Annotated in this window: 42 protein-coding genes and 1 riboswitch (1 of these 43 running past the window's edge); of the genes, 12 read left to right on the top strand and 30 right to left on the bottom strand. The window is 42.5% G+C overall.

Going from position 1 to position 42,616, the window contains the following annotated elements; all coding sequences use genetic code 11:
• The 4 genes from C4S61_RS13150 to C4S61_RS13135 form a co-directional block, all read right to left on the bottom strand.
• Positions 1 to 175, bottom strand: a 175-nt coding sequence (locus C4S61_RS13150) for a DUF4372 domain-containing protein (protein WP_146064379.1), incomplete at its 3' end; no start/stop codon positions are given.
• Positions 176 to 475: 300 nt separating this feature from the next.
• The gene (ggt, locus tag C4S61_RS13145; RefSeq protein ID WP_103925265.1) at positions 476 to 2,176 is read right to left on the bottom strand and encodes a gamma-glutamyltransferase; all 1,701 of its coding nucleotides are present in this window, start codon (positions 2,174 to 2,176) and stop codon (positions 476 to 478) included.
• Positions 2,173 to 4,545 (bottom strand): S9 family peptidase, encoded by a 2,373-nt coding sequence (locus C4S61_RS13140; protein ID WP_103925264.1) that lies wholly within the window; start codon positions 4,543 to 4,545, stop codon positions 2,173 to 2,175. The genes ggt and C4S61_RS13140 overlap by 4 nt, the downstream gene beginning before the upstream one ends.
• A gap of 29 nt (positions 4,546 to 4,574) precedes the next feature.
• The gene (locus C4S61_RS13135; protein ID WP_103925263.1) at positions 4,575 to 4,910 is read right to left on the bottom strand and encodes an Hpt domain-containing protein; all 336 of its coding nucleotides are present in this window, start codon (positions 4,908 to 4,910) and stop codon (positions 4,575 to 4,577) included.
• A 169-nt stretch (positions 4,911 to 5,079) separates the two neighbouring features.
• Between C4S61_RS13135 and C4S61_RS22075 the strand changes: the two genes are divergently transcribed.
• From C4S61_RS22075 to C4S61_RS13125, 3 genes are read left to right on the top strand one after another with little or no spacing between them, the layout of a single operon-like run.
• The gene (locus C4S61_RS22075; protein ID WP_200820581.1) at positions 5,080 to 5,238 is read left to right on the top strand and encodes a hypothetical protein; all 159 of its coding nucleotides are present in this window, start codon (positions 5,080 to 5,082) and stop codon (positions 5,236 to 5,238) included.
• Positions 5,235 to 5,693: a DUF2452 domain-containing protein gene (locus C4S61_RS13130; RefSeq protein ID WP_103925262.1), complete on the top strand. Its 459-nt coding sequence runs from the start codon at positions 5,235 to 5,237 to the stop codon at positions 5,691 to 5,693. The genes C4S61_RS22075 and C4S61_RS13130 overlap by 4 nt, the downstream gene beginning before the upstream one ends.
• 3 nt (positions 5,694 to 5,696) lie before the next feature.
• The gene (locus C4S61_RS13125) at positions 5,697 to 6,341 is read left to right on the top strand and encodes a DUF7255 family protein (RefSeq protein ID WP_103925261.1); all 645 of its coding nucleotides are present in this window, start codon (positions 5,697 to 5,699) and stop codon (positions 6,339 to 6,341) included.
• A 59-nt stretch (positions 6,342 to 6,400) separates the two neighbouring features.
• On the opposite strand, the gene C4S61_RS13120 is transcribed toward C4S61_RS13125, so the two are convergent.
• Positions 6,401 to 7,018, bottom strand: coding sequence for a deoxynucleoside kinase (locus C4S61_RS13120; RefSeq protein ID WP_103925260.1), 618 nt, complete (start codon positions 7,016 to 7,018; stop codon positions 6,401 to 6,403).
• A gap of 18 nt (positions 7,019 to 7,036) precedes the next feature.
• Complete coding sequence (locus C4S61_RS13115; RefSeq protein WP_103925259.1) at positions 7,037 to 7,927, bottom strand: 3-hydroxybutyryl-CoA dehydrogenase; 891 nt, start codon at positions 7,925 to 7,927, stop codon at positions 7,037 to 7,039.
• Between the two features lie 179 nt (positions 7,928 to 8,106).
• On the opposite strand from C4S61_RS13115, the gene C4S61_RS13110 reads away from it, so the two are divergent.
• Positions 8,107 to 8,940, top strand: a complete 834-nt coding sequence (locus tag C4S61_RS13110) for a CvfB family protein (RefSeq protein WP_103925274.1) — start codon at positions 8,107 to 8,109, stop codon at positions 8,938 to 8,940.
• Here the strand turns inward: C4S61_RS13110 and C4S61_RS13105 are convergent.
• Positions 8,937 to 9,296 carry an arsenate reductase family protein gene (locus tag C4S61_RS13105; protein ID WP_103925258.1) on the bottom strand — a complete coding sequence of 120 codons (360 nt, stop codon included), beginning with the start codon at positions 9,294 to 9,296 and terminating at the stop codon, positions 8,937 to 8,939. The genes C4S61_RS13110 and C4S61_RS13105 overlap by 4 nt on opposite strands.
• A gap of 70 nt (positions 9,297 to 9,366) precedes the next feature.
• Between C4S61_RS13105 and C4S61_RS13100 the strand changes: the two genes are divergently transcribed.
• Both C4S61_RS13100 and C4S61_RS13095 read left to right on the top strand, forming a co-directional pair.
• Positions 9,367 to 9,861: a YkgJ family cysteine cluster protein gene (locus C4S61_RS13100; RefSeq protein ID WP_317046054.1), complete on the top strand. Its 495-nt coding sequence runs from the start codon at positions 9,367 to 9,369 to the stop codon at positions 9,859 to 9,861.
• A gap of 44 nt (positions 9,862 to 9,905) precedes the next feature.
• The gene (locus tag C4S61_RS13095; protein WP_103925257.1) at positions 9,906 to 10,838 is read left to right on the top strand and encodes an ROK family protein; all 933 of its coding nucleotides are present in this window, start codon (positions 9,906 to 9,908) and stop codon (positions 10,836 to 10,838) included.
• On the opposite strand, the gene C4S61_RS13090 is transcribed toward C4S61_RS13095, so the two are convergent.
• Positions 10,819 to 11,205, bottom strand: a complete 387-nt coding sequence (locus C4S61_RS13090) for a hypothetical protein (RefSeq protein WP_103925256.1) — start codon at positions 11,203 to 11,205, stop codon at positions 10,819 to 10,821. The genes C4S61_RS13095 and C4S61_RS13090 overlap by 20 nt on opposite strands.
• Positions 11,206 to 11,430: 225 nt before the next feature.
• Here C4S61_RS13090 and C4S61_RS13085 point away from each other — a divergent pair, with 225 nt between their 5' ends.
• The 4 genes from C4S61_RS13085 (at position 11,431) to C4S61_RS13070 (ending at position 17,284) form a co-directional block, all read left to right on the top strand.
• Positions 11,431 to 11,925 (top strand): DNA topoisomerase IV, encoded by a 495-nt coding sequence (locus C4S61_RS13085; protein ID WP_103925255.1) that lies wholly within the window; start codon positions 11,431 to 11,433, stop codon positions 11,923 to 11,925.
• A 9-nt stretch (positions 11,926 to 11,934) separates the two neighbouring features.
• The gene (locus C4S61_RS13080; RefSeq protein WP_103925254.1) at positions 11,935 to 13,833 is read left to right on the top strand and encodes a DNA topoisomerase IV subunit B; all 1,899 of its coding nucleotides are present in this window, start codon (positions 11,935 to 11,937) and stop codon (positions 13,831 to 13,833) included.
• A gap of 91 nt (positions 13,834 to 13,924) precedes the next feature.
• Positions 13,925 to 16,555 carry a DNA gyrase/topoisomerase IV subunit A gene (locus tag C4S61_RS13075; RefSeq protein WP_103925253.1) on the top strand — a complete coding sequence of 877 codons (2,631 nt, stop codon included), beginning with the start codon at positions 13,925 to 13,927 and terminating at the stop codon, positions 16,553 to 16,555.
• A gap of 18 nt (positions 16,556 to 16,573) precedes the next feature.
• Positions 16,574 to 17,284 carry a TrmH family RNA methyltransferase gene (locus C4S61_RS13070; RefSeq protein WP_103925252.1) on the top strand — a complete coding sequence of 237 codons (711 nt, stop codon included), beginning with the start codon at positions 16,574 to 16,576 and terminating at the stop codon, positions 17,282 to 17,284.
• Here the strand turns inward: C4S61_RS13070 and C4S61_RS13065 are convergent, their stop codons facing one another.
• From C4S61_RS13065 to pckA, 3 genes are all read right to left on the bottom strand, one after another.
• Complete coding sequence (locus C4S61_RS13065; RefSeq protein ID WP_103925272.1) at positions 17,285 to 17,887, bottom strand: hypothetical protein; 603 nt, start codon at positions 17,885 to 17,887, stop codon at positions 17,285 to 17,287.
• 216 nt (positions 17,888 to 18,103) lie between these two features.
• On the bottom strand, positions 18,104 to 18,541 hold the full coding sequence (locus C4S61_RS13060; protein ID WP_103925251.1) for a peptidylprolyl isomerase: 438 nt from the start codon (positions 18,539 to 18,541) through the stop codon (positions 18,104 to 18,106).
• Positions 18,542 to 18,665: 124 nt separating this feature from the next.
• Complete coding sequence (pckA, locus tag C4S61_RS13055) at positions 18,666 to 20,270, bottom strand: phosphoenolpyruvate carboxykinase (ATP) (protein ID WP_103925250.1); 1,605 nt, start codon at positions 20,268 to 20,270, stop codon at positions 18,666 to 18,668.
• 333 nt (positions 20,271 to 20,603) lie between these two features.
• On the opposite strand from pckA, the gene C4S61_RS13045 reads away from it, so the two are divergent.
• A complete protein-coding gene (locus tag C4S61_RS13045; RefSeq protein ID WP_235009978.1) occupies positions 20,604 to 22,103 on the top strand; it encodes a peptide MFS transporter in 1,500 nt (499 codons plus the stop codon).
• A gap of 297 nt (positions 22,104 to 22,400) precedes the next feature.
• Here the strand turns inward: C4S61_RS13045 and C4S61_RS13040 are convergent, their stop codons facing one another.
• The 10 genes from C4S61_RS13040 to pdeM all read right to left on the bottom strand — a co-directional run bounded on the left by C4S61_RS13040 (position 22,401) and on the right by pdeM (position 32,340).
• The gene (locus C4S61_RS13040; protein WP_200820580.1) at positions 22,401 to 23,864 is read right to left on the bottom strand and encodes a hypothetical protein; all 1,464 of its coding nucleotides are present in this window, start codon (positions 23,862 to 23,864) and stop codon (positions 22,401 to 22,403) included.
• A 13-nt stretch (positions 23,865 to 23,877) separates the two neighbouring features.
• Entirely contained in the window at positions 23,878 to 26,763 is a 2,886-nt protein-coding gene (locus tag C4S61_RS13035) for a TonB-dependent receptor (RefSeq protein ID WP_103925246.1), read from the bottom strand.
• Between the two features lie 322 nt (positions 26,764 to 27,085).
• Positions 27,086 to 27,427, bottom strand: coding sequence for a gliding motility protein GldC (gene gldC, locus C4S61_RS13030; RefSeq protein WP_103925245.1), 342 nt, complete (start codon positions 27,425 to 27,427; stop codon positions 27,086 to 27,088).
• Between the two features lie 57 nt (positions 27,428 to 27,484).
• On the bottom strand, positions 27,485 to 28,144 hold the full coding sequence (locus C4S61_RS13025; protein ID WP_103925244.1) for a 3-oxoacid CoA-transferase subunit B: 660 nt from the start codon (positions 28,142 to 28,144) through the stop codon (positions 27,485 to 27,487).
• Between the two features lie 3 nt (positions 28,145 to 28,147).
• Positions 28,148 to 28,843, bottom strand: a complete 696-nt coding sequence (locus C4S61_RS13020) for a CoA transferase subunit A (protein WP_103925243.1) — start codon at positions 28,841 to 28,843, stop codon at positions 28,148 to 28,150.
• Between the two features lie 12 nt (positions 28,844 to 28,855).
• The gene (locus C4S61_RS13015) at positions 28,856 to 29,779 is read right to left on the bottom strand and encodes a bifunctional riboflavin kinase/FAD synthetase (RefSeq protein ID WP_103925242.1); all 924 of its coding nucleotides are present in this window, start codon (positions 29,777 to 29,779) and stop codon (positions 28,856 to 28,858) included.
• Positions 29,766 to 30,449 (bottom strand): tRNA pseudouridine(55) synthase TruB, encoded by a 684-nt coding sequence (gene truB, locus C4S61_RS13010; RefSeq protein ID WP_103925241.1) that lies wholly within the window; start codon positions 30,447 to 30,449, stop codon positions 29,766 to 29,768. The genes C4S61_RS13015 and truB overlap by 14 nt, the downstream gene beginning before the upstream one ends.
• Positions 30,450 to 30,497: 48 nt before the next feature.
• Entirely contained in the window at positions 30,498 to 30,707 is a 210-nt protein-coding gene (locus C4S61_RS13005; RefSeq protein WP_103925240.1) for a DUF3098 domain-containing protein, read from the bottom strand.
• 2 nt (positions 30,708 to 30,709) lie between these two features.
• Positions 30,710 to 31,600 carry a cell division protein FtsX gene (locus C4S61_RS13000; protein WP_103925271.1) on the bottom strand — a complete coding sequence of 297 codons (891 nt, stop codon included), beginning with the start codon at positions 31,598 to 31,600 and terminating at the stop codon, positions 30,710 to 30,712.
• A gap of 41 nt (positions 31,601 to 31,641) precedes the next feature.
• Entirely contained in the window at positions 31,642 to 32,340 is a 699-nt protein-coding gene (gene pdeM, locus C4S61_RS12995) for a ligase-associated DNA damage response endonuclease PdeM (RefSeq protein WP_103925239.1), read from the bottom strand.
• A 150-nt stretch (positions 32,341 to 32,490) separates the two neighbouring features.
• Between pdeM and C4S61_RS12990 the strand changes: the two genes are divergently transcribed.
• Positions 32,491 to 32,931: a DUF2147 domain-containing protein gene (locus C4S61_RS12990; protein ID WP_103925270.1), complete on the top strand. Its 441-nt coding sequence runs from the start codon at positions 32,491 to 32,493 to the stop codon at positions 32,929 to 32,931.
• A 23-nt stretch (positions 32,932 to 32,954) separates the two neighbouring features.
• On the opposite strand, the gene C4S61_RS12985 is transcribed toward C4S61_RS12990, so the two are convergent.
• The 9 genes from C4S61_RS12985 to C4S61_RS12945 all read right to left on the bottom strand — a co-directional run.
• On the bottom strand, positions 32,955 to 34,007 hold the full coding sequence (locus C4S61_RS12985) for a homoserine O-acetyltransferase family protein (RefSeq protein ID WP_103925238.1): 1,053 nt from the start codon (positions 34,005 to 34,007) through the stop codon (positions 32,955 to 32,957).
• Between the two features lie 8 nt (positions 34,008 to 34,015).
• A complete protein-coding gene (locus C4S61_RS12980; protein WP_103925237.1) occupies positions 34,016 to 35,320 on the bottom strand; it encodes an O-acetylhomoserine aminocarboxypropyltransferase/cysteine synthase family protein in 1,305 nt (434 codons plus the stop codon).
• Between the two features lie 179 nt (positions 35,321 to 35,499).
• A riboswitch (SAM riboswitch) is annotated at positions 35,500 to 35,613 on the bottom strand.
• 89 nt (positions 35,614 to 35,702) lie between these two features.
• Positions 35,703 to 36,344: a carbonic anhydrase gene (locus tag C4S61_RS12975; RefSeq protein ID WP_103925236.1), complete on the bottom strand. Its 642-nt coding sequence runs from the start codon at positions 36,342 to 36,344 to the stop codon at positions 35,703 to 35,705.
• Positions 36,341 to 37,882: a SulP family inorganic anion transporter gene (locus tag C4S61_RS12970; RefSeq protein WP_103925235.1), complete on the bottom strand. Its 1,542-nt coding sequence runs from the start codon at positions 37,880 to 37,882 to the stop codon at positions 36,341 to 36,343. The genes C4S61_RS12975 and C4S61_RS12970 overlap by 4 nt, the downstream gene beginning before the upstream one ends.
• Positions 37,883 to 37,985: 103 nt before the next feature.
• Positions 37,986 to 39,320, bottom strand: a complete 1,335-nt coding sequence (gene argH, locus C4S61_RS12965; RefSeq protein WP_103925234.1) for an argininosuccinate lyase — start codon at positions 39,318 to 39,320, stop codon at positions 37,986 to 37,988.
• 12 nt (positions 39,321 to 39,332) lie between these two features.
• On the bottom strand, positions 39,333 to 40,403 hold the full coding sequence (locus C4S61_RS12960) for a M20 family metallo-hydrolase (RefSeq protein WP_103925233.1): 1,071 nt from the start codon (positions 40,401 to 40,403) through the stop codon (positions 39,333 to 39,335).
• Positions 40,403 to 41,203, bottom strand: a complete 801-nt coding sequence (argB, locus tag C4S61_RS12955; protein WP_103925232.1) for an acetylglutamate kinase — start codon at positions 41,201 to 41,203, stop codon at positions 40,403 to 40,405. Before argB ends, C4S61_RS12960 begins: the two co-directional genes overlap by 1 nt.
• A 139-nt stretch (positions 41,204 to 41,342) precedes the next feature.
• On the bottom strand, positions 41,343 to 42,287 hold the full coding sequence (locus tag C4S61_RS12950) for a Rossmann-fold NAD(P)-binding domain-containing protein (RefSeq protein ID WP_103925231.1): 945 nt from the start codon (positions 42,285 to 42,287) through the stop codon (positions 41,343 to 41,345).
• A 25-nt stretch (positions 42,288 to 42,312) separates the two neighbouring features.
• On the bottom strand, positions 42,313 to 42,616 hold the 3' portion of the coding sequence (locus C4S61_RS12945) for an aspartate aminotransferase family protein (RefSeq protein ID WP_103925230.1). 830 nt of this gene lie beyond the right edge of the window; the window shows 304 of its 1,134 coding nt (coding positions 831-1,134); its start codon lies beyond the right edge, outside the window — the gene reads right to left on this strand; its stop codon occupies positions 42,313 to 42,315.

Raw genomic sequence — 42,616 nt, 5'->3', positions numbered from 1 at the left:
AAATATCCCTTACCGAGGTACTCTTGGCAAAATGGCAGAAAAGCATGGAGACCAAATGTGTCCAACTGTCGAATCCCTTACAGCCTTTATCTGTTTGTTTTTCTTTGACCAGCTTCTTGAAAATCGGGCGGTCAATCTTTTTAATAATCTGAGAAAACAGCGTAATATTACCCATGAGAGGTCTGAGGTTTTGGTGCAAACCAAAGTAACTATTTTGGTCAAAAAATAGGACCTCTCATTTTTTATTTAGGACGCTATTGGCTTGAAAACAATGAATTGTGCGAGGCCTTGATTACCAAAGAACTGACTTTTGATATTTTAGCTTTGCGAGTAGATGGAAATAGAGTTTGGCTTAACTTTAAAAATTTGGAGGAGGGCTTTCTTTACGAATACTAGCCTTCAAAATGTCCAAAAAAAGTAAGAAGTAAGTAGTCTAAGCCACTTACTTCTTACTATTTACCACTTACAATTTCCTTTAAAAACCGACCGCCTTATCATCCCCACGGGGATCAGCTCCGCCCTCGAGTTTTCCGTCCGGCAAGACAAGGATTGCATCTACTTTTCCGATTATCGGACTGTTATTTTCGTTGATTTGATAGCCTTTTGCCTTTAGGATTTGTATCAGTTCGGCACTGAATGAGTTCGGTTCGAAACTCACCAAGTCAGGCAGCCACTGATGATGAAATCGTGGCGCTTCCACAGCTTCCTGCATTCCCATTCCAAATTCAGCGACATTTAAGATGGTCTGAAGGACCGAAGTAATGATGGTTGATCCGCCTGGAGTGCCTACGACCATCCAAAGTTTCCCGTCTTTTTCGACAATTGTGGGTGTCATGGAGCTGAGCATACGCTTGCCGGGGGCAATGCTATTGGCCTCAGCACCGATCAACCCAAACATGTTGGGAGTTCCGGGCTTGGCGCTGAAATCATCCATTTCATTGTTCATGAAAAAGCCCAATTCGTCGATGTAAACCTTGGATCCATAGCCACCATTAAGAGTTGTGGTCACAGAGACTGCATTCCCATCCCCATCCACGATGGAATAGTGGGTCGTTTCCATACTCTCTGCAAATGCGATTTCGCCCTTGGCAATTTCTTCTGATTTTGTTGCTTGCGCAAAGCTAAAGGACTCCATTCTTGACTTAAGGTATTCTGAATCAATCAATTGATCAACAGGTATTTCTGAAAAATCCGGGTCGCCTAAATAATAGTTTCTATCCGCATACGCTCTTCGCTCAGCTTCCACCAAAACTTGGATATACTCCGGAGAATGATGACCAAATGATTTCAAATCATGAGGCTCTATCATCCCGAAAATCTGAGCCAGCGTCACGCCACCCGAACTCGGTGGTGCCATGGAGATGATTTTCAAATCCCGGTATGGAAACACCAGAGGATCTCTCCATTTGGCTTCGTAGGTAGCTAAGTCCTCTTCAGTTATAATCCCCCCCTTTGATTGCATGTGTTGAGCCAGGACTTTGGCAGTTTCACCTTTATAAAATTCATCACGACCATTGGTAGCGATTCGTTCAAGTGTTGCAGCCAGGACAGGGATTCTGAGCGTATCACCTGCATTGATTTCCTGACCAAAAAACGTATCAGGACCATTTTCATCAATGAATATTGCTCTTGATTGCTGAAGTCGCTCGGCTTGTCTTGTTGTGATTATAAAACCGTTTTTGGCCAGATCAATCACTGGCTGAAGGATTTCCTCGGGTGTAAGTTTTCCGAACTTTGCCTGTGCTTCGAAGATCCCTGCTATCGTTCCGGGAACTCCAGAAGCTAAAGCGCCTTTGGTACTGAGATGAGAGAGAAACTCACCATTTTTATCCAAATACATGTCTTTTGTAGCTGCCAGAGGCGCTTTTTCCCGGTAGTCTAAGGATCCAACCGAACCATCTGCCATTCGATAAACCATAAATCCTCCGCCCCCAAGATTGCCTGCAAATGGAAATGTCACAGCTAAGGCCATTTCGGTAGCCATCATGGCGTCAAAGGCATTTCCACCTTTTTGGAGAATCTCCAATCCGATCTTTGAAGCTTCTTCACGGGCTGAGACCACTAGGGCTTTTTCTGCCACCAGACCTATTTTGGGCTCTGGAATCGGTTTCTTTTTTCCACAGGAAATCTGAAAAAGTAAAAGAAATGAAACCGCAATTAATCCTGACTTTCTCATTGTTTTTTTTCTAGAAGCGTGGTGTTGAATAATTTCAGAATTCGCTTGTACTCATCCGTCCAGGAACTTGGCTCTACAAAACCGTGATCCTCGACCGGATAAACAGCCATTTCCCAGTTGTCTTTTCCGAGTTCGATCAGACGCTGGGATAGTCGCACCACATCCTGAAAATGCACATTCACATCCAGCATACCATGCGCGATCAGGAGATTACCTTTTAGCCCTTCGGCAAAGTAAATCGGAGAAGAACGCCGGTAAGCTATCGGATCATCTTCCGGAGTATTCAGGATATTGGCAGTGTAGCCATGATTGTAATGCGCCCAATCGGTCACTGAACGAAGTGCCGCGCCTGAAGTGAAAATATCCCCGTGATTGAACAAAGCCATCAAGGTGATGAATCCACCATAGCTGCCTCCGTAAATTCCGATTTTGCCGGATTCCACCCCATGCTCAGCCATCAAAAACTTGGCTCCATCCACCTGATCGGAAAGGTCTTTTCCGCCCATGTGGCGGTAGATTCCTGTACGCCAATCCCGTCCATATCCTGCCGAAGCACGGTAGTCGATATCCAAAACGGTATAACCCAAATCGGTCAACAGGTTATGAAACATGTATTCCCTGAAATAGCTGCTCCACCATTTGTGGACATTCTGTAAATACCCAGCACCATGGACAAAAATCACTGCGGCACCATTTTTTTTCGAAGCTTCAGGCAAATAAAGTCTTGCCGGAACTTGTGCTCCATCTTCTGCCGTGAATTTGACAATTTGAGGATCTCTCCACCGGTAAGCCTTGAATTCCTCACTTTGACCAGCCGTCAACTGCTGAGGTTTTGCGCCTACTTTGTTTTCCTGCACGAAAAGCTCAGCGGGTTTATTACTGTAGGAGTGGATAATTGCGAGCTTTTTCTCATCGGGTGAAAGAGCCACTTCATTGTTTCCCGTCATGGAAGTCAGTTTCTCCATTGTTCCGCCCATTACGGGCATCCGGTAGAAATGACGCTCTCCAGGATCTACCTCTGAGGTGGTCAGGTACCAATATTTCTGGTCCTTCGAAAGGAACGGGTCAAAAACCTCGTATTTTCCACTTGTGAGTGCTTTTTTTAAACCGGAATTAACATCTAAAAGGTACAAATGAGAAAAGCCGCTAGCTTCGGATTGGAAATAGATGTGCTGATTGTCAGGAAGCCAACCGAAAGTACCTCCTCCAAATCCCCCACCTATGCCGGGCCCGCCTATCCAAGCTTCGTCGCGTTGGCGATCCAAGGTTTTCAGTTCTCCACTTGTAAGATCAACCTCGGTTATCCAACGGTCTTTGTTGTCGAAGGCTCGGACCTGTATGATTGCCCTTTTTCCATCAGGAGAAAAAATTGGGCTTGAAAGCGTAACACTTCGCTCTTTCTCTTCCCATGTTTTCTCAGGATAATCTTTCACATAGTCAGGCAGATCTTTGATTCCTGGCAGATTAGAGGTAGTCACGAAATAGACGGTATCTCTAGTCAAATCATAAATGCCGATTTCGACTTTAGCAGGTTTGTTACCGACTTTTGACCGCGTATTGAGATTTTCAGTATATCCTGAGGCATCTACGTAGTTGGGTACGATTGTATTTTGATTGGAAGCGGGGGTATAGATCGAGAATGTGGCAAACTTCTCATCCGGAGAAAGTTGGAGATTAGAGATGTTTTTTCCTTGCGTGTAATAGATGAATTCACTGTTGGATTCTCGGATGGCAGCTCGATAGGCTTTGGATTTTTCCTGGGCTTCTTTACGCGCTCTTACTACTTTCAGAAGATCAAGATTTTCAGCTTCCAAAAATCCGGGGTCAGAAGAAGAAGGTTCACTTGGGCTTGCCGGTTTGGAGGCATTGGAAATATTGGTCGATTTAGAAACACTTTTAGTGGATCTGTCATAAACGTAAATATTTCCGGAGGAATTAAAGGCGATTCGATTTTCGTCGGCAAGAAACCGAAGATTAGAAACCGGTTCATGCCAGGTCAAAAGCGTGGTGGTTGTCTTCTTCTTTTGATCTTCAAAAATGATCGCGTTATCCTTTCGATAGATTCTCAGACTTTGGTCCGAATTATAGGCTAAAAGCGGCTTTGCCAAGCCTTTCTCCTCTGGCCAATGTACTTTAGCTATGTTGCTTGGTTTACCCAGCTCGATTTTATAAAGTGAATCCGCTGGGTCATTTTCCTGATTGTATTTAAAAAAAATCTGATTGCTGTCCTCACCCCAACTTGGAGCGGAGGGGAAGGTTCCCATCCATTTTGGATCGCGCATGATGTAATCGACAGATAGGGTAGATTGTGCCGATACTTCTATAAATATGAACAGAAGTATTGGCAGGAGAAATAGTTTTCTCGCCATAGTGAAAGAAGCTAAAGATAATTTGACAGTTAATTAATTCCTGAAATGAAAGTTTTCAATTCAGATTCGATGAGCTGGAGTTGCTCCTGAAGTGATTTATTTAGTAAAGCTGAGTTTTCCAGATTAGCCTCTATTTCCTCCAGTGTTTTTCTGGTCTTAATGGCACCGATATAACTCATGCTCGGTTTGGCTTTATGACATCGCTTTTTGATCGTATCGAAGTCATTTCCAGAATAAAAAGAACTCAATTCTTTCAAGTCCTTGATGTTGGTGTCAAGGATAATTTGAATCATTTCGCGGATCATAGCCGGATCATCATCGCCAAAATACTGATAAATGGACTGCTCACTGATGATTTGGTACATATTCGGGTATAAAAAGAGTTGAACTGTTAAAAATTCGGTTTAAGATCCATTCCGTTAAATTTAAAAACATTTTTTAAAATGCCTCATTTCCTTTTGATGAGTTTTAATTTTGAGGGATCAAAACATCTCTGTGTTAATTTTGTCTAGGTGTTAGAGTAAACTGAAATCAATGAGTAAGAATAAAAAGATCTTCCTTGTTCTGTTTGTATTGTTTATGCTGATCATGCTCTGGATCGGGTATGACATTTCGCAGCGGACAACCTTTCCCGGCTCAAAGGGTAATCTAAAAGAGCGCATCTCGACAGAAGTAGAAACAGAAAAAAAATGACAGGAAAAAAAATAGATGTAGATAGGCTCGATCTCGATCGAATGAAGGAAAAAACAACCGATTCTCCGGGGACTTTGCCCTATGCACATCACTCAGGAAGCGGGCTAATCAAACCTGAAGATAAAGGGAAGATTACCGGTCGGGCCGTGGCGGCCATGCACAGTCAGACAGAGATGCAAATGGCTCAAATCTACGATCAAATGCGCCTGTTGGCCGATCAGGCTAAGAAAATACAATCCAGGATTGAAGTCTCCGAGCGAATCTATCAAGCTTCTATTGCATTCGAACCACTGATCAATCATCGGTATTTTTTGTATCAAAAAGCTGATGGAGGTGACTTTATGAGTTTGATAGCGCCGGAAGAATGGGGCAGAAATAAAGACTGGGCTGCATTTGTGGCTGAGGTCAAGTTGCTGGCAGATCATACTTGGGAGATACTCAGAGAAACCACTTAAGCGATGGATCATTTGATGACGCGCCAGCTTGACTTGATTTTAAAACAAGGTGGGGCAGATTACGATTGGCAATTTGAATTGGAAGTCAATCCAAAATTTCTTGAATCAAAGGGTAAACGCTGGTTGAAGGAGATTTTTGAAGCGTTGGGTGGAGTTGGGGCTTTTCCCTTATTGGAGAAGCTTAAGTTTGATTTCAAAATCGGCAGGTACTTGATCCTGTGGGATGATGAGTTACATTTTAATCGTTATCGGCTTTCCACCCTAAAGTCCGAGATGTACATAGAGTGGACCTTTCCGTTTTTTGAATCCTACAAGCGTCTTTGCCGAACTTTTGAGAAGGAGTGTCTGAAGGTGGGACTTCAGCAACGAATCTGGAATGGACCACCCGTAGCCAAAAACGTCTTTGGACCAGCCGAAGAATCCGGTGACTTCAGTGGAAATGGTGCTACCGGTTGGAAGTTATTAGCCTATAACGATGCGCAATATGACCTTCAAACCAGACTTCATGGCTATAAGCTGATCCGTCTTTGTCCCTATGAGACGATCATGACAGGAGGATCATTGAAGCGATTGGATCACTTACTGATCAATCCAAAAGAAGATCAGCGGAGCATGTTATACAATTGGCTGATGCGGAAGGTGGGATGACTGAGTTTCGAGTATTTGTTAGGGAGTAGTTAGACTTTTGAACCAAGAAGTGAGTTAATTCAGGCAAAAAGCCCAAACATTTCTCGCTCGATTTTTTCCACGATAAAAGAGAAATCCTCCGGTCGCTCTACAAAGTCCAACTCATTCACATCTACGATGAGAAGTTTGCCTTCTTTATAGTTCCCAATCCATTCCTCGTAGTGAGAATTTAGGTTTTTGAGGTAATCGATCCGCATGGCGGTTTCGTAGGTTCTTCCACGTTTTTCGATTTGTCCGACCAGTTTTGGGATGTCAGCTTTCAGATAGATTAACAAATCCGGTGCTTTGACATGCAGTATCATAGAGTCAAACAAGCTCCGGTAGTTGTAATAATCCCGCTCAGTCATGAGCTTACTTTTGTACAGGTTGGCTGCAAAAATGTAAGCATCCTCGTAAATGGTCCGATCTTGAATGGTGGAGATCGGATTTTCCTGGATTTTCCGGATTTGATTATATCTGGAATTCAAAAAGTAAACCTGAAGATGAAACGCCCAACGCTTCATGTCCTCGTAGAAATCCGCCAGGTAAGGATTTTGATCCACCGCCTCAAACTCAGCCCTCCAACCATAATGCTTTGCGAGTTTTTCGGTGAGCGTAGTTTTTCCGCTTCCGATATTTCCTGATACTGCTAAATGCATGATTTCTGAATTGATAAGTTATTTGGAAAATCTGGAGGCGACTACGAGTTCCTTGTTTCCCGGGGTGTAGTGATAAAATCCCTCTCCGGTTTTCACTCCTTTGTACCCCGCCTCGACCATATTAACCAATAGTGGGCATGGTGCGTATTTCGGATTTCCAAAGCCTTCATGAAGTACTTTCAAAATCGAGAGGCAAACATCCAAGCCGATAAAATCCGCCAATTGAAGCGGTCCCATCGGATGGGCCATGCCCAGCTTCATCACTGTATCGATTTCTGAAACTCCAGCCACTCCTTCAAAAAGCGTGTAAATTGCTTCGTTGATCATAGGCATCAGAATCCTATTGGCCACAAATCCCGGATAGTCATTTACTTCCACCGGATCTTTGGAAAGGTCTCGCGAAAGTGCCATGATGGTTTTGGTCACTTCATCGGAGGTCGCATACCCACGAATCACTTCGACCAACTTCATGACCGGAACCGGATTCATAAAGTGCATTCCGATTACCTGCGATGGACGCTTGGTTACCGCTGCTATTTTGGTGATCGAAATAGAGGAAGTATTGCTAGCAAGGATGGCTTCTGAAGGGGTAAGTTGGTCCAACTGATGAAAAATATCCAGTTTCAAACCTAGGTTTTCTGTGGCTGCTTCGACCACCAAATCGGCCTTTTTCACTCCACCTTCCAAGCTTGTAAAAGTTGCGATCCGACCCAGTGAAGCCTCTTTTTCGGCTTGGGAAATCGCTCCTTTTGCTACCTGACGGTCCATGTTTTTCGAAATGGTAGCCAGGGCTTTTTCCAGGAATTCCGACTTGATATCCACGAGTGAAACTTGATAACCGTGCTGCGCAAAAACGTGGGCAATACCATTTCCCATGGTTCCTGAACCGATGACTGAGATAGATTTCATAAAACTTTGATTTCTAAGGGTAAACGTTATGATTTGGGTTTATTCTTACCAAAAAGGGGCTTTCTTATGGCTCAAAACTACGCTTAAGCCCTTCCATTTCCAATTCAAACCTGTCCTTTCCGACTTTGTTTGTCGGAGAATTGCGATGCCTCGACAGGATTAATTCCTACCTTTGGATCATGAAGGAATTAGGGCTGATCAGCAATCTCACAATAAACCGATTCACCGACTTTGGGGCCTATTTGGCCCTCAGTGATGGGGGAGAAGTACTTTTACCCAAAGGCTATCTCAAAGGAGAAGAAAAGGAAGGGGATGAGGTTGAGGTTTTTGTATACACAGACAGCGAAGATCGTCCTGTGGCTGTCACCCAAAAGCCTTTGGCTTTACTTGATGACTTTGCGGTTTTGGAGGCCAAAGAAGTGACCAAGTTTGGTGCCTTCATGGATTGGGGCTTGCCAAAGGATCTATTTGTGCCTAAGGGTGAAATGGCCAAAAACATGGAAGTAGGTCAAAAGTACCTGATCCGGGTATGTGCCGATTTCAAAAGTAATCGACTGATCGGCGTAAGTAAATACCGGGATTTTATTGATCCTGCGCCAAAGTACTATGAGCCGGGATATGAGGTCGAAGGCTTGATTTTTGAGAAAACGGAACTGGGTTACAAGGTTTTGCTGGAGGACCGCTATGAAGGTTTGATCTATGCTAATGAAGTTTTTCAACCCCTGGAAATTGGATCCAACAGAAAACTGTGGGTAAAAAAGCGTCGGGAAGACGGAAAATTGGATCTTCAGCTATTGCCAGTCGGTCGGGTAAAATACGATGAAGGATCAGAAAAAATCCTTTCTTTGTTGGAAGAGAAAGGATTTCTGCCGCTTCATGACAAGTCTGATCCGGCTGAAATCCAGGCAGTCTTGGGCATGTCCAAAAAGCATTTTAAGCAATGCATTGGACAGCTTTTCAAAGCCAGACAAATTGTGCTAAGTCCTGAAGGAATCTCCGTCAACCGGGATTAATCCAGCTTGAGAATATCGCTTGGCGTTTTGCAAAGGATTGCCTTGTTTTTGAATATCGCAATCGGAGATTTGATCAGGTAGGGAAAATTGGTCAGGATGTTTAGCCAACCTTCCTCGTCCCAGTCTTTGCCGGCGATGTGTCGTTGGTAGTCTGGATGGGCACGATTCAACAGGTCCTTTGGTCTTAAATTCAGGAGATTAAGAATTTGATCCCATTGAGTAGCTGTGATCTTCTCCTTGACCACATCTATTTCATTGACGAATTTGGTCAGGGATTTTGCGTAAGCTTTAGTTTGCTTATCGACTGTCTGAGTAGAACTATGGTAAAAATAGAGTTCTGAAGGGTGAAGTTTCATAGTTTTTGGATTTAGCAAGTTAAAAGGTACTAAAAAATTACAATTATTTGAAGTTCAATTCCTTGTAAAATTGAAGATAGATTTAGACAAATTTTCGAAAGAAAGTAAGACCGATTTTCCGGCTAACAAAAAACTGAAGGAAAAGCTCAAAAAAAGCAAGCCAAAAAACTTGGACGCTGTTTTTCATCATTTGCATGAGGAGACCTTCCGGCAGATTGACTGTTTGGATTGTGCAAATTGTTGTAAGACAACCAGCCCTATTTTTATTCGGACCGACATTGACAGGATTGCTAAATTATTCAGAATGAAAAGCAGTCAGTTTATCGATGAATACCTTCATCAGGACGAGGAAGGGGATTATGTGCTTAATTTTTTGCCATGTCCATTTTTAGGAGCTGATAATAAGTGTCTTGTCTATGAAGACAGACCCAAGGCCTGCCGGGAATACCCACATACAAATCGTAAAAACATGTTGGGAATATTGGATTTATCTCTGAAAAACACCCTGGTCTGTCCTGCGGTTTCCAAAATTTTTTACGAGATCGGCAAAGATTATAAGAAGTAAAACGTTTCTTTTGTTTTCTTAACAATCAAACCTATGAATAAACTATGAGCAAGCAGGATTCTCTTTTTCTGGGAGTAGATGTCGGAGGCACACACCTGAAGATCGGCTTAGTAGACAAGGAAGGAAATATGCTTGACTTCCAAAAAGAAGACACTACCCCATATAAAGATCATCCAGATGGATTTGGGAAGCGTTTTATTGAGGGCTTGGGAAAATACCTGGAAAAATATCCAGAAGTGGAAAAAGTAGGCATTGGATTGCCCGGAATGATTTCAAAGGATCGAACAACTCCCTTGGAAATTCCGGCAATCCCGGATCTGAATGGTTTTCCACTAAAGGAGGGTTTATCTGAAAAATATCCCAAGTATGAGTTTTTTATGGAAAACGACGCCGCTGCTGCTGCTATTGGTGAGTTTTACTATGGAAAAGGGGATGTGGCAGAGAATTTCCTATTCATTACCATGGGAACCGGAATCGGAAGTGCCTTGGTATTGGATGGACAGGTTTTTAAAGGATCCCGTGGAAATGCGCTCGAAATGGGTCACATGTTATCCAGAGGAAATGCCGGTCTGGAAACGCTGGTTGGAAGAAAGGGAATTCTTCGAATCATGGATAATCTGATTTCTGCTTATCCAGAAAAGGCCGGGGATTTAATCGGAAAAGAACTCGGTACGCATCTTTTGGTGGATACCGCAAAAACCGGAAATGAGGTTTCATTGATGGTTTTCAAAGAAGTGGCCCAAATTCTGAGCGAATCGATTGTTTCCACTATCAGAATACTGGATGTAACCGACGTGTATTTTGGAGGGGGAATATCAGCAGGTCTGGAATTTATGATGCCCACGATTGAATACAATACGAGGAAGTTTTTGACTCCATATTATGTGAAAGATCTCCGTCTCAAAAAAGCAACCCTGGAAAACAACGCTGGCACTTTAGGTGCCGCTGCACTATGCTTTATGGGTTCAGGGTTGTAATCGTTACTTCAGACACTTTACTGATTGCGTTCATTCTAAAAAGAACCCTCAGGGGTTCTTTTTCTGTTTCCAATCCTTCACAGTCCCCACTGGGTTCAATGAAGTAGAAAAAGAAGCTTTGGCTTTTATCGACCAATTCCACACGATCAGGCCTGCCAAAAGTCTTGATTAAAGCTTGATTATCAGCACCAAGAAACGTGTTTTTTACTGCTTGAAACTCCTCAAGCTCCTGCATTCGGAGTCCTTTGCAACCATCTCGATCCGATTTCCAGTTTTCAAGGTTTACCTTACCCGCGTCTAATGGACCGCTGCAAGAATAGCCTCCAATTAAAAGGAACAGCGCTGGTATTAGTTTTATCTTTTGCATTTTTATGGAATTGGTCGTCAAAGATGGTCTCAAAATTCGAAGCAATCATAAAACCATTCGAAAGAATTCAATATAATGGTTTTGTGATTCTGGTCAGCACCCTGAAATTCATGGAATTGTAAAATTCACGCCGGTAACTGGCAGAAATATCAGATTTTCGAACACATTTTTAGCCCTTTCGGTTTACCCAAATCGGTTATATTAGCAAATCAATCGCTCAAACTTATGTATTACAGATTTGGAAAAGCATTCTACTTTATCAGTATTCTGCTTTTTGTATTCTTCCTATTGTACTTTTACTCTGCACTCCCAGAGTCAGTTGGATTAAGTATAGATGAAAGTGGAGTTTTAAACAGAAATTGGGAGAAAGGCTCATTTTTTTACGCCATGGTTGGGGCATTTGTGATTTTCAATGCAATTATCCTTTACCCCCCCAAATCTTTAGAGACCAAATCCAACAAAAAGCTTCATCGGATCTTTCCGGTGGGAGACAGCTATCGTGATTATTTTCTGGCCTGGTTTTATTCGTTTGGAGGTATTCTCAATTTGAGCTTGGCACTTTTGGTGTTTTTTGTTCACTCGATCAATAATCAGGAGGAAATTGCAACCAGTCAGTTCACATTTTTCTTTTATCTGATGCCTGCTTTCCTATTAGTTTGGGTCATTGGATTGTTCGTACTGCTGATCGGAAAGTTCAAGCAGGTTCAAAAAGGAGTATAATCAAGGACTATGGCAGAACCATTCAACTATACAGAAGACAGTATCAAATCCTTGGATTGGCGGGAGCACATCCGCCTCAGACCAGGGATGTATATCGGTAAATTGGGTGACGGAAGTGCGCAGGATGACGGGATTTATGTCCTCGTCAAGGAAATCCTTGACAACGCCATCGATGAACACATGATGGGCTTTGGACGCATGATTGATGTCAAAATTTCCGAGCACAAAGTAGAGATCAGGGATTACGGGCGTGGAATTCCCTTGGGTAAAGTCATCGATTGCGTCTCCAAGATCAATACAGGAGGTAAATACGATTCGGGCGCTTTTCAGAAATCGGTAGGCTTGAATGGCGTGGGTACCAAAGCAGTAAATGCATTGGCAGACTTTTTCAGAGTTCAGTCCTTCAGGGATGGACAGTCTAAAATGGCTGAATTCGAAAGAGGAATACTGGTTAATGACCCACCTATCGGACCCTCCAATGAGCGAAATGGAACGAAAGTTATTTTCTCTCCAGATGGGTCTATTTTCAAAAATTATCATTTCATCCCGGAATACCTTGAAAATCAGATTTGGAACTATGCCTATCTAAATGCCGGACTGACTATAAATTTTAACGGTAAGAAATTTTTCTCCGACAGGGGACTATACGACTTGCTATCCAACAGGATAGACGAGGAAAGCATTCGCTATCCGATCATCCATCTCAAAGGAAATGATATTGAAGTAGCAATCACGCACTCCGGTTCTTATGGTGAAGAATACTATTCTTTCGTCAACGGACAGTATACAACGCAGGGAGGAACTCACCTGGCGGCATTTCGGGAAGCGATTGTGAAGACTATTCGGGAATTTTATAAGAAGGATTACGATGCGTCTGATATCAGACAATCCGTCGTGGCGGCTATCGCGGTTCGTGTTCAGGAACCGGTATTTGAATCTCAAACCAAGACAAAACTTGGTTCTCAAAGTGTCGGTCCTGATGGGCCTACACTCCGGACTTTTGTCAATGATTTCATCAAGACTGAGCTGGACAATTACCTTCACAAGAATCCAAGCGTAGCGGATGCGCTTCTGAAGCGGATTTTGCAGTCAGAGCGAGAGCGGAAAGAAATCTCCGGAATCAAAAAGCTGGCTAACGAGCGTGCCAAAAAAGCCAATCTTCACAACAAGAAACTGCGCGATTGTCGGGTGCACTACGACGATCCCAAGGCTACCGAAGATGTAAAAAATAATTCGATGCTGTTCATTACCGAGGGTGATTCTGCCTCGGGTTCGATTACCAAATCGCGCGATGTGCAGACTCAGGCTGTTTTTTCACTTCGTGGAAAGCCACTCAACTGCTTTGGGATGACCAAGAAAGTGGTGTATGAAAATGAGGAATTCAACCTGCTTCAGCATGCGCTGAACATTGAAGACGGAATTGAAAATCTCCGTTATCGTAAGATTGTCATCGCCACTGATGCAGATGTGGATGGAATGCACATTCGCTTGCTGATCATGACTTATTTCTTGCAATTTTTTCCTGATTTGGTGAAAAACGGGCATTTGTTTATCCTCGATACACCCCTGTTCCGAGTGAGGAATAAGAAGGAGACCATTTATTGTTACTCCGATGAAGAGCGGCAACGTGCGATTCACAAATTGGGAAGTAAACCGGAAATCACACGATTCAAAGGTTTGGGAGAAATTTCTCCCGAGGAATTCGGGACCTTCATCGGCGAGAATATTCGTCTAGATCCGATTATTCTGAATAAGGAGACCAAAATTTCAGATTTGCTGACCTTCTATATGGGTAAAAATACGCATGACCGGCAGCTATTTATCATTGATAATCTGAAGATTGAAAAAGACCTGGCATTGGACGATCCCAGGAAATCTGAAGAGAAAGAAGAAGTCGATGCTGCTTAAAATTTTAAATGATTATTTCCTGATCGGAAATATGATTTCGGTGGGTAGGGTATTATTGACCACCTACATTTATCAAAATTGGAGAGTATAAATGAGTGACGAAAATATCACAGTTGACAGTGGGGACGAAAATCTTCACACTTCCGTGCCGATCACAGGCATGTATAAAGAATGGTTCCTGGACTATGCATCCTATGTAATCCTGGAGCGGGCTGTTCCTGCGATCGAGGATGGCCTGAAGCCGGTACAGCGAAGAATTCTGCATGCCATGAAGGAGATGGATGATGGTCGATTCAATAAAGTCGCCAACATCATCGGCCAATCCATGCAATACCATCCGCATGGAGATCAGTCTATCGGGGATGCCATGGTCAACATGGGCCAAAAGGAACTGCTCATCGAGACACAGGGAAACTGGGGCGATGTCCGAACCGGTGACGGAGCCGCCGCTGCACGATACATTGAGGCCAGACTTTCTAAGTTTGCCTTAGACGTCGTATTCAATCCACAGACGACTGAATGGCAACTTTCCTACGATGGGAGGAAGCGGGAACCTGTCACCTTGCCGGTGAAATTTCCCCTGCTTTTGGCTCAGGGTGTGGAAGGAATTGCCGTTGGTCTATCTACCAAGATTCTACCCCACAATTTTATTGAACTCATCGAAGCTTCCATCGAAATCTTAAGAGGGAACAAGTCAAACGTTCTTCCTGATTTTATGACGGGGGGGATTGCAGACTTTTCCGAATACAACGAGGGGCATCGAGGCGGAAAGGTGAAAATTCGGGCACGGATTGAAGAAGAGGATAGTAAGACGCTCTTGATCAAGGAGATTCCTTATGGAGTTACTACAGATTCCTTGATTGATTCGATCCTTAAAGCCAACGATAAGGGAAAGATCAAAATCAAAAAAGTCGTCGATAATACCGCCAAAGACGTTGAAATTCAGATCCAATTGGCACCTGGCGTTTCACCGGATGTGACGATTGATGCCCTGTATGCATTTACAGATTGTGAGATTTCCATTTCTCCAAATGCCTGTGTGATCATCGAGGACAAGCCTGTTTTCCTTACTGTTAATAATATTCTGGAATACAACACTAAGCAAACCAAAGAACTGCTTAAAAAAGAACTCGAAATCCGTCGGGGAGAATTGATGGAGCGATTACTTTTTTCTTCTCTGGAAAAGATTTTCATCGAAAACCGGATCTACCGCGACATCGAAGAATGTACCACATGGGATGCCGTTTTGGAGGCGATTGACCGAGGGTTGGACCCCTACAAGCCGGACTTCTACAGAGAAATCACTCAGGAAGATCTCATTCGCCTGACAGAAATTAAAATTAAGCGTATTTCCAAGTTTGATGCATTCAAGGCTGACGAATTGATGAAGCGCCTTCAGGAAGAGGTCAAAGAGGTCAATTACAACCTGAAGCACCTGACTGAATACTCCATCAAGTACTATCAGAATTTGCTAGATAAATACGGAAAAGGTCGTGAACGGAAGACAGAGATTCGGGCTTTGGACACCATTGAGGCTACCGTGGTAGCTGCAAACAATGCCAAACTTTATGTCAACAAAATTGATGGTTTTGTGGGCTATGGGCTGAAAAAGGACGAGTTTATTTGTGATTGCTCTGATTTGGACGATGTGATTGTCCTTCGTCGGGATGGCAAGTTTATGGTTTCCAAAATCCAGGAAAAAGGCTTTATGGGAAAGGATATTCTCTACGCCGGAATTTTCAGGAAAAACGATGACCGGATGACCTATAATCTGATCTATCTGGATGGAGGCTCTGGCAGGTCAATGGTCAAACGATTCCAGATCGGTGGAATCACCCGAGACAAAGAATACGACTTGACCAAAGGCACCAAAGGAACCAAAGTCCTTTATCTCACTGCCAATCCAAACGGGGAAGCAGAACTCGTCACAGTTTACCTCACCCAAGGAGCCAAAGCACGGGTGAAAGTCTTTGATTTTGACTTTGCAGAGATTGAAATCAAGGGTAGGGGAGCAGGAGGCAATATTTTGACGCGCTATCCGGTCCGAAAAATTCAACTCAAGATGGAAGGAAAATCCACCCTTGGGGGAATCAATATTTTCTACGATACGGTAGTGGGTAGACTGAATACTGACCAACGGGGTAAATTAATTGGCAATTTCTTAGGGGATGATAAGATCCTCGTTTGCTACCGAAACGGTGATTACGAGCTTACAAGTTTTGAATTGACCAATCGTTATGAGCCCAAGGATGTGGTTCTGATTGAGAAGTTTGATATTCAAAAAGTGATTTCGGCTATTTATTTTGACGGAGGAACAAAAAACTTCTTTGTGAAGCGGTTTTTAATCGAAACTACCACGATCAATAAGCGATTTAACTTCATCACCGACCACAAGCAGTCCTACCTCAAAGTCGTTTCGACTTCAAGTCAACCGCAGGTTTCGGTGACCCTGACCAAAGGAAAAGAAGAAGAAGTCATGGAATATGACCTGGACATGCTGATCGATGTCAAAGGTTGGAAAGCGATCGGAAATAAGCTTAGCACTTATCCGGTGAAAGACGTTTCCCTGATTATCTCTGAAAAGGCTGAAGAAGAAGAATCTTCCATGGAATTAGAAGAAGGAAATGAAGAAGTAACCGATTCTGATCAAGAATTGGAGGTTGGAAGCAAAATTGACTTGAGCCCCAAAAAAGACGAAGACGAACAATTGGGGCTATTCTGATAGCTCCATTTATTCCAAATGGTTGAATCAATCCACAATAATGAATTTGATCAGGACCTTTTGAATTATTTAGGTCAGTTTATCACAGACCACAAAAAGTCAGTGATAGAAATGGTCCTGGCCAAGCGATCGCGACATTTGACAGTTGTTTTGGAGGATATTTTCAAACCGCATAACGCCAGTGCAGTAATCCGGACTTGCGACTGTTTTGGGCTTCAGGATATTCATATCATTGAAAAAACCAATCAATACAAGGTCAATCCCTTTGTGACAAGAGGGACGTCTCAGTGGATTGATTTACATAAATATTACAGGGAAGGGACAAATTCTGTTGACAATTGTTTTTCCTGGCTTAGGGAAAATGGATACCGAATTTATGGGACAAGCCCTTCTCCATCATCGATCTCTATTCATGAACTGCAACCGACTGAAAAATTAGCATTGGTATTTTGCAACGAACACGAGGGGATATCTGAGGAAGTCAAATCCAAAGCTGATGGACTTGTACAAATTCCGATGTTGGGGTTTACCGAGAGTTTTAATATTTCAGTATCGGCGTCTATTTTCCTCTATGATTTGGTGAAAAAGGCAGAGAAATTGAATTTGCCTGACTTTTACCTTTCGGAGTCTGAAAAAAATACGCTGCGCATGAAATGGTATCGAAGCCTAGTCAAGAACTCAGCAATACACGAGAAAGTGTACCTAAAAAACATTTCAAAAAATCAATAGCTATTTCTTTTTGAATAAATCCGAAAAAGGCTTTACAGTTTGTTTTTTGCCTGATCTTTTGGCTTTCTGACGCTGTCTTTGCTTTTTCTTTTGTTCTTTACTTTTCACTAAGACTGTTCTGGCGGAGATGCCTACCTGGCCCCGATAAAATTCCGATCTTCCTGCCAGGTTGATATTTGGCTTATAATCCAAAGAGATCACTGCATTAGCCACAGTCAATTCCACACCTGCGATCAAATCAACCCCCACCGTGGAGTTGCCATACGTATGGTCAATTTGCATGGTTTCTTCATTTTTGATGAAACTCTCCTCCTTTCCGAAACCAATACCACCTCCGTAATAGTAATTAAATCGCTTTGAAATGATTGGTCGATGGCGCTCAGCTAAAAGAGAAAAATTAGTATTTCTACTGAAATCAGATTGCAAAATTGCCTCCAAGGTAACTCTTTCCAATACCCGCTGCTGAACACTCAGTCCAACGGTTCGACTCAGTTCAGAATTTCCAAATCGAATTCCCATTGCAGTTCCGTAGCGTTGAGCGATAGCAGGAATGGCAACCTGAAATAAACAAAAGAAGAGAAAGAAGTAGAAGAATTTGAACATAAGGATCATTACAGACCTGCCCCTACTCAATTACCATTCCAATCCTTGTAAAAAGTGCCTAATCAAAAAAAAGAGGCTGTCTCAAAACTACCTATGTCACATTGAGCATAGTCGAAATGTGGTCAGATTAACTGAAAATGGCCTTCGTACTGCCCAACTCTCGTTGGTCAGGTGCTCAGGCTGACACATAGAAGCCTTATGGGACAACCTCTAAACTTAGGCTTCAGAAATGACGATCTTTTCAATCTTATCGCCTGCTCTGATTTCATCAATGACGTCCAAACCTTCCACCACTTTGCCAAAGCAAGTGTGATTTCTGTCCAAATGTGCCGTATTGGTTCGGCTATGGCATATAAAGAACTGAGATCCGCCGGTATTTCTTCCTGCATGCGCCATAGAAAGTACTCCACGGTCATGATATTGGTTTTCTCCGTCCAGTTCACATTTGATTTTGTATCCAGGTCCTCCAGCTCCGTTTCCGATCGGGCAACCTCCCTGGATCACGAAATTTGGGATGACGCGGTGAAATGTCAATCCGTCGTAAAATCCCTTATTTGAAAGGTCTATGAAATTTTGAACAGCGATCGGAGCATCCTTTTCATAGAACTCCACTTTCATAGTTCCTTTTTCTGTGATTATTTCTGCAGTTTTCATTTAGTTGAATTTCTGATTTGTGACAAAAGTGTCAAAAGACAAAGGTTGGCAAAAATAGGAGTTTGACTTAGTTTTTTATCAAGAATAAAAGAAAAGGGAGTGAAATTTCACCCCCATTTATTGATTAACCTGCAATTGGTGCTCCTTTTAAAATATCTGCGGATGCAAAATCTTTGAATTTCTCAAAATTAGAAATGAAGGCACTAGCAAGATATTGCGCCTTTTTATCGTATTCTTCCGGATCCTCCCAGGTGTTTCTGGGGTTAAGCACTTCATAAGGAACACCGGGACAAAGCTCAGGTACCATAAACCCAAAAACAGGATCTTTTCGGAAAGGGGCAAACTCTAGATTTCCTTCCAGGGCAGCCGTAATCATTGCACGGGTGTGGGCCAGTTTCATCCTTGATCCAATGCCGTATGGTCCACCTGTCCATCCGGTGTTGATCAGCCATACATTTACTTGATGTTTTTTCATTTTTTCACCAAATAATTTGGCATATTCTGTGGGATGCAATGGAAGAAATGCAGCACCAAAACAAGCTGAAAAGGTCAATTTAGGCTCTGTCACGCCCATCTCGGTCCCAGCGACTTTGGCGGTGTAGCCAGAGATAAAGTGATACATCGCCTGATTGCTGTCCAATTTTGAGATTGGGGGAATCACTCCAAAAGCATCTGCTGTCAGAAAGAAGATATTTTTTGGAATTCCGGCTATGGATGGGTTTAGTGCATTTGGGATAAAATGAATTGGGTAGGCGGTACGGGTATTTTCTGTGATGGATTTATTGGCATAGTCCACCTCTCGGGTTCCGGGTTTGAATCGTGTATTTTCCACGATTGCCCCAAACTTGATCGCATCGTAGATTTCGGGTTCTTTTTCACGGGTGAGGTCAATTACTTTGGCATAGCATCCCCCTTCAAAGTTAAAAACTGAGGTTTCGGTCCAGCCATGCTCATCATCTCCGATAAGTTGGCGTTTGGGGTCAGCGGATAGCGTTGTTTTCCCTGTCCCCGAAAGTCCAAAAAAGATGGCTGTATCGTCATCAATGCCCCTATTGGCCGAACAGTGCATCGAAAGGACATTTTTCTCATACGGTAGAATAAAGTTTAAGACTGAGAAAATTCCCTTTTTCATTTCACCGGCATAAGCTGTACCTCCGATGAGAATCATCCTTTTGGTGAGATTGAGAATTGCAAAATTCGGGTTTCTGGTGCCGTCTAGTTCAGGATCAGCTTCAAACTCTGGGGCACAGATTATGGTGAAATCCGATAGAAAGGACTTCAGTTCCTGTTTGCTTGGTCTGAGAAACATGTTGTAGCAAAACAGGTTATGCCAAGCCAGGGTGTTGATTACTTTCAGATTTAATTGATACGCAGGATCTGCACCTGCCTTGGCATAGCGGACAAATAAATCCTTGGAAGCGAGGTGATTTTTGACTTTAGCCAAGAGACTGTCAAACTTATCCTCATCAAAAGGAATATTGATGTCGCCCCACCATACCGCGTCACGGGTTTTATCATCCAGAACAATAAATCTGTCTTGGGGAGACCGTCCGGTAAATTTTCCTGTGTCTGCCATCAAAGCGCCGGTAGCCGTCAGGAAGGCTTCCCTGCGACTCAGCGCATGCTCGACAAGTTCTGCCGGGGTGAGATTGGTGAATACTTTTCCTTTGGTATCCACATCAGGCTGTGGGAAGGAAGAAATTGAAGGAGTCAGAACTAGGTCCTGCATAAGATATTGGGTTTATATTCTGAAAATCGTACCCCAAAATTAGACAAGTATTTTTAATTCAAAATCAAAAAAACCTCAAAATTTTGCTTTTCAATCGATTTCGAAAAAAAATCAGTTCCAATAATGATTTGGGTCATAAAATTGAAAACAGGCAAAATCCAAGCTGGTAAAAAAGACCGATTCCCAGGATAAAACCTTTCTTTTAGGTGATTAATCTTTGGAAAAAAGTTTATCATTGTGGATTGAATATTACCCAAACCTGACTGAAAATTGGAAAAACCACTATCTCCGGAATTTATTGGCCCAACTGCCTTCGGCCATCCAAAAGGATTGATGACATTGTTTTTCACAGAAATGTGGGAACGCTTTAGCTACTACGGAATGAGGGCTTTGCTCATACTTTTTATGACCAAAGCAATTGTTGATGGTGGGTTGGGATTTGATGATAAAACAGCCGGAGCTGTTTATGGGCTTTATACCATGGGTGTGTACCTTTTGGCTTTACCCGGTGGTTGGTTAGCAGACCGACTATTTGGTTTGAAAAAATCCGTCTGGTATGGAGGGATAATCATTGCTTTGGGACATTTCATGATGGCGCTGCCGGGAGTGGAGACTTGGATCAATGGTGCCTCAGGACCCAAGGATTCGTTAAGTACATTAGACACCACCTCGTTTTTTTTGGGATTGATCCTAATTGTTTTGGGCACAGGCTTATTAAAGCCAAATATCAGTTCGATAGTAGGCCAGCTTTATCCAGAGGGTAGTTCCAAGCGGGATGCTGGGTTTTCTATTTTTTACATGGGAATTAACTTAGGTGGATTTATCGCTCCACTTGCCTGTAGCACCGTCGCAGAATATGACATGCACATGGGATTTGGTTTGGCTGGTTTGGGGATGATCTTTGGGCTGATTCAATACAAACTTACAGGAAGCGCTCTTGCAGGCTTTGGTGAGGTTCCGATAGCAAATACAAGCCAGGAAATTGCTGATCGAAAGAAACTAAGATCCATTACCTCATTGATTGGATTGGTAGGTGTTACAGTCATTGCAGTTCTGTTTTCCGGAATTATTCCAATTGACGCTCCAGCCATTGCGGAAGCTTCAGGAACAGTGATTGCAGTGGTTGCTTTTGGGTATTTGGGGTATGTGATTTTCTTTGGAGGTTTAGATAAATCAGATCGAAACAAAGTCGGGGTCATCGCCATTTTGTTTCTTTTCTCGGCTATGTTTTGGTCGGGTTTTGAGCAGGCAGGCTCCACCTTAAATCTCTTTGCAGAACGCTTTACTGATCGTACCATTATGGGATGGGAAATTCCCACTGGCTATTTTCAGTCGATCAATTCTTTATTTATCATCATTTTTGCCCCCATATTCGCGGCATTGTGGGTTTGGCTTGGTAGGATAAATCTTGAACCAAGTTCACCTTTGAAGTTCACTTTTGGGCTCCTGCTACTGGGAATGGGTTTTTTTGTGATGTATTTCGCTACAAAAATTGCTGCCTCAGGGGACCTGGCGGCACCGACTTGGTTGATTATCACGTACATGCTGCATACCTTTGGCGAACTTAGTTTGTCACCGGTAGGGCTGTCCTTAGTGACCAAACTAGCCCCTAAGGGATATGGAGGTCAGATGATGGGCATCTGGTTCCTTTCGGTTGCCTTGGGTAACCTTTTTGCGGGAATCATTGCAGGAGAAGCAAGTGGGGGAACCGAAGAGGGACTTGCTGCTATGCCGGACCAGTTTATGATGATTGTCTATACGGTGATGGGATCGGCTTTGGTCTTGTTGCTCCTGACTCCTTTATTGAGGAAAATGATGGGGAAAGTCCACTAAAAGTAACTATTGAGATTCATTAAGAACCTGTCTGAAAAGGCAGGTTTATTTTGTTGGGTATAAGACGCTATCTTTTTAGCCGAATTCCAAAACGTTACTTTCTCAAAGTTTTGGAATCCTGGTTTAAGATTGCCCTTTCAGGATTTTTGGGAGCCTGGCCTCGACAGCTTTCGTTTAGATTTAAAACCTAATCCAGAAATGAAAGCGTTACTTCTTTCAATGAGATTTTTCAATTCTTGCACAAAAAAGCCATCTGAAATGTTCAGATGGCTTTTAGATTAAATCTTTCAAATCATACTATTGAATTGGCAGGTCATTCCCTGGAATGGCGTTTGGATTAACCAAAGGAATATTTGCCCCCCACTTCGAATTTATAGCATCTATAAATTCATTCGCAATGAATCCATGTGCCCGGCCATTAGGATGAACTCCATCAACGGAGAAACCTCCATTGGGTGGTACGATGCTGGCGGTGAGTGAAACTCCTCCAGAATTAACCGACCCCTCTCGTACACGATTGAGTAATCCCTTAATATCAACCAAAACTAACCGCTGAGGGTTAGCCTGAACAGCTGAAGCTATTACTCCATTGAATGCGTTGATTTTATCCTGTATTTCCGCCTGTTCAGTGCTCGTAAGGACAAACTGGTCCTCCACAGGAAAACTAACCCCTCTAACCACTTGAGGATTACCTCCAACAGGTTGACCTAGAGCCTGCGCTAATGTCAACGTTGATCTATCAGAAGAATTACTTTGTCTGATAGAAGGAAGACCAAATTGGGTAAGATCAGTTAAGTTTTCATCGGACATAAGATACCCATTTTGTCCAGCTGTAAAGTTGATCGTTCGCAATATACGCTCAGCCTCGGTAATTGCGCCCATAGCTTGAAGTTGCAATAAACCACCATTATATTGAGCAAATCCTTGATTTACAGCTGCAGCAGTAGGTCCATCGAGCGGAAGTGCATTCCACGGAACCAAATTGAAATAGGGTAAAACGTTCAAATCAGGAATATTGGCTACTGCACCTTTTGCATCTGGGTTTGCCTGTAGCATAGCTCCCAAGGCCAAGGTGAACCTCTGAGCGAATGCATCATTCGGAGTTAAGATCGCCGGATTGGAAGCTCCACCCACCGCATAACCCAGAACATCGCTACTTCCCAACCAGAAAGTAAAGAATGTGCCATTGGTTCCAAGTGCAGTCGCTGCATCCCCAATGGGGGTTGAGACGCCTGGATTACTTGCAAACCTTGCATAATAGGGATTAAAGGCGGGATTCTGAGGAACATTTGGCCCTCCAGTTTGAGGAATTAGAGCCAATCCAAGTGTCAATCCCGGTATCGAGAAGTTATTTAATTCGGCTTTATTTCCTGAAAAGGGACCAGGTAAATCCCCGGGTCCAATTGGCGCGGGGGAGGTTACCCCATTTACCGTTTTTAAGATAAGCCTACCAAGAATGGAATTACCGGGTCCTATTGCATAAAATCCATTCACAGAGTTGATAAGCGGCAAATTGAAATTACCTCCACCGAGGGATTTCATTTGATTTGTCATTTGGACTGCAAATGAATTACTTTGGCCTCTGTCATATAAGGCACCATCCATAAAACCCGCAGCAATCCCATCACCAATTACTATGGTACTGGCAAAGTTAGCTTCGCCGGAAGTGGGTTCGATTATCTCATTTACCGGAAACTCATAGGAACAAGATGCAAGGAACCCTACTGCTGGGAGGAATATATATTTTAAAATATTTTTCATAGGTATAGGGAATTTAATTTAGCAACTCATCAAACGTGATTGAGATATAATAAATCGCTCCAATGGTTGGGCCTCCGAAATTCAGGAAATACCTGTTATTGAGAACGTTTGAACCTCCAAGTTTGACAATGGATTTGATGGAGCTGACCTTATAGCTTAATTGCGCATCAAAATTAGAAACTGCCGGCACATCGCCTCTGGCAAATGATGACTCCCATCTAAAGGCCGTTTGGTATCTCCAGGCGACATTAAACCCTAGATTCTTTGTGATTTTTCTATTTCCAAATGTGACGTTACCCTTATGTTCAGGGGTATTGAAGTCATTCAAGAATCCCTCTGAAGGGGAGGTGATGAGTTTGTTGAAATTGTAATTACCTGAAAGTGTGTAGTTTTTAGGCAAATTAAATGTCAGTCCAAATGCTGCACCGTGAGCTTTTACATTTCCATCTGTAAAATTGGTATAAGTCTGAAATGTATTTTCACTTCCGGGAGTTGTGATTGGAGTCAAAAGCGTGGGAGCGTTTACTGCATTTATCGCCAATTGGTCGCCATTTGCAGGCATAGGGAAGATTGGTCCCGGAGCTTTTCTAACAGCATTTTGCGTGATAAAGTCATTATACACATTGTAGTAATAGGCAAAGTCAATTAATATCTTGTTGTTGTTTAACAAGCTTTTGTAACCAATTTCAATTGACCGTACTTGCTCTGGTCTCAATTCCGGAAAATCCTCTGCAGAAGCAGGTTGTAGCAAACTAGTCGCTTCTGGAGAAACTGGGCTTGCACCTGCGCCTACTTTTGCCACATACTGTTCTACAGATGCCAAGGTGAAGGCATTGGTGAAAATATCATATTTCTCTCTGTAAAATGGTAAGCCACCAATAAGCCGTGCAGAGACTACATTGAGATCAATATGTTGTGCCTGTGTAGTCGGCATTCGGAAACCAGTCTGATAGGATAATCTGAAATTGTGGTTTTTCTCAGTTAAAACCCCGGAAATTCTTGGACTGAATTGGCCATCAAAATTCTCGTTTTTATCGTATCGAATGCTCCCACTGATTTTTAATTTTTCATTCAAAACTCTCTTTCCGGCTTGGACAAAAGCTCCATATTCTGAAATGGTGATATCATTTCCTTCCACATCGGCAAAGATGGTCCCGTTAGATTGCAGATCATAAACCCGGTATTGCGCTCCAACCTGGAGATCTAGAAAATCAATTTCCTCTCTGAAATCATACTGGCCTTCTGCCATGTACATTCTGGATTTATCATTGAACAAGGAACCTTGTGGGATAAATTGCCCTCTAACTTCCCTGGATGCATTCTCGTACTCAGGTGTACCTGGCAGGTATCTTCCTGTATCAGCAGCACCTCTGGCGATTGTATGCGCTGCTGCTTGTTGTTGACTCGTACCCATTGTTCCTGGAGCAACACCTTGTCCAGCTAATGCTCCCATGTAATTCAGCGTATACTCGCCAAACCAGGAAGCATTGTTCTTCCACATGGAATTAATATTGACACCGGTTAGATCCGCAATAAAAGATTCGCCAGAGTTTTCAATTGTGGTATATCCTCTCAGGAAGTAATTTGAACCCCTCAGCTCTAGTTTATGCTGAATGATTTCAAAATTTCGAAGAGAATAGCGTTGCGCACCGGTGTAAACCGAAGTACCGGCACCATAATTCATCGTGTAGGAAAGCTCAGAACGATCACTCACTCTGTAATGAAGTGCACCGTTTACTTTATAATTTTTAGCTCCGTAATCCACCAAAAAGCGCTCGTCGTATCCTGTTCGGGACACAATTTGATCAGGAATACTATTTAAATATCCACCTAGTCCCAAAGCCGTTGCTGTTTCGCGAATTGGCCCCACATTTCTAAGCAGACCAATATTATTTGCAACCTCATCCCCAAAAACGTGAACTCTATTGGCTCCTGGGTTAAATGGAAGGTCACCTTGGGAAGAGAAAGCGAGATCTGTTTGATCCGTACCATACCAATCCTCTGCCTGCATAAATGAAGCATTTATTTTGAAAGCAAATTTGTTGTTGAAGGCCTTGGCATAACGAATTGAACCTTCATACATGGGTTGAGGACTGGTGGGTTCTCCAGCTGTTCCACCAAAATGATTAAATCCCTGCTTGTAAAATGCACTAAGGCCTTGATATTCAAATGGGCTTTTACTGTTCACCAGAAGAATACCGTTAAAGGCATTAGGTCCATAAAGTGCAGATGCTGAACCGGGGATGAATTCCACACTTTCCACATCCAATTCTGAAGGCCCGTTTAGGTTGCCAATAGGGAAGTTCAGTGCGGGTGCCTGGGTATCCATCCCGTCTGTAAGTTGGACAAACCGGGTGTTTCCTGTTGAATTAAATCCTCTTGCATTTACAATTTGAAAATTGATAGAGGAAGAAGTGACATCCACGCCTTTAAGATTTGCAATAGCCTTATAATAGGTGTCAGCCGGTGTATCACGAATAGCGAGAATATCCATCTTTTCAATGGAAACCGGAGATTGCAAAATACTCTCTTCCACCCTGGAGGCCGAAATCACCACCTCTTGCCCAAGCATGGTCTGCTCAGCTAACTGGACTTCCAGATTTGATAGATTTGCATTTGTGATTTCAAGTTCCTGAGGTGAATAACCTACCATCGAAAACACCAAAGTTAATGGTGGATCCTGTGCTACGTTGAGTGTAAATTTCCCTGAAAGGTCTGTAATCGTTCCAATGACCTTTCCTTTTACGAGGATGTTTACCCCAACCAAGGTCTCTTTGGTGTCTGCATCAGTCACCGTTCCTGAGATGGTTGTCTGGGCGAGTGCCAGGCTGGTTCCCAAGGAAACCAGAACCATAAGTGATAACACTGCCTCCCAGATTTTTTTTGTAAATTTTTTCATAGGCTATTTTGTGTATTTATTATGGGGGATTAAATTTTGAGGTTATTGGGCCTTCAATTCTTCGAAATTTATAGTAAAAACCGAATTTTCAATTTTTCCCAACTAAAAAAAATTGGTGATTTTCATTTTGAAAATTTGTCAACTATTGGAAACTGGAGAACTATCTCAGAGAATTAGAAATTTTTAATGACTTCTATTATCAATACTTAACCTCTCTCTTCATTTTATTAAAAAATCCAAAATCCATCTCACACATTATGATTTTTTAGACAAAAAAAAGACCTGATTTTCATCAAGTCTTTATAGATTTTTTTGATTTAGGTCAAGAGCTTTTTTTGTTCTCTTCATTGACATGAAGGACCAATCTGTCACACAATTCTTTTATTTCCTCAGCCATAAATTCATCCCCGGTACTATTCAGGATAGTCTGAGCCATTCCTCCCAGAATATCGATGTAGAAGCGCTTCATTTCCACTACTGACATCTCTTCTGTCCATAGATCAATTCGAAGTGTGGCATGATTGAGATTATCCCAGACATTTACGTTGATGCTCTTAGTAGATTCAAGTCCCTCGGATTCTTTATCCGTTGCATCCCATTGGATGGTCTTGGGGAGATTTTGCTCATCCAGCTCAATCTGGAATTTGATTTCTGATATCTTCATTCATTCCAATTTTATCGGTGAACTTGAAATTGATTTTTCAAGTTCCCGCTCGTAGATTTATTCAAAAGTCATTTCGGGTATTTCTCCTTCAATCAGGATTTTTCCGGCAGTTTTTGACCGAATTTCTTCGACCGAAACCCCGGGTGCTCTTTCCTTAAGGATAAATCCTCCGTTTGGTGAAATTTCCAGCACTGCTAGGTCTGAAACTATTTTTTTTACACATTTTATTCCTGTAATGGGGAGTGTACACTCAGCCAATAATTTGGATTGCCCATCCTTTGAGCAATGCTGCATTGCGACAATTATATTTTTGGCAGAAGCTACCAAATCCATTGCTCCACCCATGCCTTTGACCATTTTTCCGGGTATTTTCCAGTTGGCAATGTCGCCGTTCTCCGACACCTCCATGGCTCCCAAAATCGTCAGATGAACATGTCCGCCCCGGATCATGGCAAAAGATTCAGCAGAATTGAAAAGCGCTGATCCTGGGACCATGGTGATCGTTTGCTTTCCTGCATTGATCAGATCTGGGTCTACTTTGTCTTCAGTGGGGAAGGGACCTATGCCTAAAAGTCCATTCTCGGATTGGAGAACTACATCGAGATTTTTAGAAATGTAGTTTGCTACCAAGGTAGGGATTCCAATTCCCAGGTTAATATATTGCCCATTTTTCACCTCTTTGGCTATTCGCTTTGCGATTTGTTCTTTAGTCAGCATAGTTCAGTGGGATACGGTTCGTTGTTCAATCCTTTTCTCATAGTTCACACCCTGAAAGATCCGCTGGACATAGATTCCGGGAGTATGGATTTGATTGGGGTCCAATTCACCCGCCTCGACCAATTCTTCTACTTCTGCGATGCAGATTTTACCGGCAGCTGCCATCATCGGGTTGAAGTTTCTGGCAGTTCCTTTGAAAATCAGGTTTCCTGCGGTATCACCTTTCCATGCTTTCACAATCGAAAAATCTGCTCTGAGCCATCGCTCCATCAGGTAAAGTTTGCCGTCAAATTCACGAATCTCTTTTCCTGTAGCCACTTCAGTCCCGACACCCGCGGGAGTAAAAAAAGCGGGAATTCCAGCACCTCCAGCTCTTACACGCTCTGCCAGCGTACCTTGAGGAATCAAATCAACCTCAAGTTCACCACTCAGTAACTGACGTTCAAATTCTGCGTTTTCACCGACATAGCTGGAAATCATCTTTTTGACCATCCGCTTTTTGAGCAAAAGTCCAATCCCAAAATCATCTACTCCGGCATTGTTAGAAACGATGGTTAGGCCCGAAATGGGTCTTTCCAGAAGGGCCTGAATGCAATTTTCGGGAATGCCGCTCAGACCAAAACCTCCCATCATCAGCATACAATGGCTGGGGATGTCTGCGACGGCCTCGGCAGCATTTTTTACAGTTTTATTTATCATGGAAATTTGGGTTTATAGTAAAGATCTTGCAGTTAATTGATCCTGTACAAGCTGCTTTTTCAAGGCTTCCAGGTTTTCAAACTTTTGCTCATCTCTGATAAATTCGCGAAAATAAATGGTTATCTGCTTTCCATAAAGGTCACCCTGAAAATCAAACAGGTTGGCCTCGACGGTCATTTTGGTTCCATCGACGGTTGGCCTGTTACCGATATTTAACATGGACTTGTAGATACTTTCGTCAACAGAAGCTTCCACTGCATAAACGCCGTCTTTTGGGATAAGTTTGTAGTCGTTGGGAACGTGAATGTTAGCTGTAGGAAAACCGATAGAACGTCCAATCTGCTGCCCTTTGATCACAATTCCATTCAATTCATACGGCCTGCCCAAATAAGTTGCTGCGGTCTTGACATCTCCTGACTCCAGTGCTTTGCGTATTTTGGTACTGGAAACCCCAATTTCCTCAACATCCTGACGGGAAATCTCCTCCAGCTCAAAGCCAAATTCGGCACTGTTGGATTTTAAATAGTCAAAGCTTCCTTCCCTGTTTTTTCCAAATCGATGATCATACCCGATCACCAATTTCCTGGTTTTTATGGCGCCGATCAGGACTGTTTTGATAAATTCCTCCGAACTCATCTGCGAAAATTCCTTGGTAAACGGAATAGTGACCAGGTGATCTATACCAAATTGTCTAAGAAGTTTTGCCTTTTCTTCGAAAGTACTGAGCAATCTCAAATTGTGTTCGGTAGAATAGAGCACCAATCTGGGATGTGGCCAAAAAGTCAACAAGACAGTTTCTCCCTGAATGGATCGGGCGATTTCACGTATTCTGTTCAGGATCTTCTGATGGCCTAGATGAACTCCGTCAAACGTGCCTGAAGTGACTACTGCGTTTCTGACAGGAGTGAAGCCTGCTAATCCCTCATAGATTTTCATGGGAGCGCGCTTTAATTTTTTCTACCAACTCGGGCAAGTTATGAGCATCTGAGACCAAAAAATCTCCAATTCGGGTTCGCCTCAAGGAATTCATATAAGCCCCTACACCCAAAATCTCACCAAGATCACGCGCAAGGCTCCGAATATAAGTTCCTTTGGAACAGGATATTCGAAATCGAATTTCATTTGAGTCAAATCCTGTAATCTCAAACTCTCTGACTTGGACAGGTCTAGCTTCCATTTTTACCTCGATCCCTTTTCGGGCTGATTCATACACTCGCTTTCCATCTACTTTGATCGCGGAATGCATGGGAGGAATCTGGGAAATAGCACCAGTCAATTGTGCTGCGGCAGCCCTGACTTGCTCCAAAGTAATAAAAGATGGGTCAGCAACCGGGATTACAGGCTTTTCCAAGTCAAATGACTCAGTAGTTGCTCCTATTATGAAAGAACCGGTATATTCCTTTTCCTGACCCATGTAGGTTTCGATCTGTTTAGTCTGTCTGCCTGCACAGACAATTAATAAACCGGTGGCCAAAGGATCAAGCGTACCGGCATGGCCGACTTTTTTGATACGCAGGGCATTTCTCACTTTTTTCACCACATCGAATGACGTCCATTCCAATGGTTTATCTATCAGAAATACTTCTCCGTACGCTTCTTGCTGCATGTTTTAAAAATTATACAACTCTCTGAAGGAGAATTGAAAAAGGAAGATTTAGCTTTTCTCAGACTTTGCGAAAATCGCATAAAACTCAAAGATAAAGCCTGATAATACGATGATCGGGCCAATGGTCAATCCCAACACACCATTACCGTGGGGCTGACCATCCAAGCCAATGATAATAAAACCCAAGACGATCAGTCCGAGACCAATCAGCATGAGTTGGTAGTTTTTCTTGGAAAAAGGAAAAGGTGTGTTGCACATAATTAGTATAATTCGTCCAGGGACATGTTTAAATATTTGTTTACCGCTCTCAGCGTGCTAAATACACTCAAAATACCACCCACCAAGATCAGTCCGCCAAAAAGAATCAGCAACATTTCCTGGTTTTGAAGCATGGCAAATCCCTCAATATTGGCTTTGGTATATTGTACCAATCCAAAGAGTATAATCGATGCCAAAGCCCCGGCGATCATTCCAAAAAGAAGGGCCCGCATCAGAAATGGCTTTCGGATAAAACCTCTCGTAGCACCTACCAATTGCATGGATCGGATCAAAAATCGCTGGGAAAACAGCGCAAGTCTGATGGTATTATTGATCAGCATGACCACAGTAATAATGAGAATTAAAATGAAACCTCCCATTACCAAGCTGACTTTGAGTAGGTTTTTATTGATCGATTCGACGAGGTCAGTCATGTACGAAACTTCAAAAACCCCCGGAATTGCTTCCAGATCTTTTGCGATCGTTTCCAATTGTTCAGAAGTCTGAAACTCCTCCGCTATAGTAATAACATAACTGTCCCTGAGCGGATTATCCTCGAGGAATTTGGTGAAATCCTCACCGGTACTTTCAATAAATGTGGCTGCAGCCTCTTCGTCAGATATAAACCTCAAACCAACTGAATCCGATTTGGTCAAGATGAATGGTCTGCCGGAAATGTTTTTTTGAATTTCTTTCAGCTGATCTTCCGGAAGTCCCTTATCCAGGAAAACCTGAATCTCAATATTTTCACGGATCATTTTCGTTAATGTCCTTGCTTGAATCAAGATCACTCCGAAAAGTCCAACAATGAAGAGTGATAGGGTAGTGCTGAAGAGTACACTGCCAAACTTAAAATGTCCAAGTGTTTTTTTTGTTCGAGCGGGGTTAGCCATAGTTGGGTAATTCAGTTCAAAAATAGGAAAGCCAAGCGGATTTAACCAATCGATGTGCCAGAAAGGATGTGGATGATTTTTTCGGGTGTGATTCCCCAAATAGTATCCCCATCTTTTGGCTTCACCAATGCCAAACCGGTGAAATTGCCGAAAGCGGGAAGAATAAGTCGGGATTTGGATAAGTGGAAACAGGGGATTCGAACCGTTTGTCTTGCTTTTCCTAATAATCTGACTCCCGGATGGATGTGTCCACAGAGATTCAGATGTCCGGTGGGAATACTCTCCATAGGCTCATGGGAAAGTAAAATCTTGCCAATAGACAAGGGTTCATTATGAATTTTTAACGAAGACTGATGGTAAGCTTGAGGAGAAAGGACATCGTGATTTCCTTTTATCAAATGAAATTCAGTAGTGGGAAACCGACTCAAAAAAACGTTGAAATAATCCCATTGACTATTCCAGTCTGAATGAAATAAATCGCCGAGAAAATACGTTTGAGTTGGCTGAAGTTCTTCCTGAAGTTTATTCAACTGAGACAAATCTGCGTCATGAATCGGTTCGGGTATCGGAATTCCTGACTTTCTGAAATGAGCCGCTTTTCCAAAATGCAGGTCAGCAATCAATAGGACCTTTAAAGCCGGCATCCAAACTGCTTTTTCTTTCCTAATGGAAAGTGCAATTCCATCAAATTCGAAGGAAACTTGGGTGAGGTTATTGATTGAATTATTTACTTCATGCATAATAGTTTCAAAGCTATCCGTATTTGAGGATATCAAAATTTAATTTTCATGAAATCGAGCAGGACGAAGATCGTCACACACTGGGATGCCCCGATAACTTCGGGGAAACCTTGCGAGATTCCATGTGGCCTTTTAGAAAATTATAAACACATGAAAAAAAGACAAATAGTTTCACTTCTCGTGGTATTGGTCCTGGGTTTGGCCAGTCAAGCTCATGCACAAACAGAAAACAAAATCCTGGGGCTTTGGTACAATACAGAAAAGACAGCACAAGTTGAAATTACCAAAAAGGAATCGGAGTACATTGGAAAAATCGCTTGGCTAAAAGACCCTAATCCGGATGGTAAGCCTGCCACCGATAGGCAAAATTCCGATCCGAAAATGAGACAGCGCACGTTGATGGGATTGCCTATTTTGAAAGGATTGAAATACTCAGGAGGAGTGTGGAAAGATGGTGAAATCTACGATCCAAAAAATGGTAAAACCTATTCCTGTGAATTGAAACTCAAATCAGATTCGGTATTGGAAATGAGAGGATATTTAGGCTTTTCATTTGTGGGCCGAACGGTAGAATGGACAAGGGTAAAATAAAAAAAGCGGGTAAGCCGCTTTTTTTATCGTTGTTCAAGGTAAAATGATTGGAGAAAATAGGCCAATTGTTCAAACTCAATCAGAAAAGCATCGTGACCAGCAGTTGATTTTATCTCCTTGTACGTGCCACGTTTTACTTTTTGACTGATGAATTGGCATTCTGATGAAAGAAAAAGAAGGTCTGAATTAACGCCAATACTCAAGACTTTGGCCTCAATTTTCCCTAAAGCAATTTCTACGCCTCCTCTTCCTCTTCCGAGATCATGACTGTCCATCGCTTTGGAGAGTGTCCAATAGGAGAGCGCATTAAATCTTTTGGCAAGTTTTTTCCCCTGATATCTGAGATAAGATGAAGCCCTAAACCCATCTGTCTTTTCTTCCCGTTCGCTTTGCTTGATCAATAAGTCATCCGGATGACGATAGGTAAGCATAGCGATAGCCCTGGCAGTCTCCAAACCTTTGCTACCGGCCAGTTCATGGCATTCTCCCCAGGTACAATCCGATTCGATTGCCATCCGCTGGGTCTCATTAAAGCCGATAACCCAAGGTGAAGTTTTTGCGGTAGAAGCCAAGATAACAGCATTGTCGAGTTTTTGACCTAAAGTCAAAGCCCATTCCAGACAAACTTGTCCTCCCAGGGAACCACCGATCAAGGTCTGGATTCGTTCGATCCCCAGGTGTTGTCTTAAGCGCTCCAAACTTGCCGCCAGATCTCTTGTGGTTACTTGAGGGAAATCATAGAAATAAGGTATCCCGGTATCGGGATTTTCGCTGAAGGGATGAGTAGATCCATAGCAACTTCCCAGGAGGTTTGCACAAATAATGAAATGTCTGCCGGGATCGAAAAACTTATCTTCTCCGATAAGGCCATTCCACCATTCTGCTGCATTAGAATCTCCTGTAAGTGCATGAACTACCCAGATTACATTGGACTTTTTCGCATTCATCTGTCCGTAAGTGGTGTATGCGAGGTCAAATTTTCTGAGTACCTCGCCCGACTCCAATTGTAACGGTTCGGTCGAATGGAAAACTTCCTTGGCCATAGTCAAATCAGCATATTGGCTTGTTAAATTCATTGGGGAAATCAGATTTTTTCGAATGCCTGCTGTAAATCAGCTTTGATATCATCAATATGTTCAATGCCAAGTGATATCCTGAGTTGGGTAGGCGTCACTCCGGCTGCTTTTTGCTCTTCTTCAGAAAGCTGCTGATGCGTAGTGGCAGAGGGTTGAATAATCAGCGTTTTGGCATCACCGACATTAGCTAGGTGGGAGATCAGCTCCAGATTATTGATGAAAGCAGAGGTTTGTTCTTTGGTTCCTTTGATTTCAAAACTCAACACCCCACCGAATCCATTTTTCAGATATTTCTTTCCCAAGGAATGATAGGGTGATGAAGCGAGCCCCGGATAGTTCACTTTTGAAACTTTAGGATGCCCTTCGAGCCATTGGGCGATTTCCAAGGCATTCTCTACGGTTCGTTGAACCCGTAGCGAAAGGGTTTCTATTCCCTGAATTAAAAGAAATGAGTTAAATGGACTGATCGCAGGACCAAAGTCCCGCAATCCTTCCACTCTTGCCCGTATGGCAAAAGCAATATTTGGCAGTCCCAGCGGATTATTCTCTCCAAAGACTTCCCAGAAATTCAAGCCATGATAGCCTTCAGAAGGCTCCGAAAATTGCCGGAATTTGCCGTTGCCCCAATTGAAATTACCTGCATCTACTAGGATACCGCCGATTGAAGTTCCATGACCTCCAATCCATTTTGTAGCAGAGGAAACCACAATGTTGGCACCATGGGCGATGGGTTGAAACAGATATCCTGCAGCACCGAAGGTGTTGTCCACTATCAATGGAATGTCATGTTTTTTGGCTAAAGCAGCGATGGCATCAAAATCGGGAATGTTGAATTCCGGATTTCCGATCGTTTCCAGATAGATAGCCTTTGTTTTAGAATCAATGAGTTTCTCAAATGCCTCTGGTGAATCCCCTTTGGCGAACCGGGCATCAATTCCTAATCGCTTGAATGCAACTTTGAATTGATTGAAAGTACCGCCATACAGAAAAGAAGTGGAAACAAAATTGTCTCCTGCTTCCATGATGTTATTCAGTGCTAAAAACTGCGCAGCTTGGCCTGATGAGGTTGCCACTGCCGCGACTCCCCCTTCTAGTGCTGCAATTCTCTTTTCAAAAACATCCGTGGTAGGATTCATGATCCGGGTGTAGATATTTCCGAATTCCTTTAATCCAAACAGATTTGCCCCGTGCTCTGCACTGTTGAAGATGTAGGAGGTGGTTTGATAAATGGGAACTGCTCGTGAGTTGGTAGCAGTATCCGGTGCTTGTCCTGCGTGAAGCTGGAGTGTTTCGAATCGATAGTTTGCTGTCATGATAGAACTAGGTTAAACGGTTAGAGAAAAGGAAAATAATAATTAAGTATTTAGTTAAAAGATAGAATTTTGGGAGGTAGCTGCCAATAGAGCTTACATCGAACTGCCAAAAATAGCGTGGCATTTGACCGAAGGTCCAATAAATAAGAGAAGGGAATTGATCGATTCATATTGCGAAGAATTTATAGTTCCAAAAGAGAATACCTCGTTCGGCAGGAATTGGCACCTTTCCTCCGTTGTGGAAGGTTGCCAGAGGGTCAATGAGCCTGTCTCTCGCCTCTTCTGTATAAATCCTCACACTTAAAAAGTGAAAAGATATTCAAATAAAAATCCGAAAACTGAGATTTCAAAATTAAATCACAGATTTCGGGATGAATTTTAATTAAAGTTCTGAATCCTCGTATCGGAAAATAGGATGAATAGCATCCAAGTCGGGCTTGATGGTGACCAATTCATTTACAATACCATCAGAAAGACTATAAACCCAACCGTGAACCTCTGGACCATTTCTGGATTTCCAGGCCTTTTGAATGATGGAAGTCTTGATCAAATCCTGACATTGTTCGAGGACATTTAATTCCACGAGCTTATTGATTTTCTCAGAGTGGGAATGCTCTTTATCTATTTCTTCCTGATGAGTTTTATAGACTTCTTTGATGTTTCTAAGCCACTTGTTTATTAAGCCAAAAGACTTATTGGTCAATGCTGCATCCACGCCACCGCACCCGTAATGTCCGCATACGATGATGTGCTCTACCTTGAGGTATTCTACCGCATATTGTAGAACAGAAAGCATGTTTAGATCGGTTTGCACGACCATATTTGCGATGTTCCGGTGAACAAAGATCTCACCCGGATCTGTCCCTGTGATTTCATTTGCAGGCACCCGACTATCCGAGCAACCGATCCAAAGAAATTTGGGTTTTTGTTGATGTGCCAGTCGTTCGAAATAGTTTTTGTCAAGTTGTATTTTTTCTTCCGACCAGGCCTTGTTTTGAAGAAGTAATTTTTCGTAAGGATTCATGCAGGTTGTTTTAAATTATAATTAAATCCCTCAATTTCTATTTTGATGTTTTTTTCATAAGAAGATTCGATAAAATCATTTAATACATCTCTAATGTCTTGATCAATGAATTTGGCTTTAAATGCATTAATTACCACAAAACTATCTTCAGGAATTGTAGCCAATTTATTTTTTAAAGGGGCTTTGTTTAAAAAAGAAACATCCTTGTGAAGTTTAAGTAGGTAGTTACCATTCCTTTCGGTAAGCGTGATTGCCTCTTGGAAATTTGTTTTAATTACGAAAAACATTCCAACAACCATTCCTATCCCAATTCCCATCAATAAATCTGTAAACAGAATCGCAAGAATGGTTATTACAAAAGGTAGAAACTGATCCAATCCCTTTTCCCATTCGTGGACAAAAATGGAAGGCTTTGCCAGCTTGAATCCTACAATGAATAAAACTGCCGCAAGGCAACTGAGTGGAATTTTATTCAACATAGCAGGTATGGCCAGAACCAAAACCGCCAACAAAATCCCATGGAGGATAGCTGATAATTTTGTTTTTGCACCTGAAGTAATATTGGCAGTAGTACGTACAATTACTGCAGTCACTGGTAATCCACCGATCAAACCGGAAACTGTATTTCCCACTCCTTGCGCGACTAATTCACGACTTGCTGGACTGATCCTTTTTTGGGGATCCATTTTGTCGGCAGCCTCCAAGCTTAGAAGGCTTTCTATACTCCCGATGATTGCAAGAGTAACGGCAATAACCCAAAAGTTACTGGTAGTAATCAAACTGAAGTCAGGAAAAGTAAAAAGCGACCCTATTTCATTAAAACCACCCAAAACCGGAATCGTGACCAAATGTTCATCTTTCAAAATCCATTCAGGTTTAATAAAACCATAAAATTGATTTATTACTATTCCTGCCAACACTGCCCAAAGTGCCGCTGGCACCGCGCTTAAAACTTTGTTGTGTTTTATTTTGGGATGATCAAAACCAATCAAAATGGCTAAAGCCACAATCACAATAGGTATTGCCCCTGGACTGAAATACTGAATTGCTAGCCAGATTTCCGAAAAAGTGTTTTGATTATCCAATTGCTTAAAAGCCAAATCGCCCATTTGATCTTTGTCGTATCCGAGTGCGTGGGGGATTTGCTTCAAGATCAAAATTAAGCCAATGGCGGAAAGCATCCCTTTGATCACAGAATGAGGGAAATAATACCCTAAGATGCCGGCTTTGACTAATCCAAGGCCCAATTGAATCAGACCCGCTATCACCAAGGTTGCAAGAAATAGCTGGAACGTACCCAATGAGCTGATAGAATCCAAAACAATTACCGTAAGCCCTGCAGCCGGTCCACTTACACTCACCTGTGAACCGGATAATACACCAACAATAATACCTCCTACGATCCCAGCGATTAACCCCGACATGGGGGGAGCTCCACTAGCAACTGCAATTCCAAGACAAAGGGGTAGGGCTACAAAAAAAACGACCATGCTTGATTTCAGATCATATTTTAAGTTGCTTCCAAAAAGTTTGTTCATATTAAGTTTTGGGGTTGATTTTTTATTGATAAAAGACAATATGGCCAAAAATAAAATAATTAAAAGGAAACCCTGAAAAAATTCGATGAGTGGGAATATTATTTTATTTCAATAAATCAAGAATTCTTTGATCAATCTTTTCGAAATCAAAGGATTTGGTGGCTGACTTCATTTTTTCAATAATCTCCTTCAGACATAAATTCCCGATGCTTCCCTCGTGGGTGTGATTAAGTTGGTCTTGTTTGGGAGCAAATTGCCCAGCTTCTATTTCCAAACCGACCTGCTTGTAAGCATCACGAAAAGGGACTCCATTCAAGACCAATTCATTCACAACTTCCACGGAGAAAAGATGCTTATAAAACGGATCTTGAAGAATGTTCTGACGGACTTTGATTGATTTTAGCATAAAAGTCGTCATCGTCAGGCAGGACTTAAGTGTCTCAATACCTGGAAAAATCTCCTCTTTCAATAATTGTAAATCCCGATGATAGCCAGTGGACATATTTGTCAACATATAGCCGACAGTAGTGGAAATTCCCTGAACCTGATTGGTTTTGGATCGAATCAGCTCAAAAACGTCCGGATTTTTCTTATGAGGCATGATGCTGCTTCCCGTAGTCAAATCATCCGGAAAAGTGATAAACGCAAAATGCTGATTCATGAAAAGACAAACATCGGTCGCCAGTCTATTGAGCGTTGATGCCATTCCTGCCATTGCAAATGCAAGCGTTTTTTCAGTCTTTCCCCGGCTATTTTGAGCATTGATCACGTTATGATGGAGATCCGCAAAACCTAATAATTCCGTGGTTAAAGTTCTGTCCAGAGGAAAACTGGAACCGTAACCTGCCGCAGATCCCAAGGGGTTTTTATTGCTGAGGTCAAAAGCGGCTTTGAGCATACCGAAATCTTCAGTCAATCCCTCGGCAAAAGATCCAAACCAAAGTCCAAAAGAAGAAGGCATGGCGAGCTGGGTATGCGTATATCCCGGCATCAAGTCATTTTTATGCTTTTCCGAAAGGCTAATCAGTAAGTCAAAAAGCTCCAGAGCATCTTCCACTATTTCTCGGATTGCTGCTCGATAGTAAAGCTTGAGGTCTACCAAAACCTGATCGTTTCGACTTCTGCCGCTGTGAAGTTTTTTACCAACCTCTCCATATCGCTCCGTGAGTAAAAATTCCACCTGAGAATGTACATCTTCCACACCCTCAGCTATACTAAACTTACCCTGCTCGATTTCGAAGTAAATTTCTTTCAATCCTTTTTGCAGAATTTCATTCTCCTCAGAAGTCAACAGTCCGATTTTAGCCAGCATATTGGCATGAGCCATTGACCCTAACACATCAAAAGGAGCAAGTATCACATCAAACTCAGGATCTCGACCGATCGTGAATTGTTCCACTTCTTTTTTGCTGCCGGTGGCTTTTTGCCAGAGTTTCATAAGTTTAATGGATTAGCTGAGTTCAGCGTATTTTTTGATAATTGCGATATAGCCTTCGATTCCTTTTCGAAGTTCCTCCAAATAGATGAATTCATCCGCAGAATGTGAACGTGCAGAATCACCCGGTCCAATTTTAACAGATGGCCAAGGTATCAAGGCTTGATCAGAAAGTGTAGGACTTCCGAATTTTTCAAGTTCCAACTTGTCGGCCACCCGATACATCAAATGTCCATCAGGAAGATGGGATGACTGCAATCTCATCGATCTGGGTGTCAATTCGGCTTTGAGGTTGGACTTTAACTCTTCAAATGCCTCTTGCAGCGTGTAAGCGTCAGTCACCCGTACATCCAGGGTGTATTCGCAAAGATCAGGGACCACATTATGTTGATGCCCTGCTCTGATTATTGTAGCGGATACCTTCGTCCTTCCTAAAAAGGGGCTTGACTTCATAAATTGGAAGTTTCTGATTTCTTCCAAATCCTCCAAAGCCAGGTAGATCGCATTCACGCCTTCTTCTCTGGCCGCATGCCCTGATTTACCATGGATTTTTGCGTCAATTACCAAAAGTCCTTTTTCAGCAACCGCCAAACGCATTTGTGTGGGTTCACCGACTATGGCCAATTCTGCTTCGGGGAGAAGAGTAAGGATAGAAGAAATGCCATTGGCGCCGGAAATTTCTTCCTCAGCTGAAGCAATGAATAAAAGATTGAAAGGTAGAGCCTTACCAATAAAATGAGTAAATGCAGCAATCAAACTTACCAATGAACCTCCGGCATCATTGCTTCCCAAGCCGAACAATTTCCCATCTTCTATAATGGCACTGAATGGATTTTTGGTATAGCCTGCATTTGGCTTTACTGTATCGTGATGGGAATTAAGCCATAAAGTCGGTAAGACAGGATTATATTCGCCTGAAAAGGCCCAAATATTGTTCCCGGAGCGGTTTACTTCAACTCCTTTTTTTTTCAAAAAGTCTTCAATTTGATCCCCTGTTTTCTGCTCTTCTTTGGAAAAAGATGGGATTTCAATCAAACTCTTCAGCAGCAGAGTCGCTTCTTCAAAAAGTGAGTTTAAGTTTTCCATCAGTATAGGTCGTAGCGGTTTCGCTCTATGGTTGTCCCGGAAAGTTTTCCCTTGGCTGCCAAAAGAAGATTCTCTGCTTTTCCTATCCACACATTGTTAACCCCTTTTTCCAAAGCAGCAAACGCATTGTCCAACTTGGGAATCATTCCGGAGTGAATCACATTTTCTTTGCGAAGCTCAGCATAAATGTCCTCGTTGATCAGCGGAATAATGGAATTATCATTTTTCTCATCTATCAAAACGCCACTTTTATTGAAGCAAAAATACAAGTTAACCTGATGCTCGGTCGCCAGGCTAGTCGCTAGGGCAGAGGCTATTGAATCCGCATTTGTATTCAGCAATTGACCTTTTTGATCATGCGTAATGGCATTGACCACAGGATGAAGGCCTCCACCGAGCAGCGTTTTGATCAAATCGGTATTTACCTCCTGAATATCTCCCACAAATCCATAATCAATTCCTTTGACAGGCCGCTTGATGGATCGGATGAGATTTCCGTCTGCACCGGTCATTCCGATGGCATTTACTTTCAGCGCCTGGAGCTTGGCCACCATGTTTTTATTGATCAAGCCTGCATAAACCATGGTCACGATGTCCAGCGTGTCTTTATCCGTAATGCGACGTCCATCGACCATTTCGGGCATGACTCCCATGGATTCACCAAAGCGAGAGGCCATGATTCCTCCTCCGTGCACTAGAATTTTATATCCCGGAAACTTAGAAAAAAGACTCAGAAATTCATCCAACTTCTCCGGGAAGTCAATGACATTGCCGCCGATTTTGATGATTGATATTTTCATCGGTTTATAACTTGATTTTTATTGGTCAGATAGCCTGTCCCGATTTTTCTTCGGGAGAATCTCGCATATTTAATCGTTTCTGCTCGGTTTGACTTCTTCTCAATGCTCGATTTCATAGGTTTGAAAGCTAAAAAAGGAATTAACCCAGGATTTTGCTAAGAACGGCTTGCGCCGCATAGATTCTATTTTCAGCTTGTCTCTGGACCAAAGAACGTGCCCCATCCAAAATTTCATCCGAAAGTTCAAGATTTCTGCGAACGGGTAAACAATGCATCACTTTAGCATTTTTGGCTTTTTTCAAATGTTTCTCAGTGAGCATCCAAGTTTGATCAGTGGAAAGAATTTTTCCATAATCATTAAAAGAAGACCAGTTTTTAACATACACAAAATCAGCATCTTCAAGGGCTTTACTTTGATTATATTCTAAGGTTGCGCCCTTGGTGAAATTTTCATCCAACTCATATCCTTCAGGGTGAGTGATGGTCAGTTCATGACCCATGCCAAGCGTCCATTCGGAAAAACTGTTGGCCACTGCATGCGGAATTGCCTTGATGTGAGGTCCCCAAGTCATTACTACTTTTGGTTTTCTTTTTTCTTCAGAAAATTCCTTCATCGTGACGTGATCTGCCAAACTTTGAAGTGGGTGACGAATGGCTGATTCCAAACTGACCACCGGTTTGCCACAATATTTTACAAACTGACCAAAAACAAAATCATTGATATCCTCATCCCGATTGGTCAAAGAAGGAAACGCCCGAATTGCCAGGATGTCAAAGTATGAACCCAAAACTCCGGCGGCATCCTTGATGTGTTCTACAGTACCTTTGTTCATTACTGCACCTTCCTTCATTTCCAAAGCCCATCCTTCTTTGTCCATATTCAAAACAATGGCTTCCATTCCCAGATTCTGTGCAGCGATCTGTGTACTTACCCGTGTTCTTAGCGAGGGATTAAGGAAAATACAACCCACTCGCTTGCCTCTGCCTTTTGCCAGGTCCAAGCTCGGTTTTGCTTTGTAAGCAAGTGCCAGATCAATTAATTCCTGACCTAATTCCCTGGATTCGAATTTTGTGAAGTGCTTCATTAATAATAGAATAGGGGGTAAAAAGCTAATTACTAAGAATTTCTTTCAATGCGGTCAAGAACGAATGTAATTGATTCCATTCTACCGACAAAGGTGGGAGTAATCGGATGGTTTGCTTTTTGGCAGCGGAACCTGTGAAGATGTGATATTTCTTCACCAATTCGGAGCGAACTGGTCCCGCATCTCTGTCCAAGTCTATTCCTATCATCAATCCTTTGCCCCGAACTTCGGTGATTCCCGGGATTTGCTTAAGTTCTTCCATCAGTTTATCTCCAAGCTCCAATGCTTTGGCCTGAAGATTTTCAACTTCCAACACCTCCAAAACTGCC

The organism is Algoriphagus boritolerans DSM 17298 = JCM 18970 (assembly GCF_900108085.1).
GTDB classification, from domain to species: domain Bacteria; phylum Bacteroidota; class Bacteroidia; order Cytophagales; family Cyclobacteriaceae; genus Algoriphagus; species Algoriphagus boritolerans.
This window is presented reverse-complemented; position numbering and strand designations above follow the sequence as displayed.

Excerpts from the sequence above, each read along its gene's own strand:
- C4S61_RS13120 (WP_103925260.1), bottom strand. The coding sequence starts at position 7,018 with ATGCATTTAGCAGTATCAGGAAATATCGGAAGCGGAAAAACTACGCTC.
- pckA (WP_103925250.1), bottom strand. The coding sequence starts at position 20,270 with ATGCAGGACCTAGTTCTGACTCCTTCAATTTCTTCCTTCCCACAGCCT.
- C4S61_RS13040 (WP_200820580.1), bottom strand. The coding sequence starts at position 23,864 with ATGAAAAATATTTTAAAATATATATTCCTCCCAGCAGTAGGGTTCCTT.
- C4S61_RS13080 (WP_103925254.1), top strand. The coding sequence starts at position 11,935 with ATGGCAGAACCATTCAACTATACAGAAGACAGTATCAAATCCTTGGAT.
- C4S61_RS13070 (WP_103925252.1), top strand. The coding sequence starts at position 16,574 with ATGGTTGAATCAATCCACAATAATGAATTTGATCAGGACCTTTTGAAT.
- C4S61_RS12970 (WP_103925235.1), bottom strand. The coding sequence starts at position 37,882 with ATGAACAAACTTTTTGGAAGCAACTTAAAATATGATCTGAAATCAAGC.
- C4S61_RS12985 (WP_103925238.1), bottom strand. The coding sequence starts at position 34,007 with ATGAATTTAACAAGCCAATATGCTGATTTGACTATGGCCAAGGAAGTT.
- C4S61_RS13135 (WP_103925263.1), bottom strand. The coding sequence starts at position 4,910 with ATGTACCAAATCATCAGTGAGCAGTCCATTTATCAGTATTTTGGCGAT.
- argH (WP_103925234.1), bottom strand. The coding sequence starts at position 39,320 with ATGAAACTCTGGCAAAAAGCCACCGGCAGCAAAAAAGAAGTGGAACAA.
- C4S61_RS13005 (WP_103925240.1), bottom strand. The coding sequence starts at position 30,707 with ATGTGCAACACACCTTTTCCTTTTTCCAAGAAAAACTACCAACTCATG.
- C4S61_RS13115 (WP_103925259.1), bottom strand. The coding sequence starts at position 7,927 with ATGAAATCTATCTCAGTCATCGGTTCAGGAACCATGGGAAATGGTATT.
- C4S61_RS13125 (WP_103925261.1), top strand. The coding sequence starts at position 5,697 with ATGGATCATTTGATGACGCGCCAGCTTGACTTGATTTTAAAACAAGGT.
- C4S61_RS13060 (WP_103925251.1), bottom strand. The coding sequence starts at position 18,541 with ATGAAAACTGCAGAAATAATCACAGAAAAAGGAACTATGAAAGTGGAG.
- C4S61_RS12980 (WP_103925237.1), bottom strand. The coding sequence starts at position 35,320 with ATGACAGCAAACTATCGATTCGAAACACTCCAGCTTCACGCAGGACAA.
- argB (WP_103925232.1), bottom strand. The coding sequence starts at position 41,203 with ATGAAAATATCAATCATCAAAATCGGCGGCAATGTCATTGACTTCCCG.
- ggt (WP_103925265.1), bottom strand. The coding sequence starts at position 2,176 with ATGAGAAAGTCAGGATTAATTGCGGTTTCATTTCTTTTACTTTTTCAG.
- C4S61_RS12950 (WP_103925231.1), bottom strand. The coding sequence starts at position 42,287 with ATGAAGCACTTCACAAAATTCGAATCCAGGGAATTAGGTCAGGAATTA.
- C4S61_RS13015 (WP_103925242.1), bottom strand. The coding sequence starts at position 29,779 with ATGAAAATCTATGAGGGATTAGCAGGCTTCACTCCTGTCAGAAACGCA.
- C4S61_RS13095 (WP_103925257.1), top strand. The coding sequence starts at position 9,906 with ATGAGCAAGCAGGATTCTCTTTTTCTGGGAGTAGATGTCGGAGGCACA.
- C4S61_RS13140 (WP_103925264.1), bottom strand. The coding sequence starts at position 4,545 with ATGGCGAGAAAACTATTTCTCCTGCCAATACTTCTGTTCATATTTATA.
- truB (WP_103925241.1), bottom strand. The coding sequence starts at position 30,449 with ATGCAGCAAGAAGCGTACGGAGAAGTATTTCTGATAGATAAACCATTG.
- gldC (WP_103925245.1), bottom strand. The coding sequence starts at position 27,427 with ATGAAGATATCAGAAATCAAATTCCAGATTGAGCTGGATGAGCAAAAT.
- C4S61_RS13085 (WP_103925255.1), top strand. The coding sequence starts at position 11,431 with ATGTATTACAGATTTGGAAAAGCATTCTACTTTATCAGTATTCTGCTT.
- C4S61_RS13105 (WP_103925258.1), bottom strand. The coding sequence starts at position 9,296 with ATGAAACTTCACCCTTCAGAACTCTATTTTTACCATAGTTCTACTCAG.
- C4S61_RS13020 (WP_103925243.1), bottom strand. The coding sequence starts at position 28,843 with ATGATAAATAAAACTGTAAAAAATGCTGCCGAGGCCGTCGCAGACATC.
- C4S61_RS12960 (WP_103925233.1), bottom strand. The coding sequence starts at position 40,403 with ATGGAAAACTTAAACTCACTTTTTGAAGAAGCGACTCTGCTGCTGAAG.
- C4S61_RS22075 (WP_200820581.1), top strand. The coding sequence starts at position 5,080 with ATGAGTAAGAATAAAAAGATCTTCCTTGTTCTGTTTGTATTGTTTATG.
- pdeM (WP_103925239.1), bottom strand. The coding sequence starts at position 32,340 with ATGCATGAAGTAAATAATTCAATCAATAACCTCACCCAAGTTTCCTTC.
- C4S61_RS13000 (WP_103925271.1), bottom strand. The coding sequence starts at position 31,600 with ATGGCTAACCCCGCTCGAACAAAAAAAACACTTGGACATTTTAAGTTT.
- C4S61_RS13045 (WP_235009978.1), top strand. The coding sequence starts at position 20,604 with ATGACATTGTTTTTCACAGAAATGTGGGAACGCTTTAGCTACTACGGA.
- C4S61_RS13090 (WP_103925256.1), bottom strand. The coding sequence starts at position 11,205 with ATGCAAAAGATAAAACTAATACCAGCGCTGTTCCTTTTAATTGGAGGC.
- C4S61_RS13130 (WP_103925262.1), top strand. The coding sequence starts at position 5,235 with ATGACAGGAAAAAAAATAGATGTAGATAGGCTCGATCTCGATCGAATG.
- C4S61_RS13110 (WP_103925274.1), top strand. The coding sequence starts at position 8,107 with ATGAAGGAATTAGGGCTGATCAGCAATCTCACAATAAACCGATTCACC.
- C4S61_RS12975 (WP_103925236.1), bottom strand. The coding sequence starts at position 36,344 with ATGAATCCTTACGAAAAATTACTTCTTCAAAACAAGGCCTGGTCGGAA.
- C4S61_RS12990 (WP_103925270.1), top strand. The coding sequence starts at position 32,491 with ATGAAAAAAAGACAAATAGTTTCACTTCTCGTGGTATTGGTCCTGGGT.
- C4S61_RS13025 (WP_103925244.1), bottom strand. The coding sequence starts at position 28,144 with ATGCTGACTAAAGAACAAATCGCAAAGCGAATAGCCAAAGAGGTGAAA.
- C4S61_RS13075 (WP_103925253.1), top strand. The coding sequence starts at position 13,925 with ATGAGTGACGAAAATATCACAGTTGACAGTGGGGACGAAAATCTTCAC.
- C4S61_RS13065 (WP_103925272.1), bottom strand. The coding sequence starts at position 17,887 with ATGTTCAAATTCTTCTACTTCTTTCTCTTCTTTTGTTTATTTCAGGTT.
- C4S61_RS13035 (WP_103925246.1), bottom strand. The coding sequence starts at position 26,763 with ATGAAAAAATTTACAAAAAAAATCTGGGAGGCAGTGTTATCACTTATG.